Genomic DNA, 57,671 nt, shown 5'->3' with positions numbered 1-57,671 from the left:
GGGTCGAGACCGACTACCCGCACGAGGGCCGCGTCCGCGTCACGGTCACCGAGGACGGCCCGCTCGCCCTGGGTCTGCGGATCCCGACCTGGTCGGACACCACGACCGTCACGGGTCCGGACGGGTCCGCGAGCCCGACAGCGGGCACGCTGCACGTCGTCGACCGCGAGTGGTCGGCGGGCGACACCGTCGAGCTCGTCTTCGACACGACGCCGCACCGCTACGTCGCCGACGCCCGCATCGACGCCGCCCGCGGGCAGGTCGCGATCGAGCGTGGCCCGCTCGTGTACGCGGTCGAGCAGGCGGACCAGCAGGGCTTCACGGTCGACGATCTGACGGTCGACGCGGACGCGCCGATCACCGAGGAGCGCCGCGACGACCTGCTCGACGGCGTCGTCACGCTGCGGATCCCGGGGCACGCCCCGGCCGAGCACGTGCAGCCGGCCTGGCCGTACCAGCGTCTGGACGCGACCCGGTCTGGAGGCGCGGATCACGCCGGAGACGCGACCAGCGTCGACGACGTGGCCGGTCCGCAGGGCGCCACCACGGGCCTCCAGGCCGGTCGCGACGTCACCGCGATCGCCGTCCCGTACTACGCGTGGGCCAACCGGGGAGCCGCGCCGATGCGCGTCTGGCTCCCGCTGGCGCGGTGACCGGCGTGGACCGCCGTGCGTTCCTCGTCGGCGGCGTCGCCGGCGGGGCCGCCCTCGCCCTGGCCGGGTGCTCCGGCACCCTGCCGAAGGTCGTCGCGAAGCCCGCGAGCTTCGGGAAGAACGCGACCGGCACCGTGCAGGTGTGGTGCCGGTCGGCGACCCAGGCCGGCCTGACGTCGGCCGTCGCCGGGTTCAACAAGGCGAACCCGGCGCTGCAGGTCCAGCTGACGCCCGTGCCGGACGCGCAGTACGTGACCAAGCTCGCGACCGCGATCCGCGGGGGTGAGCCGCCGGACGTCGTCGACATCGACGACATCAACTCGCAGCTGTTCATCTTCCGCGAGGCGTTCGCCGACCTGACCGACGCGGTCAAGAGCCTGGACTACTTCGACGCGATCTCGCCGGGACACCTGCGCCTGCTCGAGTACCGCGACCGCTACTACGGCCTGCCCTACCTGGCCGACAACTCGCAGCTGTTCGTGAACACCGAGCTGTTCGAGCGTGCGGGCCTCGACGTCGAGGAGTCGACGAAGGACCTGTCCACGCTGCTCGACGCGGCGAAGGCCATCCGGAAGCTCGACGACGACGTGTACGGCTGGTCGATCTCCGGCAACGCCGCCGGCATCATCGGCTTCGTCACGCAGCCGCACGTCTGGGCGACCGGGGTCGACATGATGACCGGCGAGGTGGGCTCCCAGCGGGCGAACATCACCGGCAACGAGGCCCTCGAACGCATGCTCGAGTTCTACCGGCAGCTCTGGAAGGACGGCGTGCTGTCGAAGGCGACGTACTCCGACGCCGGCACCACGTGGGGTGCCGACTTCCGGGCCGGCAAGGTGGGGATCTTCCCGACCTCGTACGGGGCGACCGTGCCCGCGGCCACCAAGGCGATGCGGGCGAAGATGCAGACGGTGCTCATCCCGTCGTGGGACGGCCAGCGGTCGTTCTTCGACGGCGGGGACAACATGTGCATCCCGAACGGGGCGGCGAACCCGTCCGGTGGGTGGGCGTTCATGCAGTACGCGAACGGCCTCCAGCAGCAGCAGGCGCTGCCGGACGGCGGGTACTTCCCGACGCGGTCCGACGCCGCCACCCCGGAGTACCGCAAGCGGTTCCCACTGGCGTACGGGCCGCTCGACGCCATCGACAAGGGCTACGCACCGCAGACGCTGGCGTACAACCTGCTCAACAACCAGCCGTCGTCGCCGTACTTCGCGATGTTCCGGGAGGCCGTGTTCGGGTCGGGGAGCGCTGCCGCCATGCGGACGGCGCAGTCCGACTACCAGCGGATCCTCGACCAGGTGCAGGCCTGAGCCTGCCTGCCTGTCTTCTCCGCTCGTCCCGCTCGTCTCGCTCTTGTTGATGCACAGAGAGGTGCACGCATGTCGACCATCTCCACCCGGCGCCCCGCCGCCCGGACCGGCCCGGGCCGTCCCACCGTGGGCCGCGGCCCGGGGCGTGGCGGCTCCGTCCGGACCCGCAACTCGCTCACCCACCCGCCGCGCACCGGCGCCGTCCTCGTCGCCCCGGCGATCCTGTTCGTCGCCGTCTTCGTGCTCGTGCCGCTCGTGTTCGCGCTCTACATCTCGTTCACGAACTGGCCCCTGATCGGCCCGTACCGGTTCATCGGGCTGCAGAACTACCTGACGCTGTTCCAGGACCCGACGTTCGTGCACGCGATCGGCTACACGCTGCTGTACACGGCGATCGTGACCCTGCCGATCCTGGCGCTCGGGTACTTCCTCGCCGTGCTCGTCCGGGCCCGTCGCCGTGGCAGCACGATCCTGCGGACGGTGTTCTTCCTGCCGTACGTGGTCGGGCTGACGACGCTCTCGTTCATGCTCGTGCTCGAGGCGCAGCCGAACTCCGGGGCCGTCAACATGGTGTTCCGCTGGCTCGGGATCACCGACGGCAGCACCGCGTGGCTCGTGAACGGCCCGCTGGCGACGCTGCTCATCTGCGTACTCGTGGTCTGGGCGGTGTCCGGGCTGACCATGGTGCTGCTGATGTCGGCGATGCAGGGCGTCCCCGACGAGGTCTACGAATCGGCGCAGCTCGAGGGGGCCTCCTGGTGGCAGACCGAACGCCTCATCACGTTCCCGATGATCCGCTCGACCGTCGCGCTGAGCGTCATCATCTCGGTGATCGGCTCGCTGCTCGCCTTCAACCAGTTCTACATCCTGACCCAGGGCGGACCGGGGACCGAGACCACGACGATCGTGAACGCGATCTACAACCGCGGGTTCGTGAACCTGCAGCTCGGGGCCGCGACCGCCCAGTCGATCGCCCTCGTCGTGGTGATCGCCGCCGTGACGGTGTTCCAGTTCTGGGCACTGCGAGAGAAGGACTGACGCCATGAGCACCACGACCTCCCGTGCGGCCCTCGCGGCGCCGGACCTGTCCACCAGGACCCTGACCACCACGGGTGACGGCCGACGTCGGCGCCACCAGCAGGGCAGCGTCCAGCACCCGCGCGACACCACCGTCAAGCGCACCCTGTACGCGATCGCCGGCATCGGTTCCGCGCTCGTGTTCGGCATCCCGCTCATCTGGTCGATCCTGCGGGCCTTCCAGTCCGAGGCCGTCATCACGCAGGCCCCCGACCCGGCGACGTTCTTCCAGCTCGGGTGGCAGAACTTCGCCGCCGTGTTCGCCTCGTCGTCGCACCTGCTCACCGGCGTCGTGAACTCGCTCATCGTGTCGATCGCCACGGCGGTGCTGACCGCGGTGATCGCGACCATGGCGGGCTACGGGTTCGCGCGCTTCCGGTTCCGGGGCGCCGGGCTCGTGTTCGGCCTGGTGCTGCTGACGATGATGGTGCCGTTCCAGGCCATCCTCACGCCGCTGTACCTCGAGATGAACGCCATGGGGCTGACGAACTCGCTGCTCGGGCTCGTGCTGTTCTACACGACCGTGAACCTGCCGTTCGGGGTGTTCGTGATGCGGAACGCGTTCGAGTCGATCCCCACCGAGCTCGAGGACTCGGCGTTCGTCGACGGGGCCTCGCGCTTCCGGGTCGTCGTGTCGGTGCTCCGCCCGCTGCTCCTGCCCGGGGCGGCGACCGCGGCGCTCTACGCGTTCCTGGCGTCGTGGACGGAGTTCCTCGGAGCCCTGACGTTCCTGACGAAGGACTCGCTGTACACGCTGCCCGTCGCGCTGCTCAACCTGCAGACCGGGGCGTACGGGCAGGTGTCGTACGGCAACCTCGTCGCCGGGTCGGTGGTGGCGATGATCCCGTGCATCGCGCTGTACGTCGGGTTGCAACGGTTCTACGTCGCCGGGCTGTCGTCCGGGGCGTTGAAGGGCTGACGGTCGGGTCAGCTCGGGGTCGTGCACGGCTTCGCACCGTGCGCGGCCCCTCGGTCGGTGCGGGGTTGTGCGCGGCTTCGCACCGTGCGCGGCCGCTCGGTCGGTGCGGGGTTGACCGCTCGGTGCGGGACTGTAGCGCCGCACCGAGCGATCAACCTCGCACCGGCCGCACAACGCCGCACCGTGCGCCGCGGGCCCGCGCACGGGAGAACCTCGCACCACCTGGACACCGCCGCACGGTGCGAGGGGGCGCTACGTGCTGCGCCGCACCACCAGCTCGGGCGCGAGCAGCGTCTCGTCGCGGGGCTCCCCCTCGACCAGGGCCCGCACGGTGTCGAGCACCCGCTCCCCCATCGCCCGGAAGTCCTGCCGCACGGTGGTCAGCGGCGGCGTGAAGTGCGCGGCCTCGGGGACGTCGTCGAAGCCCACGACCGCGATGTCGTCGGGAACCCGCAGCCCTTCGTCGGCGAAGGCGTGCAGCACCCCGAGGGCCATCTGGTCGTTGCCCGCGAAGACCGCGTCGACCGTCCCCACGTCGATGTGCCGGGCGGCCGCGAAGCCGCTCGCCGGGGTCCAGTCGCCCTCGAGCACGACCGGTTCGAGCCCGGCGTCCTGCATGATCCGCACGTAGGTGGCCCGGCGCACCTCGGACTCCTGCGACACGTGCGGCCCGGCGATGTGCACGATCCGGCGGTGTCCGCGGTCGAACAGGTGCTGCATGACGAGCGAGGTGCCGGCCGCCTGGTCGATGGCGACGGCGGCGACGCTCGGCGCGACCGGGGTCCGGACGGCGTCTCGTTGCACCGCGTTCGACACCACGACGGGCACCGTGACCGGCACGGTGAGCGAGGCGAGGGCGTCGAGTACCCGGTTGTCGGCGGCGACCAGCACGATCGCGGCGACGTCCTGTGCGAGCAGCGTGGTGAGCGCCCCGGACAGGTCGGACGGCCGCGGTTCCTCGGGCAGGGTCGACAGCAGCACGTGGTACCCGGCGGAGCGGGCCGCCCGTTCGAAGCCGATCGAGGTGCTCGACGGTCCGTACAGCGCGTCGCCGGCGGTGATGATGCCGAGCGCCTTGCTCCGCCCACCGGCGAGCGCCCGGGCAGCGGCGCGGGGCCGGTACCCGAGCTCGGTGACGGCGTCGGTGACCTGCGTCCGGTACTGCTCCCGGACGGTCGGATCGCCGTTGATCACGCGGGAGACGGTCTGGTGGGACACGCCGGCGCGTTCGGCGACGTCGAAGATCGTCGGGGCCTTCCGGCGCTTGCCGCCCCTGCCCTCGGGGGCGGTCGTGGTGCTCACGTGGCCAACCGTACCGCTCGGTCCGGTCGCCGCGGCAAGATCACGAAACGGCGGTGTTGAGTTGACACCCCGTCACGGAACCCACAAGATGTGAGCGCTCACACGAGCGCATCCCACGGGGCACAGCAGCCCCGGCACCCGACCGCGTCGAGGACGACGCGAAGGAACAGAGGTACTTCGATGATGAAGCGCAGGATCATCGCGGGCGTCGCAGCCGTCGGCATCGCGATCTCGCTGGCCGCTTGCTCGGCCGGCGGCCGTGCGTCCACCGATGGTGGCGGCAGCGGCGACAACAAGGGCGCCCTCGTCGGCGTCGCCATGCCCACCAAGGTCTCCGAGCGGTGGATCAAGGACGGCAACGCCGTCAAGAGCGACCTCGAGAAGGCCGGCTACAAGGTCGACCTCGAGTACGGCGACAACAAGGTCCAGCAGCAGGCCCAGCAGGTCAGCAACATGATCACCAAGGGCGCGAAGGTCCTGATCATCGCGTCGATCGACGGTGGCGCGCTCTCCGACCAGCTCGACGCCGCCGCCAAGGCCGGCATCAAGGTGATCTCGTACGACCGCCTGCTCACGGGCAACAAGAACGTCGACTACTACGTGTCCTTCGACAACGAGAAGGTCGGCGTCGACCAGGCGAACAGCCTGCTCACCGGCCTGGGCGTGCTCGACGCGGACGGCAAGAAGACCGGCGAGAAGGGCCCCTTCAACATCGAGGTCTTCGCCGGCTCGCTCGACGACAACAACGCCGGGTTCTTCTTCAACGGCGCCATGAAGACGCTCAAGCCGTACCTCGAGGACGGCACGCTGAAGATCCAGTCCGGCCAGGACGAGCTGTCCCAGGCCGCGACGCAGCAGTGGGACCCGGCCACGGCCAAGGCCCGCATGCAGAACCTGATCGCGAAGTCCTACTCGGGCGGCACCACGCTCGACGGCGTGCTCTCGCCGTACGACGGCATCTCGATCGGCATCATCTCGGCGCTCCAGGGCGCCGGGTACGGCACGAGCGACCGTCCGCTCCCGACGGTCACGGGCCAGGACGCCGAGGCCGCCTCGGTCAAGTCGATCATCGCCGGCCAGCAGTACTCGACGATCTACAAGGACACGCGCAAGCTCGCCAAGCAGTCCGTCACCATGGCCGAGGACCTGCTCACCGGCAAGGACCCCGAGGTCAACGACACGAAGAGCTACGACAACAAGGTCAAGGTCGTCCCGACCTTCCTGTTCCAGCCGACGGTCGTCACGAAGGACAACTACAAGGAAGTCCTCGTGGACTCCGGGTACTACACCGAAGCCGACCTGAAGTAGTCAGGCCCATCTCACGGACCGGAGGCGCGGTGCCAGCCCGCACCGCGCCTCCAGTCCGTCTCCACCAGCGCGCGCACGCGCGCACGACGGAAAGGCGTCCACATGGCGGACACCATCCTCGAGATGCGGGACATCACCAAGACGTTCCCCGGCGTCAAGGCCCTGCAGGGTGTCTCGATCGAGGTCGAGCGCGGCCAGGTCCACGCGATCTGCGGCGAGAACGGCGCGGGCAAGTCGACGCTCATGAAGGTGCTGTCGGGTGTCTACCCGGCCGGCTCCTTCGACGGCGAGATCCTGCTCGACGGCGAACCCGTGCGGTTCGCGAACATCAACGACTCCGAGGCTGCGGGCGTCGTCATCATCCACCAGGAGCTGGCGCTCAGCCCCTTCCTGTCGATCGCCGAGAACATCTTCCTCGGCAACGAGCAGTCCAAGGGCGGCTTCATCGACTGGAACAAGACGAACCTGACGGCCGCCGAGCTGCTCAAGCGCGTCGGGCTGAAGGACAACCCCGTCACCAAGGTCGTCGACCTCGGTGTCGGCAAGCAGCAGCTCGTCGAGATCGCGAAGGCGCTCTCGAAGGAGGTGAAGCTCCTCATCCTCGACGAGCCCACCGCCGCGCTGAACGACGACGACTCCGCGCACCTGCTCGAGCTCATCCGCTCGCTGCAGGCCGAGGGGATGACGGCGATCATCATCAGCCACAAGCTCAACGAGATCAAGGCGATCGCCGACAAGGTCACGATCATCCGCGACGGCAAGACCATCGAGACGCTCGACATGCGGGCCGACGACGTGTCCGAGGACCGGATCATCCGCGGGATGGTCGGCCGCGACCTGTCGAACCGGTACCCCGAGCGCGAGAACCCCGTCATCGGCGAGGAACTGCTGCGGATCGAGGACTGGACCGTCCACCACCAGCTCGACTCGTCGCGCGAGATCATCCACCAGGCCAACCTCAACGTCCGCGCCGGCGAGGTCGTCGGCATCGCCGGGCTCATGGGCGCCGGCCGCACGGAACTCGCGATGAGCGTCTTCGGCCAGTCCTACGGCACCGGCATCAGCGGCACCGTCTACAAGCGCGGCACCCCGATCAAGACGCACACGGTCTCGCAGGCGATCGACAACGGCATCGCCTACGTCACCGAGGACCGCAAGCGCTACGGCCTGAACCTGATCGACGACATCAAGCGGAACATCTCCGGGTCGGCCCTCGGCAAGCTCGCCAACTGGGGCTTCGTGAACTCCTCGGAGGAGACCACGGTCGCGACCCAGTTCCTCAAGAGCCTCAACATCAAGGCGCCGAACGTCGACGTCGTGACCGGGAAGCTCTCCGGCGGGAACCAGCAGAAGGTCGTCCTGTCGAAGTGGATGTACGCCGACCCCGACGTGCTCATCCTCGACGAGCCGACCCGCGGCATCGACGTCGGCGCGAAGTACGAGATCTACACGATCATCAACCAGCTCGCCGACCAGGGGAAGGCGGTCATCGTGATCTCCTCCGAGCTCCCCGAACTGCTCGGCATCTGCGACCGCATCTACACCCTCTCCGAGGGCACCATCACGGCCGACGTCCCGCGCGCCGAGGCGACGCCCGAGGTCCTCATGCAGTACATGACCCAGGAACGGGAGACCCCTGTCAATGAACGCGCTTAAGTCCGCCGTCGGCTACCTCACCGGGCAGCTCCGACAGATCGGCCTGTTCATCGCGCTGATCGTCATCGTCATCTTCTTCCAGGTGACCACGAACGGCATCACGCTGGCCCCGATCAACGTCTCGAACCTGATCGTCCAGAACAGCTACATCCTCATCCTGGCCATCGGCATGGTCATGGTCATCATCGCCGGCCACATCGACCTGTCGGTCGGGTCGGTGGTCGCCTTCACCGGTGCCATGGCCGGCGTGATGATCACGCAGTGGAACATCCCGTGGCCGATCGCGGTCGTGCTCTGCCTGGTGGTCGGTGCACTCGTCGGCGCCTGGCAGGGCTTCTGGATCGCCTACTTCGGGATCCCGGCGTTCATCGTGACGCTGGCGGGCATGCTCGCCTTCCGCGGCGCAGCGCAGATCGTCCTGCAGAACCAGCAGATCTCGCCGTTCCCCGCCGGCTTCCGCTCGCTCGGCTCCGGCTTCCTGCCGTCCTTCGGCACCACCGGGTACGAGCCGCTCACGATGATCCTCGGCTTCGCCGCCGCGGCCGTCATGGTGATCGCCGCGTTCCGCGGTCGCATCACGCGTCGCAAGTACCAGCTCGAGAGCGAGCCGTTCGCCTGGTTCATCGTGAAGACGGCCTTCGGCGCCGTGCTCGTGATCTACGTGGCGCTCCTGCTCGCCAGCTACAACGGCACCCCGATCGTGCTCGTCGTGCTCGGCGCCCTCGTGGTGATCTACTCGGTCGTCATGCGGAGCGCGGTGTTCGGCCGCCACATCTACGCGATCGGTGGCAACGCCCTGGCCGCGCAGCTGTCGGGTGTGAAGACGAAGCGCGTCACGTTCCTGCTCTTCGTCAACATGGGAGTCATCTCGGCCCTGGCGGGCGTGGTCTTCACCGGCCAGCTCAACCTGGCGGCACCGGGCGCGGGCAACGGCTTCGAGCTCGACGCCATCGCTGCCGTCTTCATCGGTGGCGCGGCCGTCACCGGTGGCATCGGCACCGTGCCGGGAGCCATCGTCGGTGGTCTGATCATCGGTCTGCTGAACAACGGCATGTCGATCCTCGGTGTCGGCACCGAGTTCCAGTCCCTGATCAAGGGCCTGGTGCTGCTCGCCGCCGTCGCGTTCGACGTGTTCAACAAGCGCCGGGCGGCGTCCGCGCGCAAGTAGCGCGTTCGGGCGTGTGCGCGCGTGTGCGTGCGCGTGCGTGCGCGTGTTCGTGCGCGTGTTCGCTTGGTGAGCAGAAACGGTCGGGTCCTCGATGGGGACCCGACCGTTTCTGCTCACGATCGCGACAGGACGGCCCAACCCCCGGCCGGGAGGCGCAGGGTCCCGTCCCCGAGATCGGCCCCGCCCGCCTCGACCTGCGTCGCGTCGGCCACGGGCACCTCGACGGGATCGTCCGACAGGTTCAGGGCGGTCACCACGGCGGCGTCCGCCGTCGCGGTCCGCAGCACCACGGCGGTGTTGGTCAGGTGCACGACGTCGGTGTGTGCGCGGTGCAGCCACGGGTTCCGGCGTCGCAGGGCGATGAGCGCCTCGTACGCGTGGGTCAGGTCCGTCAGCTCCGGCACCTCGGCCGGGAACGCCGGGCGGACCGCGTCGTCGCCGCCCTCGCGTTCCTCCTTCACCCCGGTCCAGCCGTACTCGTCGCCGGCGTAGACGACCGGGGTCCCCGCCACCGAGAACAGCACCGCGGCGGCGTGCCCGGCGAACCGCTCCCCCACCGCGCTCGCGATCCGGGTGACGTCGTGGTTGCCGACGAACGTGGTCGGGGCGAAGGTTGCCAGCAGCGCGTCGTGCCGCTCGATCGCGTGCGCGAGCTCGTGGCCGTTGCGGTCCGCGATGCCGTGCCAGATCCCCTGCCACAGCTCGTACTGGGTCAACGAGTCCATCGTCGAGTCGCGTGCGATCGCCGCCGCGTCGCCGTGGATCACCTCGCCGCTGAACCAGGCGTCCGGGAACCGCTCCCGCACCCGCGGCAGCACCCGCGCCCAGAACGCTGGCGGCACCGCGTACGCCGCGTCGAGCCGCCAACCGTCGACGCCGCGGCCCAGCCAGTGCGTCATCACCTCCACCACGAGGTCCTCGGTGGCGCGACTGTCGTGGTCGAGCGCGACGAGGATGTCGTGGCCCTCGAACAGCCCGACGGGCACGGGCTGCCCCGGCTGCCACCCGGACCAGTCGATGGCGAACAGGTCGGCGGTCGGCGCCTCCGGGCCCCGGTCCGACAAGGCGGTGAAGGCCGGGTGCTCACGCCCGACGTGGTTGAACACCCCGTCCAGCAGCACCCGCACGCCCCGCTCGTGCGCCGCGGCGACCAGGGCGTCGAAGTCGGAGTCGTCGCCCAGGCGCGGGTCGATGCGGAAGTGGTCGACCGTGTCGTACCCGTGGGTCGAGCTCGCGAACACCGGGCCGAGCAACAGGCCGTTCAGACCGAGGTCGACGACGTGGTCGAGCCACCCGGTCAAGCGGTCGAGGCGGTGTTCGAGCGGACGCTCCCCCACCGGTGACGCAGGGCGGACCTCGGCGCCGACGAAGCCGAGCGGGTAGACGTGCCACCACATCACGTGCTGGACCCAGGCCGGCTCGGACGGACGGGCGGGGGCGGTGTCGGGGTTCACCGCTCCGATGCTGCCAGGCGCACCTGGACCGTGTGCGTGGTCGCTGTGTGCCGCCCCGCCGAGCAGGACGAGGATGGGGCCATGGGACGGGCGATCAGGACGGAAGCCGATGCGTCGGCATCGGAGTCGGCACACGCCGAACAGACCTGCGCCTCGTGCGGGCGACGGATGCCGTCCTCGGCGGCACCGGAGGCGAAGTGGTGTTCGGCAGCCTGCCGCCGACACGGTCTCGACGACACCGACCGGGCTCTGGAGCAGCGCATCGACGAACTGCTCGCGGCACGGGCGCGGACCTCGAGCATCTGCCCGTCCGAGGTCGCACGCTCACTCGACCCGGACGACTGGCGACCGCTGATGGAGCCGGCACGTCGAGCTGCCCGGCGCATGGTGGCGCGCGGCGAGGTCGAGATCACCCAGGGCGGGTCGGTCGTCGACCCGTCGACCGCCAAGGGCCCGATCCGCATCCGCCGTCCGCGGTGAGGGAACACGTGTCGTCCAACGTCGGTTGCATCGAAGGATGACTGCAACCGGATCGACCGAACAGACCTCTGCCCGCCGCGAAGCCCTGGTCGTCGGAGCCAGTGGCATCACCGGTTCCGCCCTGGTGCGCCACCTGCTCGACCTGGGCTGGGACGTGACGGCGCTCTCCCGCCGACCGCTCGCCGAACAGGGTGTCCGGACCGTCGCGGCCGACCTGCGCGACCCCGAGAGCCTGGCGGCCGCACTCGCCGACGAACGCCCGACGCACGTCTTCTTCACCGCGTGGCAGCGGCAGGACACCGAGGCGGAGAACATCCGCGTCAACGGCGGCATGGTCCGCGACCTGCTCGCGGCGCTGTCGCACGCTCCGCTCGAGCACGTCGCCCTGGTCACCGGCCTCAAGCACTACCTCGGCCCGTTCGAGGCGTACGCCGCCGGCGAGATGCCCGACACCCCCTTCCACGAGGAGGAACCGCGCCTCGACACCCCGAACTTCTACTACGCGCAGGAGGACGAGCTCTTCGCCGCAGCCGAGCGCCAGGGGTTCACCTGGTCCGTGCACCGCTCGCACACCGTGATCGGGCACGCGGTCGGCAACGCCATGAACATGGGCCTCACACTCGCCGTGCAGGCCACGCTGGCGAAGGAACTCGACCTGGACTTCGTGTTCCCGGGAAGCGAGGCCCAGTGGAACGGCCTGACCGACATGACCGACGCCGGCATCCTCGCCGAGCACATGGTGTGGGCCTCGACGTCACCCGAGGGTGCGGACGAGCCGTTCAACATCGTCAACGGTGACGTCTTCCGGTGGCGCTGGATGTGGCCGCGCCTGGCCGCGCACCTCGGTGTCGACCCCACGCGCGTCGTGGGCTACGAGGACGGTCCGCGACCGCTCGAGGAGCAGATGGCGCCGTACGAGTCCGAGTGGGCCGGCATCGCCGAGCGCCACGGTCTCGCCGAGGCCGACATCACCCGGCTCGCCTCGTGGTGGCACACCGACGCCGACCTCGGTCGTGCGATGGAGGTCGTCACCGACATGGGGAAGAGCCGCGACGCCGGGTTCACGGCGTTCCGCCGGACCGAGCAGGCCTTCGCGGACCTGTTCGCCCGGTACCGGGCCGACCGCCTCATCCCCTGATCCGTCGGGGGCCGGTCAGAAGGCGTACCGGATCCGGCAGGACGGCAGGTGCTCGGCCACGAGTTCGCGGAAGCGCTCGACGAGCTGCCCCTTCATGCCGGACCGGTAGCGCACGTTCACGGCACCGTTCTGGGACACCTTCTGCTCCTGCAGGTCCGGACGCCACAGCAGGTCCTCGGCCTTGGGGTGCCACCCGAGGTTGACCTCGTGCAGGGGCTGGTTGTGGGTCAGGAAGATCACCTCGGCCGCGAGCTGCGCCTTGGCGGCCGGGGACAGCACGTCGTCGACCTGCCGGAGCATCTCGGCCCAGTCTGACTCCCACGTCGGCGTGAGGATGACCGGCGAGAAGTTCAGGTGGACCTCGTACCCGGCGTCGACGAAGTCGTTCACCGCGGCGATGCGCTCGGCGATCGGGCTCGTACGGATGTCGGTGACCTTCGCGGTCTCGTGCGGCATCAGCGAGAAACGGATCCGGGTCCGACCCATCGGGTCCCAGTCGAGCAGGTCGCGGTTGACGTACTTCGTGGCGAACGAGGCCTTGGCCGTCGGGGTCATCCGGAACAGGTCGCAAAGGTCGCGGACGTTGTCGCTGATCATCGCGTCGACCGAGCAGTCGCTGTTCTCGCCGATGTCGTAGACCCAGGCTTCCGGGTCGCACTGGTTCGGTTCGGTCTTCGGCCCCTGCTTGGCGATGTTCCGCGCCACGTGCTTGGTGATCTGGTCGATGTTCGCGAACACCGTCACCGGGTTGCTGTAGCCCTTGCGCCGCGGTACGTAGCAGTAGGCGCACGCCATCGCGCAGCCGTTCGCGGTGGACGGTGCGATGAAGTCGGCGGAGCGACCGTTCGGCCGGGTCACCAGCGACTTCTTCACACCGAGCACGAGCGCCTCGGTCTTGATCCGCACCCAGCGCTGGACGTTCCGTTCGTCGCCGTGCACCTCGGGGATGTTCCAGTGCGACTCGACCGGGACGATCTCGGCGTCAGGCCAGCGCCCGACGATCTCCTGCCCACGCTGCAGTTCGAGGGCGGCCGGCTCGGCGTAGATGCGCCGGACGTCGAGCATCGGGCGGACGCGTTCGTGGCTCATCGACTCCTGTCTACCCGGCACCACCGACGGTGCAGACTCGCACCATGACCGCCGAACCCGACGACCACTTCTTCGTCGTGGACGGCCGACGCTGGCGCCGCACCGACCCCGCCCTGCCCGAGGAACTCGCCGCCGCGCTCCGCTCCCACCTGGGGCGCGGGCGCAACGCTGTGAAGACCGCGAAGCGCGCGGGCGATGACGAGGCCCTGGCGGCGGCGCGGCACCGGAACGGCCTGGCCAAGCACGGGCTGGGCGAACGCGGCCCCGAGTGGTGGACCCGCCCCGAGGCCGACCGGATCGCCGATGCCGAGCGCGCCCTCGCCGAACTGGACGCTCTGCCGTGACGACGATCCGTCCACCGCGCCTGGATCGCATCCTGAACCTCATCGTGTTCGGCCCCGTGATGATCGGGACCGGAGTCGCGCTCGCGAGCGTGGCCTTCGTACCCGGAGCATCGACGAGGGTCTTCGTCTTCATCCTCGGTGCCGCCTTCATCGCCGGTGGGATCTGGGCGACGGCCAGGACCCGACACGTCGCCGTGCACCTGTCCGACGACACCCTCCGGTACTCGGGCTTCTTCGTGTCGTGGACGGCACCACGCGCGGAGATCACGACGGTGCTCGACGACGCGTTCGTCGAGTGGCGCGACGACCACGGGGCCGAACACCGACGGCAGATCTGGCTGCTGACCCGGGCACAGGAGGACGACGGCACGAAGTTCGCTCCGCTCTGGCGGTGGCGCCGTGAGGCACTCCTCCAGGTTCGAGCGTGGGCGGCGGCTCGCGAGGTCCGAAACGTCCCATGACGCCCGCGATAGACAGCAGGATCGGGCGTACCTGGTCGAAACTTCCGACCACGTACGCCCGATTTGACCAGGGACGCCCGGTTCGACCCGGCCGCGGGCCCGATTCGACCGGGCCGCCCGACTAGGCCTCGGTGTGACCCAGGTCCGGCTCGACGAGCAGGCACGCGGTGCGGGACGCGGCGGCGTGCAACTCGAGCACGACGAGCTCGTTGCGACCGTGGCGGAGCACCGGCCCCGGGATCGCCAGGGTCTGCTGCGGGCCTCGCGACCAGTACCGACCGAGGCAGAACCCGTTGACCCAGGCGACGCCCTTCCGGAACCCGTCGAGCGACAGGTACCGGTCGTCCACGGTGTCCAGGTCGAACGAGCCAGCTGCGAACGTCGGCCCGGCGAGCACGTCGCCGCCGGTCGGAGCGACCTCGGACAGCGCGCTCACGGCGTCCGGCGCGATGGGGTCGAGGGCGAGCGGCGACGCCGTCCAGCGGGCCACCGGGACACCGTCGATCGAGACGCCGCCGATCAGGCCCTTCGGCTCGCCGATGCGGATGCCGTAGTCGACGCGGCCCTGGTCCTCGACGAGGAGCTCGAGCGTGCCGGTCGCCGGCGGCAGGGCGATGGCGCGGTCGTGGTGCTCGCGCTCCAGGACCCCGACCACGACGCCGTCGGCCGACACGATCGCTCGGTCTCGCACCTCGGTGCCGACGGTCAGCACCCCTCCGGCGGGCAGGTCGACCTCGGAGCGGTAGGCGACGAAGCCGCTCGCGGCTCCGAGGGCGTCGAAGGTCGGCGGATCGTCGTGCGCGGACCACGTCGTGAGCGTGGGCAGCAGGGAACGGAGCGACGCGACGCGGTCCAGACGGACGGCGAGGTCCGTGGCGGGGGTGATCCGGGCCTCCAGGCCGTCGCCGGATGCGGCCACGGGACCGAGGCGACCCGACCCACCGGGCTCCATCGTCGCGGGCAGCGGCGGGACGGGCGCATAGCGCGCGATCACCGCACGGAAGGCGTGGAACTTCTCGGTCGGTCGGCCGGCCTCGTCGAGCGGGGCGTCGTAGTCGTACGACGTCGCGATCGGACGGTAGACGCCCTTGTCGTTCGCGCCGTTCGTGAAGCCGAAGTTCGTGCCGCCGTGGAACATGTAGATGTTCACCGAGCCGCCGGCGGCGAGGAGGACGTCGAGGTCCTCGGCGCTGGCGGACGCCGGCGTGGTGTGGTGGTGCTCGCCCCAGCTGTCGAACCAGCCGTCCCAGAACTCCGAGCACATCAGGGGCCCGGTGGGCTGCGCCTGCCGCAGGCGCTCGAGCCGGGCGGCGGAGCGTGAGCCGAACGACCCGGTCTTGTGCAGCGAGGGCAGGGAGCCGTCCTCGAGCATCGTGCCCATCGGCTGGTCGACGCTCGTGAAGGGGACGGTCAGCCCGATGTCGCGGTGCATCTGCTCGAGTGCGCGCAGGTACTCGGGGTCGGACCCGTAGGCGCCGTACTCGTTCTCGACCTGCACCAGGACGATGGGCCCGCCCTGGTCGATCTGCCGCGGGACCAGCACGGGGGCCAGGTGCTGCAGGTACGTCTCGACCGCTGCGAGGAACCCGGGCTCGTTGCGCCGGACGCCCACGGAGCCGTCGGCGAACAACCAGTACGGCAGGCCGCCGTTCGTCCACTCGGCACAGATGTAGGGGCCGGGGCGGACGATGGCGTGCATGCCCTCGGCGGCGACGAGGTCGAGGAAGCGGCCGAGGTCCAGGCCACCCGACAGGTCGAACACCCCGGGCGACGGTGCGTGCGCGTTCCAGGCGACGTAGGTCTCGATGGTGTTGAGGCCCATCAGCTTCGCCTTGCGGATCCGGTCGGCCCACAGGTCGGGGTGGACGCGGAAGTAGTGGATCGCGCCGGACAGGACCCGGTGCGGCTCGCCGTCGAGCAGGAAGTCGGTGTCGCCGATGGCGAAGCGCATGGTGTGGTTCTTTCGTTGCCGGCCGGGCCGGGCGTCGAGCCGGGCCGGGCGTGGAGCCCGGCCGGGCGTGGAGCCGGGCCGGGCGTGGAGCGGGGCCGTGCGGACGTGTCCGCACGGCCCCGCGGGGATGCTGTCGAACTACTTCGACGAGACCGTGAAGCCCTGGTCCTTGCCGTACTTGGCGAGGGCCTTCTGCCAGGCCTGCAGGCCGGCGTCGAGCGAGGTGCCGTTCTCGTACGCCTGACCGACGGTGTCGGCGTAGACGCTGTTCGCGTAGACCTGGTACGGCAGGTAGGTGAAGTCGTTGTCCGAGGACTTCGACGCGTCGACGAGCACCTTGTTGATCTGCTGGCCGCCGAAGTACTCCGGCTTCTCGTCGAGGAACGCCGACGAGTCGAGGTCAGCGGTGGTCGACGGGAAGCCGCCGGACTCCATGAAGACCTTCGTGGACTCCTTCGAGGAGTTCAGCCACTTGAGGAAGCCCGCGGCGAGGGCCGGGTTCTTCGACTGCTTCATGACGACCTGGGCGCTGCCGCCGTTGTTCGCGGTCTGGGCGGTGCCACCGTCGTAGGTCGGCATCGGGGCGACGCGCCAGTCACCCGAGGCCTGGGCGACGCCGGACTCCAGGTTGCCGGGCATCCAGGCGCCGGTGATCATCGTGGCGATCTCACCGTTGCCGAGCTGCTTGTACCAGTCGTCGGTCCAGCCGACCGTCTTCGACAGCAGGCCCTGCTCGACGAGCTCGTTCCAGGTGCTCGTCCACTTCTTGGTGCCCTCGTCCTGCAGGTTGATGGTCACCTTGTCACCGTCGGTGGTGAAGGGGGTGCCACCGGCCTGGGCGATCATGCTCGTGGTGAAGCCGGCGTCGCCGGAGTCCGCCGCGATGTAGGCCTTCGGGTCCGCCTGGTGCAGCTTCTTGGCCGCGGTGACGTACTCGTCCCACGTCTTCGGCACGGCGATGTCGTGCTTGTCGAAGACCTTCTTGTTGTAGAACAGCGCCATGGGGCCGGAGTCCTGCGGCAGGCCGTAGACCTTGCCATCGATCGACACCGAGCTCCAGGTGCTCTTCGCGAAGTCCTTCTCGAGCGAGTCGAAGCCGTAGCTCGACAGGTCGAGCAGCGACTCGGACAGCGCGAACTGCGGCAGGGCGTAGTACTCGACCTGGGCGACGTCGGGGGCTCCCGAGCCGGCCTTGATCGTGTTCTGCAGCTTCGTGTACTGGTCGGCACCGGTGCCGGCGTTGACGAGCTTGACCTTCACCTTGGGGTACTGCTTCTCGAACGCGGCGACCTGGGCCTTCGCCGACGGGGTCCACGACCAGTAGGTCAGGGTGCCACCGTCCTGCAGGGCCTTGTCGATGTCGTCGGCCGATCCGCCGGAGCCGGAGCCGCCGGAGGCGCACGCGGCGAGGGCGATCGCGGCGGTGACGCCGATGGCGAGGGCGCTGAGGCCGCGCCGGAGACGCTTGTTCATGGGAGTGCCTTTCACTTCTTCGTGGAGGGGGTGGTGCTGCTGTGTGCCGGACCGGAGGACAGGGGCGGGGTCGCCACGGGCCTCCCGTCCAAGGGATCAGGCCTTGACCGACCCGGCCGCGAGGCCGGACTGCCAGAAGCGCTGGAGGAAGAGGAACGCGACCACGATCGGGATGATCGTGAGGAGCGATCCCGTGACGACGAGGTTGTAGATCGGCTGCGCGCCGGACCCGGTGGCCTGCGCGTTCCACTGGTTCAGGCCGACCGTCAGCGGGTACCACTTCGGGTCGCTCAGCATGATGAGCGGCAGGAAGTAGTTGTTCCAGGTGGCGACGACCGCGAACAGCAGGACGGTGACGACACCGGGCGCGAGCAGGCGGAGCGCGATGGTGAAGAAGATCCGGAACTCACCGGCGCCGTCCATGCGGGCGGCCTCGAGCAGTTCGGCCGGGATCGCGTCGACCGCGTAGGTCCAGATCAGGTACATGCCGAACGGGCTGATCAGCGAGGGCAGGATGATCGCCCACGGGGTGTTGGTCAGGCCGACCTGCGAGAACAGCAGGAACGTCGGGACCGCCAGGGCCGTGCCGGGGACCGCGATGGCCCCGAGGACGACAGCGAAGACCGCGCGGCGACCGGGGAACTGGAACTTCGCCATGCCGTAGCCCGCGACGGTGGCGAGCAGGGTGGCCCCGCCGGCACCGACGACGACGTAGAGCAGCGTGTTGCCGAACCACTGCAGGAAGATGCCGTCGTTGTAGGTCAGCGTGTCGACGATGTTCTGCCAGAGGTTGAAGTCCCCGCCGAACCACAGACCGAACGTGGAGAGCAGCGACGCCTGCGTCTTCGTGCTGTTCACGAGCAGGTAGAACAGCGGCGCGAACGAGTACACGACGAAGACGACCATGACCGCGGTCAGCAGGCCGGAACGCTTCGGCTTGCGTCCGTCGACGTGCTGGTCTGCCTTCCTGGAGGCGCGGATCGAGCGGGTGCGCGGCGCACGTTGCGTCGTGGTCGCCTCGGTCACCGTGGCCGCTGCGGGCCCGGCGGGGTGCTGGATGGTGCTCATCGGTTCTCCTCGCGGGTGCCGCGGACCTGGACGACGTAGGCGATCACCGCGGTGATCACGCCCATCACGATCGCGACCGTGGCGGAGTAGTTGAACTGCTGACCGCTGAAGGACAGCGAGTAGGCGTACATGTTCGGGGTGAAGGCGCTGCCGATGACGTTCGGGGCGAGCGTCTTGAGCAGGTTCGGCTCATTGAAGAGCTGGAAGCTGCCGATGATCGAGAAGATCGTGGCGATGACCATCGGGCCGCGGAGCGCCGGGAGCTTGATCGAGAAGACCGTGCGCATCGGGCCGGCGCCGTCGAGCTCGGCCGCCTCGTACAGCTCACCGGGGACGGTGCGGAGTGCGGCGTAGAAGATCAGCATGTTGTAGCCGAGGAACTCCCACGTGACCACGTTGCCGATCGACGTCAGGACCCAGCTCGGGCTGAACGGCTGCAGCAGGTCGATGCCGAGCGCGTCGTTCGCAGCGCCCGTCAGACCGAACTGGTTGCCGTAGATGAAGCCCCAGATCAAGGCCGCGACGACACCGGGAACGGCGTAGGGCAGGAACACCGCGATGCGGAAGAAGCTCGTCCCCCACAGTCGGGCGCTGTCCAGGGCGAGGGCGGCGACGAGCGCGAGGCCGAGCATGATCGGCACCTGGACGACCAGGAAGATCGCGACCCGGCCGAACCCGGACCAGAACTTGGCGTCCTGGAAGAGCTGCACGTAGTTGGCGAACCAGACGAACTGGTTGCCGCCGATGAGCTGGTCGCGGAACAGGCTGAGCCAGAGCGCGTAGCCGATCGGCACGATGAGCATCAGGACCAGGACGACGACGAACGGGCCGACGAACAGCCATCCGGTGAGCCGTCCCCGCGGCTTGGGGCGGCGGCCGGCCGGGCGCTCGGCGGTGGGGCGCGGTGCTGCCTCACCGGGGCGCGCTGCGAGCGTGCTCATGTGACTCCTTCGTCTGCTGCGTTCGGGTGGTCGATGTCGGCGGCTCGGCCCGGGCCGGATCAGGGTGTCCGGGCGGTCACCGATGTTGACGTCAACATCGAACGACGCGACGATAGCATGGCAACGTCAACATGCGCTAGCGTCCGGGGAGGCCGACCGTTCGGCCCCTCGATCCGGAAGGAGCGCCAGCGTGACGATGGAGTCCCCCGCCGGCACCCGCCGCGCCCCCTCGATGGCCGCCGTGGCCGAGGCCGCCGGGGTGTCGATGCAGACGGTCTCACGCGTCGCCCGGGGGTTCGACAACGTCAGCCCGGAGACCCGCGACCGCGTCCAGCGCGCCATGGAGTCCCTCGGCTACCGGCCCAACCGTGCCGCCCGCGCCCTGCGCTCCGGCCGCTTCCGCACCATCGGCGTGATCATGTTCACGCTCGCTTCCTTCGGCAACATGCGCACGCTCGAGGCGATCGCCGACGCCGCCGGGGTCGCCGACTTCACGATCACCCTGCTGCCCATGGCCTCGCGCACCGAGGCCGGCGTCCGCTCCGCGTTCTCGCGCCTGCACGAACAGGCCGTCGACGGCGTCGTGATCATCATCGAGTCGCACATCATCGACACCGCCGAGGTCGTGCTGCCCGACGGCGTGCCCATGGTCATCATCGACTCCACGGGCAGCACCGACCACCCCGCGATCGACACCGACCAGGCCGACGGCGCCCGACAGGCCACGCAGCACCTGCTCGACCTGGGGCACGAGACCGTCTGGCACGTCGCCGGGCCGGAGTCGTCGTACTCGGCAGCCCGTCGCCTCGCCGCCTGGCAGGACACGCTGGAACGCGCCGGTCGACCGGTCCCCCCGGTGTTCCGCGGCGGCTGGACGACCGAGCACGGCTACGAGGCCGGGCTCGAGATCGCCGCACGCCCGGAGATCACGGCGGTCTTCGCCGCGAACGACCAGACCGCCCTCGGGGTCCTGCGCGCCGCCCACGAGTCCGGTCGGCCGGTGCCGTCGTCGCTGAGCGTGGTGGGGTTCGACGACTCCCCCGAGTCCGACTCGTTCTGGCCGCCGCTCACCACCGTGCACCAGTCCTTCGACGAGGTCGGCCGCCGAGCGGTCGCGAACCTGCTCGCCCAGATCGACGGCGAGCGGGTCAGCGTCGCGGCCGACCTGGTGCCGGTGCGGCTCGTCGAGCGCGCGAGCACGGCGGCGCCGCCGGCGCGCTGACGCGGCGCGCGTTTCGCGCTCACCGACACATCACGTGCGCACACCCCCGTGATCTGTCGCCCAGCACGTGAACTCGCGCACATGCCGGACGGGAGGCCCGCTGCCAGGCCGCCACGGGCCTCCCGTCCGCCGCCGCGACGCCACGGCCCTTTCCGCGAAAGCGACAGAATCGCGCCGAACGTCCGTGGAGAACTGTCGGTTTCGCGGACCTGACCCGGCTAACTGCCGACCACCTGTCGCTTTGGCAACCACATGCCGGACGGGAGGCCCGGTGCCAGGCCGCCACGGGCCTCCCGGCCGCCGCGCGGGCCACGTCACGGGCCCAGCGACAGTCCACGCGCCCGTCACCCCGTGAGGTGTCGCTCACCCCGTGAAGTCGCGCCCGGCTCGCGCCGCCCGCCGCCCCCCCCCCGCAACGAGCAGAGGACGTCGGGCGCGAGCGCCCGACGTCCTCTGTGCTCACTCGACGCCCGCCGTGGCGTGCGCCGAGGCGCCTTGTCAGCCGATCGAGACGGCGGTCCAGGAGACCGGCGGGAGCTCGATCGTGACGGTGTCGCCCTCGCGGCGGACCGACTCGTTCGTGCGGAGCCCCACGCGCGAGGTGTTCTCCAGGTCGTTCACGGCGTGCAGGTCGTCGTCCCAGACGCCCTCGGCGTGGACGTCACCGGTCGCACCGATGCCGGCCAGGTCGATCGTCACCGTGGTCGGCTCGGACGGGTGGCGGTTGATCAGGAAGACCGCGGCCTTGCCGTCCTCGGACACGGTGGCGGCGGAGTCCACGACCGGGACCTCGCCGTGCTTGCCACCGTCGACCGTGTCACCCGAGGCCTTGACCTGCAGCGAGGTGCCCTGCGCCAGGCGCGAGGTGACCGAGAACGGGAAGAAGGTCGTCTGGCGCCAGGCCGGGCCACCGGGCTCGGTCATGATCGGGCCGATCACGTTGACGAGCTGGGCGAGCGAGGCCGAGGCGACGCGGTCGGCGTGGCGGAGCAGCGAGATGAGCAGGCCACCCACGACGACGGCGTCGGCGACGGTGTAGACGTCCTCGAGCAGACGCGGGGCGACGGGCCACTCGTCGAGCGTGAAGGTCTTGGCCTTCGCTTCCCACTTCTTGATCGACCAGACGTTCCACTCGTCGAACGAGATGTCGATGCGCTTGTCGGACTTCTTCTGCGCCTGGACGTGGTCGGCGGCAGTGGTGACCGTCTTGATGAAGTGGTCCATGTTGGCGCCCGAGGCGAGGAACGACGGCAGGTCGTCGTCCTCCTCGTAGTAGGCGTGCGCGGAGATGTAGTCGACGTCGTCGTAGGTGTGCTCGAGGACGGTGCGCTCCCACTCGCCGAACGTCGGCATCGACGCCCCGGAGGAACCGCAGGCGACGAGCTCGAGGTCGGGCTGGATCTGCCGCATGGCCTTGGCGGTCATGGCGGCGAGCTTGCCGTAGTCGTCGGCGTTCTTGTGGCCGAGCTGCCACGGGCCGTCCATCTCGTTGCCGAGGCACCACATCTTGATGGCGAAGGGTTCCTGGCGACCGTTCGAACGACGGTATTCGGACAGTGCGGTCCCGGCGTCGATGTTCGCGTACTCGAGGAGCTCGATCGCCTCCTGCGTGCCGCGGGTGCCGAGGTTCACGGCGAGCATGAGCTCCGAGCCGACCTGGTCGAGCCAGTGCTGGAACTCGTGCAGGCCGACCTCGTTGGTCTCGGTCGAGTGCCAGGCCAGGTCGAGGCGGCGGGGGCGCTGCTCGACGGGGCCGACGCCGTCCTCCCACTTGTACCCGGAGACGAAGTTGCCACCGGGGTAGCGGATGGCGGAGACGCCGAGTTCCTTGACGAGTTCGACGACGTCCTTGCGGAAGCCGTGCTCGTCGGCGGTCTCGTGGGTGGGCTCGTGGATGCCGTCGTAGACGTGGCGGCCGAGGTGCTCGACGAACCCGCCGAACAGGCGACGTCGCACCGGCCCCACGGTGAACGCGGCGTCGAGGACGAGGTGTGTGCGGGGCATGGATCTCCTTCGATCGTGGCAGTGCGGTTCGTGCGGGGAGCGGGTGGGGCCACGGACGGGAACCGAAGCGGGCCGTCACGAAAGTGAGCGCTCACCTGACAGAAACGCTACCGGGTTCCACGCCGTCGCGAAAGGGGTGGCGGATGCCGGGAGCGAGCGCTAATGTGAGCGCTCACGGAGCACCGGAAGGTCGTTCCGTGTCCGGAGCAGCAGTGCTCCGGGTCCGGAGCAGCGATGCTCCGGCGGGAGCACCGACCCTGTTCCCGAGCCCGGCCCATCCCGATGGAGTGATGCCATGCCGATCCCACCCGCAACACCCGCGTCGCGCCTCTCGCGCCGGGGCTTCCTCGCCGCCGGCGCAGCGGCCGCGACGGTCCTGCCGCTCGCCGCCTGCTCGAGCCCCCTCGCCGCCGGCCTCGCCGGTAGCGCACTCAACCCCGAGACCCTCGTCTTCTGGAACCTGTTCGGCGGCGGCGACGGCGTCCGCATGCAGGCCATGGAGGACGGCTACGCGAAGCAGCACGGCGGCTCGAGCGCGCTGCAGGGCACCACGTTCGCGTGGGGCAACCCGTACTACTCGAAGCTGACACTGGCGACCGTCGGGAACAAGCCGCCGGACGTCGCGGTCGCGCACCTGACCCGCGCGAAGCCGCTCTGGGACGGTGACCTGCTCGACCCGATCACGTCCGACGACCTGGCGAGCGTCGGCCTGAGCGCCGCCGACTTCAACCAGAAGGCCTGGGCGGCGCAGAAGACCGACGGCAACAACATCGCGGTCCCGCTCGACACCCACCCCTTCGTCCTCTTCTACAACGTCGACGTCTGCAAGAAGGCCGGCCTGATCGACGGCGACGGCAACCTCGTCGACCTCAACGGCATGGACAACTTCGAGAAGGCCCTCGCCGCGGTCGCCAAGGTCACCGGCGGCACGGCGCTCAACGTCGCGAACGTGGTGCCGGAGACGGCCACCCCGTGGCGCTTCTTCTGGACGATGTACAACCAGCTGAAGGACGCCACCCCGTTCATCAGCGACGGCGGGTCCAAGCTCACCGTCAACGAGGACGCCTACAACGAGGTCACGAGCCGCACCCAGAAGTGGGTGAAGGAGGGCTGGCTGAACAAGGCGCTCGACTACGCCACCGCGCAGTCGCTCATGTTCGACGGCAAGGCCGGCTTCTTCATGCAGGGCGAGTGGGAGATCAGCACCGCGCAGTCGATCAAGGGCCTGAACTTCGGCATGGCGCCGATCCCGCAGCTCTACGACAAGCCGGCGACCCAGGCGGACTCGCACACGTTCGTCCTGCCGAAGAAGGACCGGACGCCGGAGCAGCGCAAGCAGCACATGCTCTTCATCAAGCAGATGCTCGAGCAGAGCCTGACGTGGGCCGAGGGCGGGCACGTGCCGGCCTACATCCCGACGTTCGACAGCGCCGCGTACAAGAAGCTCACGCCGCAGTCGAACTACGCGGCCGCAGCCGAGACCGCCGTGTTCGACGACGCCGCCTGGTACGGCGGGTCGGGTTCGACGTTCGAGGGCACGGTGGGCGCCCAGCTCGCCCTCGTGCAGCAGGGCAGCTCGTCCCCAGCGCAGGCCCTCAGCGCCATCAAGTCGCAGCTCGCGACGTACCTCAACACCCCGAGCCCCCTGTGACCCGGCACGCAACCACCCGGCCGGACCACGCCGGGCAGACGACCCCCGCGATCGCCGTGAACACCGCGCGAAAGGCACGATGACGTGACCACAGCACCTGTCCTCGACCGGCCGACCGACGCGGCCACCGCGCCGCGTCTCCGCCGGAACCGCTCCTACGGCTCCAGCGTGAACCGCGGCCAGGGCCGCAGCGGCTGGCTGTTCCTCGCCCCGTTCGGCCTGTTCTACGTGGCCTTCCTGCTCGGCCCGACGGTCTGGATGATCGTCACGAGCTTCTTCAACACCTCGACCGTCCGCACCGGGCTCGGCAGCTTCGCCGGGTTCGCCAACTACGCCGAGATGCTCGGGCGCAGCGACTTCTGGTCGTCGCTCTGGCACACCCTGCAGTTCACGCTCTACACGACCCCGCCGCTCGTCATCCTGGCGTTCGTGTTCGCCGTTCTGACGAACCGGATGAACCGCGGGCAGTGGTTCTTCCGGCTGGCGTTCTTCCTGCCGTTCATCCTGCCGTCGGCGACGATCTCGCTGATCTGGGTGTTCATCTTCACGCCGAGCACCGGCCTGTGGGCGAGCCTGCAGTCGGCGATCGGCATGACGCCCGGCTCCGGCATGCTGTCGAGCCCGAACACGGCCATGATCGGTGTCGCGATCGCCACCGTGTGGTGGACCCTCGGCTTCAACTTCGTGCTCTACCTGGCCGGTCTGCAGGAGATCCCGCGCGAACTGTACGAGGCCGCCGCCGTCGACGGTGCGTCGAACTGGCAGCAGATCAAGTCGATCACGCTCCCCCTGCTCGGCCGCACGACGACCCTGGTCGTCCTGCTGCAGATCATCGCGAGCCTGAAGATCTTCGACCAGGTCTACCTGATGACGAACGGCGGGCCGGGCATCTCGACCCAGGTCTCGCTGCAGCTCATCACGGGCGTCGGCTTCACCGACAACCGGCTCGGTGCCGCATCGGCCGCGTCGGTCCTCCTGTTCATCGTGATCGTGGCGATCGCGGTCATCCGGCAGCTCGTCGAGCGCGCTGCCGCCAAGCGAGAGATCGGGGCCTGACATGACCGCCACCGAGAGCATCACCACCGGCCGCAAGCTCCGCACCGGCGTCTCGTCCGCCGCTCCGACGAGCGCCGCGAAGATCGGCGTCAGCGGTCGCGGCTTCACGATCGCGTCGGGGATCGTCCTGACGATCTTCGCGATCATCTGGCTCATCCCGAGCGTGTTCGCCCTGAAGACGTCGCTGTCCGACAACGGCGTCGCCGCCCTCGGCGCGAACGCGATCCTGTCGAACTGGAACCCGACGCTGCACTCGTACTCGTCGCTGTTCCAGGCCGGCGACATCTGGAACTGGTACCTCGCCAGCGCCATCACGAGCGTCGTCACGGCGGCACTCACCGTGCTGTTCGCGTCGATGGCGGCGTTCGCGCTGTCGCGGCTGGTGTTCCGTGGCCGCAACATCGCGTTCCTGCTCATCATCCTCGGGATCATGATCCCCACCCAGGTGCTGATCATCCCGATCTTCCAGGAGCTCAACGCGGTCGGCCTGCTCAACACCTACTGGTCGGTGATCTTCCCGCAGGTGCCCGCCGTGATCGCGGTGTTCATCTTCAAGCAGTTCTTCGACGGCATCCCCAAGGAGCTGGAAGAGGCGGCACGCATCGACGGCGCCGGCATCTGGAAGGTCTACTGGTCGGTCATCCTGCCGCTGTCGCGTCCGGTGATCGCGGCCGTGACGATCCTGACCTTCGTCGGGGTGTGGAACAACCTGCTGCTGCCGCTGTTCGTGCTGTCCAACCCGGACCTCATGACGATCCCGGTCGGGCTCGCCACGGTCCAGGGCAGCTTCGGGCAGCGCTACGCCGACATCCAGGCCGGTGCGATCCTCGCGGCGCTGCCGCTGATCATCCTCTACCTGATCTTCCAGCGGCAGATCGTGGAGGGCGTGACGGGCTCGGGCCTCAAGGGCTGACGCCACCCCACCACGGACGGGAGGCCCGGTGCCAGCTGGCACCGGGCCTCCCGTCCGTCCGTTGGTCGCGTCGCGAGCGCGGTGCGGCTGGCGAGAGCGGGCGTACCTGGCGGAACCGGGCGTACCTGGTCGAACCGGGCGTACCTGGGCAGAAGTTCCTTGGTGGTATGCCCGAAAGCACCAGGCATCGCGGGTACCAGGGGAAGGTCCGGGCGTACCTGGCGAGAACGAGCGTACCTGTGCAGAGCGGGCACACCTGGCGGAACCGGGCGTACTCGGTCGGAAGTTCCTTGGTGGTAGGCCCGAAAGCACCAGGCATCGCGCACGCCAAGGGAAGGTCCGGGCGTACCTGGCGAGAACGGGCGTACCTGTGCAGAGCGGGCACACCTGGCGGAACCGGGCGTACTCGGTCGGAAGTTCCTTGGTGGTAGGCCCGAAAGCACCAGGCATCGCGCACGCCAAGGGAAGGACCGGGCGCACCTGGCAGAACCGGGCATACCTGGCGGGAACGGGCATACCTGGTCGGAAGTTCCGTGGTGGTACGCCCGGAAGCACCAGGCATCGCGCGCGCAAGGGGAAGGATCGGGCGTACCTGGCAGAACCGGGCGTACCTGGCGGGAACGGGCATGCCTGGCAGGCACGCGCGGGTCAGGCGGGGACGGAAACCTTCGTCTCGTGCTTCCAGAACCCGGAGAACGTGATGCGCGACTTCGGCAGGCCCGCACGGTGCAGGTGGCGGCGGCCCTCCGTTGCGAGTCTTGACTCCCCCACGACGAACGCGTAGCCCTGATCGTCGGACGGCACGTGCCGCTGCAGTTCGGCGAGGGCGCCACTGCCGGGGACGGCGCCCGGCTGCCGGACGATCCACGTCACCTGCACGCCGGTGGGGGCGTCGAGGTCACGGATGTCGGCGGGGGTCGGGACCTCTTGGATGATGCGGCCGACGGTGTCGCGGGGCAACGACGCGGCGATGCCGACGACGCCGGGCAGGCCGGTCTCCTCGGCGGCGACGACGACCTCGCTGGTGCCGGCGGGGACGTCGAAGATGCAGCCCTGGTCGAGCATCGCGAGCTCTTCGCCGGGGCGGGCGGAGCAGGCCCAGATCGCGGCACGGCCCTCGAGCTGACCGCGGTGGTCCAGGTGCACGACGAAGTCGATGTCGAGCTCGGCGGTGCCGTCGGCGAGCAGCCGGTACGCGGCGACGGTGTAGTTCGCGCAGTGGGGACGGATGTCCTCGGGGATGCCGAGGAACGTCGGCCACCACTTCTTGCCGTCCAGGTCGGGCATCCGGAAGGCGTCCTGGTCAGGGCGTCGGACGAACAGGCGGAACCAGTGGTCGAAACCGAGGTAGCCGAACTCGTGCAGGTCATCGCCGGTGACGGTGACGCGCTGCATCGAGGGGGTCACCCGCTGGGTCCGGAGGACACGGGCGCGGAAGAGCCGGGGGTTCGTCGGCAGGAGCCGCGGGGTCTTCGCCATGAGGCAAGGCTAACCTAAGATGACTTCCGTGCCAGCCCCCAATCCCGTTCTGGCTTCCGGTCCGGAGGCCCCCGAACCCGTCGCGTCCAGCACCCGAGACGGCGACGCGTCCCGCGCCCTCGGTGTGCACCGGACCGCGATGCGGCGACGGACCGCGGTCGTCATCGGCCTCGTCGTCGCCCTGGTGCTCGTCGCCGTGGCGAGCATGCTGCTCGGCAGCAACCGCATCGGTGTCGCCGAGGTGTGGGCGGGGCTCACGCGCTCCGGATCGAGCACCGACGAGGCAATCGTGTGGGGGTCCCGCATCCCGCGCACGCTCATCGGTGCTGCGGTCGGGGCAGCCCTCGGCATCGCCGGGCTGCTCATGCAGGGACACACCCGCAACCCACTCGCCGACCCCGGCCTGTTCGGCGTCTCGTCTGGTGCCGGACTCGCGGTGGTGCTCGGCGTCTACGTGTTCGGGGTGACGAGCACGAGCGCGACCGTGTGGTTCGCCCTGGTCGGGGCCCTGGTCGCCAGCGTCGTCGTCTTCTCGGTCACCATCGCCGGCAGCGGCACCGCCAGTCCGGTGCCGCTCGCCCTCGCCGGGGCCGCGGTCTCGGCGCTGCTCGCCGCCCTGACCTCCTTCGTCGTGCTGACCGACCAGGCCTCGCTCGACGCGTACCGGCTCTGGGTCGTCGGGTCCCTCGCGGCACGGCAGCTCGACATCCTCGGGGCGGTGTGGCCGTTCCTGGTCGCCGGGCTCGTGCTCGCGGTGCTGAACGTCCGCGCCCTGGACGCCCTCGGGCTCGGGTCCGAACTGGCGAAGGGGCTCGGCGAGAACGTGCTCGTCGCCCGGCTCGTCGGCCTGGGCGGGATCACGCTGCTCGCCGCCGGGGCAACCGCTGCTGCCGGCCCGATCGGCTTCGTCGGCCTGACGGTGCCGCACGTCGCCCGCGCGCTCGTCGGCACCGGACACCGCTGGACCCTGCCGGTCTCCGGTCTGGTCGGCGCCGCCCTCGTGCTGCTCGCCGACGTCATCGGTCGTTTGATCGGCGGGTTCTCCGAGGTCGAGGTCGGCATCGTGCTCGCCGTCATTGGTGGCCCCGTGTTCGTCGCGGTGGCCCGTCGCCGATCGCTGGTGTCGCTGTGAGCGGGGCAGCGGTGCGCAGCACCGGCAGCACGCCCGGCAGCACGCCCGGAAGCACGCCCAGCAGCACGCCCGAGACCACCACGCCCGGCACGCCCGCCTCGGCTGCACGAACCCCCGGCCGCGCCGGCATCCGCATCGGCCCCGTCGGCCTCGCCTGGCGCCCCCGGGTGTTCTGGTACACGGTCGGGTCGATCGCCACCGTCCTGGTGCTCATCGTCCTCGGGACGGCGGTCGGCTCGACGTGGATCGCCCCCGGGGTCGTCATCCGGTCCCTGCTCGGCCTGGAGTCCGGGCCGGACGCCTTCATCATCACCACCCTGCGCCTGCCCCGCGTCCTCACCGGCGCACTCGTCGGCCTGACGCTCGGGGTGGCCGGCGCGCTCACCCAGACCTTCACCCGCAACCCCCTCGGTACCCCGGACATCATCGGTGTCACGGCGGGCGCGAGCGTCGGTGCGGTCGCGGCCATCGTGCTCGGCGGCGGGACGTACTCGGTGTCGTCCCTGGTGCTCGGCGGCGGGATCCCGGTGGCGGCCACGATCGGCGCCCTGGTCGCTGCGGTCCTGGTGTACGGCCTGGGATGGCGCGGCGGCGTGCAGAGCTACCGGCTCGTGCTGGTCGGCATCGGCGTGAGCGCGACCCTCGACGCGGTGACGAGCTACCTGCTCGTCCGCGCGAAGATCACCGTCGCCACCGCGGCGTCCCAGTGGCTCGTCGGCAGCCTGTCGAGCACCTCGTGGGAGAGCGTCTGGCCGCTGCTCGTGGTGGCGGTCGTCGCGGTGCCGATCGCGCTCGCGACGAGTGCTGCCCTCGGCATCGGGCAGCTCGGCGACGAGGTCGCGACGGGCGTCGGACTCGGCGTCCAGCGGCACCGGCTGCTCGTCATCGCGCTCGCGGTCGTGCTCACCGCCGCCGCCGTGGCCGCCGCGGGACCGGTCGGCTTCGTCGCGTTCGTCGTGCCGCAGGTCGGGCTCCGGCTCGCCGGGACGAACCGGCCGCCGCTGCTGCTCGCCGGTGCCCTCGGCGCCGTGCTCGTGCTCGCCGCCGACCTGCTGTCGCGTTCCGCGTTCCCGTGGCAGGTGCCGGTCGGCATCATCACCACCGTGATCGGTGCGCCGTACCTGATCTGGCTCCTCATCCGTCACCGCAAGGAGATGTCCCGATGACAACAGCGCACCCGCAAGACAGCGTGCTCGAAGCCACGGGCCTCTCCGTCGGCTACGACCGCCAGCCCGTGCTGCGCGACCTGGACCTGCGCATCGAACGCGGCACCGTCACGACGTTCCTCGGCGCGAACGGCTGCGGCAAGTCGACCCTGCTCAAGGCGTTCGGCCGCGTGCTCAAGCCGCAGGCCGGCGAGGTCATGCTCGACGGCACCCCGATCCGCAGGGAGCCGAACCGCCAGGTCGCCCGCAAGCTCGCGATCCTGCCGCAGTCCCCCGTCGCCCCCGCGGGCACCAGCGTGCTCGACCTCGTGATGCGCGGCCGGAACCCGCACCAGTCGTGGGCGAAGCCGTGGACCGCCGAGGACGCCGCCGTCGCCGAAGCGGCCATCGCCGCCACCGGCCTGACCGAGGTCGCGCACCGCGACGTCACGAGCCTGTCCGGCGGGCAGCGCCAGCGTGCCTGGATCGCCATGGTCGTCGCGCAGCAGGCCCAAACGCTCCTGCTCGACGAGCCGACCACCTACCTCGACCTCGCGCACCAGCTCGAGGTCCTGCGGCTCGTCCGGCGGCTGAACCGCGAGCAGGGGTCGACGATCGTGATGGTGCTGCACGACCTGTCGCTCGCGGCGCGGTACTCCGACCGGCTCGTGGTGCTGCACGACGGCGGGGTCGTGGCCGACGGCACCCCCCACGACGTCCTCACCCCGGCACTGCTCGAGCACGCGTTCGGTCTGCACGCCCGGGTGTTCCCCGACCCGGTGACCGGTGCGCCGATGATCGTGCCCGAGGCGGACGAGCACGACCCCGTCCCGAGCGCCCCGACGGAGCACACAGCCCCGGGCGCCCGGACCGAGCACACCGTCCCGACGAAAACCGAAGACGTGCTGGCGAGTACCGCGAACTTAGGTTAGCCTCTCCTAACGTGAAGACCTCCCGACGTGGCCACCTGCGCGCCGCCCTCCTGACCTCCGTGACCGTCTCGGCACTCCTCCTGACCGGCTGCTCGAGCACCGGCAACTCGAACGACTCCGACTCCGACGGCGGCACCGCCGCGTCGAAGGCATGGTCGTACGAGGACGCCACGGGCGCCACCGTGAAGGTCGACCACACGCCGAAGCGCGTCGTCGTGCTGAACGACATCGCCCTGTCGTTCATCGAGTACGGCCTGAAGCCCGTCGGCACCTTCGGGCAGCTGACGATGGCGAAGGACGCCCGGTTCAAGGGCCTCGACACCGACGGCATCACGCAGCTCGGCACCGCCTACGGCGACATCGACCTCGAGCAGCTCGCCGCGCTCAAGCCCGACCTCGTCGTCACGTCGGTCTACCCGACCGACGCCAAGGGCACGCTCGACACGAAGCAGCCCGGCTACGGCTTCAAGGACAAGCCGCAGGAGAAGCAGATCGAGGCCATCGCGCCGGTCGTCCAGGTGAAGTGGGGTGGCAAGGGCGAGGACGTCATCGAGAAGATCGCGGAACTGTCCGAGTCCCTCGGCGCGAAGGAGTCGACGGTCGACGCCGCCGAGAAGCGCTTCGACACCGCGGCCGACGAGCTCGAGAAGGTCTCGAAGGAGAAGGACCTGTCGGTCGTCTCGATGTACGCCGACGGTGACGGCGCGTACGTCACCCGCCCGACCGACGAGCCGTCGCTGCAGATGTACGCGTCGTACGGGGTCGACTTCGTCAACCCGAAGCCCGAGGGCTTCTACTGGGGCATCTACTCGTGGGAGAACGCCGGCCAGATCACCGGTGACGTGCTGCTGCTGTCGCAGCAGGGCTACCAGGTCGCCGACCTCGAGAAGCAGCCGACCTTCGCCGACAACGCCGCGCTCGAGGCGGGCCAGGTCCACAGCTGGACGTTCCCGGCCCTGGACTACGCGTCGCAGGCCGACTACATGACCAAGCTCGCGGGCTGGCTCGAGGACAGCAAGAAGCTGTCGTAGGACGCAACCGAGAACCGGCCTGGAGGCGCGGTGCCAGCTGGCACCGCGCCTCCAGGCCGTTGGTGGTTGCGTTCCGGGCCGTCAGCCGACCGGCAACGCCGCGTTCACCGCCGTCTGCGCGTCGCGCCAGACGGCCGCGCGCGACCCCGCGTAGGTGCCGCCCTGACCGTTGGAGAACGACCGCAGGTTGTGCTTCGCGCCGTCCGTGTTGCCCTGCCAGTAGGCGGTGACGGCACGCGAGGTCCCGCCCACCAGCCACACCTGGTCGGCCGCGTCCGTGGTGCCGGTCTTGCCGAACAGGGTCGCGCCGTCGGGGGTCTGCCCGCCGCTCGCCGTGCCGCCGCGGAACGCGCCCTGCATGACGTCGAACGCGGTGGCCGCGGTCTGCGGCGACACCGCCTGCGTGCAGGTGCGGGGTTGTCCGCCGAGTTCCTCACCGTCGGGGGCGACGACCTGGTCGATCACGACGGGTGCACAGAACCGCCCGCCGTTCGCGATGCCGGCGTAGGCCGACGCCATCGTCAGCGGGGCGATGCTCTCGGTGCCGAGCAGGGACCCCGGGTTCCAGGGCAGCTCGCCACCGGTCGCCAGGTGCACGCCCAGCCGCTCGGCCACGTCGCGGATGTCGCACAGGTCGAGCTGTTCGGCCATCGACTGGTACGCCGCGTTCACGGACTGCGCCGTCGCCGACCGGACCGAGTACGGACCACGCTGCCCGGGTGAGTCGTTCTTCGGCTGCCAGAACGCCGAGGCGGGTCCACCGCAGGCGGTCCACTCGCTGTGCGGGTGCGGTGTGCCGTCGACGACGGTGTCCGGGCTGCGGCCGGCCTCGATCCACGCCAGCAGGGTGAACATCTTGTAGGTCGACCCGGTCTGGAACCCCGTCGAGCTGCCGTCCGCCTGGTCGGTGGCGTAGTTCAGCGAGGTCGCGGTGCGGGGCGCGTCGGACGACCGGTCGTGGTCGGTGTTCTGTGCCATCGTCAGCACACGGCCAGTCCCGGCCTCGACCGTGTTGAACGTGGCCCCCAGCGCCAGCCGCGTCTCGGTCTTCGGGTCGTACTGGTCGAGCAGCCGCTTCTGTTCCGCGTTCAGGTCGAGGTCGAGCGTGGTCTGGATCCGGTACCCGCCGGTGCGCCAGGCGTCCGCCCGCTGCTGCTTCGTCGCGCCGAGCTGCGGGAGCCGCTGGGCGATGGTCTCCGCGTGGTCACAGAAGAACTCCGCGCCCACCTCGACCGCTTCGCACCCCTGCTGCGGTGCCGTCAGGTGGACGGAGTCGGCGACGCGGGACAGCCGAGCCGTGCGGTACTCCTCGGTCGACAGGTGCCCCTGCTCGTGCATCGACCGCAGGATCAGGTTCCGCCGCGCGGCGTTGTCGCGGTGGTGGTCCGGCGTCGACAGGTCCCGTCGCTCCGGCCACTGCACGATCGCGATGAGGGACGCCGCCTCGGCCGGGGTCAGGTCGGTCGCCGGCTTGCCGTAGTAGTGCTGCGCCGCCGACTGCACCCCGTAGGTCTGGTCGCCGAAGTAGGCGATGTTCAGGTACGCCGCCAGGATCTGCTGCTTCGTGTACTGCTTCGCCAGGCTGATCGCGAGCTTCATCTCGGCGAGCTTGCGCTGCGGTGTCCGCCGGGTCGCGTCCTCGTACGCGGCCTCGCGCTCCTCGGCCGTGGGCAGTTCGCTCGCCTGCTGCATCTTGATGTTCCGCACGAGCTGCATCGTCAGGGTCGAACCACCCGACCCGCCCTCGGTCCCGGACGTGGCGACGCTCACGAGCGACCGGACAACGGACGTCGCGTCGACACCGCCGGTCTCGTAGAACCGCTTGTCCTCGCCGTCCACCGCGGCGTGCTCCAGGTGGTCGCTGATCTGGTCGAGCGTGAGCTCCTGCCGGTCCTGGTCCCACACGTTCGCCAGGTGCACCGGCTCGCCGCCGCGGTACGCCCAGATCTGGTTCCGCTGCGGCAGCTGCCCGATCTCGATGTCCTCCGGCAGCGACTCGAACACCCCGATCGCCGAGGTCGTGCCGACGCCGGCGACCGCGATCACCGGAGTCACCCCGACGCTCACCAGCAGCCCGGCGAGCACACTGCCACCCACGAAGCCGAGCGCGGCTCCCCCTGCACGTCGCATCGTCATGTCGTCCGTTCCCCCTCGGTCGCACCGTCTTCGGCGCGGTCCGGAGAGGCTCGCAGTCCTGCTCGGGCGGTCGCCGTGACTTCCCCGCGGAACACCGTCGTGTCCGCTGGGAAAGTGCCGGTGCGATCCGCTCCCAGCCGCCGCGCTACGATCCGGGCATGACCCCGATCGCGCCACGTGTGCTGCACATCCTCTGCACGGCGTTCCTCGTCGTGGCGTTCCTGGCATCGTTCGTCGGTGGGTACGCGAACGCGAACGACTCCGGCGAGGGCGGCGCGAACATCGGTGCCGGGGCGCTGATGTTCTTCGGTGCACTCGCCGGCGTGGTCGGCATCGGGCTCGGCATCGCGGCGCTCGTCTCCGGCCTCGTCGCCGCCCGGCGCAGCGCGGCCTGACCACCGGTCGCGCGCCGTTCCGAGCACCACGGTCGCGGTGGTGGCGGGATCGCCAGGACCGGAGGATCATCGGCCCATGGAGTACTCGACGGCGATGCTCACCGAGGAGACGTGGCCCGACTTCGCCGCGCTCGTGACCCGCAGCAACGGTGTGTGGGGCGGGTGCTGGTGCATCGGTTTCCACCCGGACGGCCCACGCGGGACGCCCGACCCGACAGTGTCCCACCAGGAGGCGAAGCACCGCCACGTGCGGAACGGCACGAACCACCAGGTGCTCGTCTACGCCGACGGCACGGCGGTCGGCTGGTGCCAGTTCGGGCGGCCGGTCGAGCTGCCGACGATCCTGAACCCCGGTGCGTACGCCCGGGACGCCTCGACGCCGCCGGACTGGCGGATCGGCTGCGTGTTCGTGGAGTCCCGACACCGCGGTCAGGGGGTCGCACGCGCTGCGGTCACGACCGCACTCGACCAGATCCGGCGGGACGGCGGCGGGACCGTCGAGGCCTACCCGGAGCAGACGGTCGAGCGGAAGCCGCAGCGCGGTGCCTACCTGCACACCGGGCCGGAAGAACTGTTCACGCAGTTCGGGTTCGTGCGCGACCGCCGCATCGCCAAGTGGCGGTGGGTGATGCGCACGACGGTGTGACCGGCGTACCCGCTCGACGCCGCACTGCCAGCCCGTCGCGCGTACCGTGGGAACCGTGACACGCACCGCTCCGGTACGACCGCACCGCCTCGCCCTCATCGGCGCCGCCGTGGCCCTGGTGATCGGGGTCGGACTGCTCTTCACCCCCTGGGACGGGCCGGTCGTCGTGCTCGCCTGGGCGCTCATCGTCGCCGCGGTCGTCCTCGGCGCCGTCACGCTGTTCCTGGTGCGGGCTCCCCGCAGCTAGGCCGCGCACACCCGCCGGCGCGACCGTCGGTCAGCCGCGCCGCCGCGCGCCCGCGGAGCGTGGCGGGTTCGCGCGCAGGTGCTCCGCCGCTCCCCCGAGGATCCGCGCCAGGTCGTCGACGTCCGCGTCCGACATCGACGCGAACAGCAGGGTGTGCAGCGCCTCGATGTGTCCGGGGAAGACCGCGGCGAGGACGTCACGACCGGCCCGGGTGATCGTCACGACCGTGCTGCGTTCGTCGTCGGGCGAGGGCCCACGGGTGACCAGCCCGCGCTGCTCGAGCAGTTGCGCCTGGTAGGTCAGCCCGCTGCGGCTGTAGACGACCCCGTCGGCGAGGTCGGTCATGCGCTGCCGCCCGCCCGGAGCGTCACCGAGCCGGGCGAGCAGCTGGAACTGCACGTAGCTCAGGCCGCCCACGTCGCGCAGCTGCCGCTCGACCGCGTGGCGCAGCAGGCTGCTCACCTCGGTGAAGGCGAAGTACGCCCCGAGCTGCGTCGGGGTCAGGGAGTTCGGCGCATCGGTCACGAGATCCATCCTACCTGTTGCTTCGAGTTCGAAGCAGTGCTAGCGTCACCGTCAGTTGCTTCGAACTCGAAGCACACGAGCAACACCGACGAAGGGCACGATCATGCGGGCAGTACGGTTCCACGAGGTCGGCGGTCCCGAGGTGCTCCGCACCGAGGACGTCGAGCAGCCCACCCCGGCCGCCGGGCAGGTGCGACTCCGCGTCGCCGCCTCGGCGTTCAACGCGGCGGACAACGGGATGCGGGGCGGGTTCCTGCCGATCCCGGTCCAGCTGCCGCACGTTCCCGGCTACGACGTGTCCGGCACCGTCGACGCGCTCGGCGACGGCGTCGAGGGGATCGCGATCGGGGACGCGGTCGTCACGTTCCTGCCGATGGACCTCGACGGCGGGGCGGCCGAGTACGTCATCGCCCCGGCGGACGCGGTGGTCGCCGCACCGACGAGCATCCCGCTGGCCGACGCGGCGGCGCTGCCCTCCGTGGCACTCACCGCGTGGCAGGCACTGTTCGACGACGGGCGGCTCGAGGCAGGCCAACGCCTGCTGGTCGTGGGAGCCGGCGGCGTGGTGGGCAAGTACGCGATCCAGCTCGCCGTCCGCGCCGGGGTCCACGTGATCGCGACGGCGAGCCCGCGCAGCATCGAGGCCGTCCGGGCAGCCGGCGCCCACGAGGTCATCGACCACACCACGACCGACGTCCGTGCCGCCGTGACGGAGCCGGTCGACGTGCTGCTCAACCTCGCCCCGATCGACCCGCAGGACTTCGCGGCACTCGTCGACGCCGTGCGTGACGGCGGCGCGGTCGTCAGCACCACGGCGTTCATGGCCACGCCGGACGACGAGTCCCGCGGGGTCCGGGCGGCGACGGTGTTCGTCCTGCGCAACCGCGAACGCCTGGCGGAGCTGGTGTCCCTGGTCGACGCCGGGGCGCTCAGGGTCGAGGTCACCCGGCGCATCCCGCTGACCGAACTGCCGTCCCTGCACGCCGAGGCGGCCGCCGGACGGATCAGCGGCAAGGTCGTGGTCCTGGTCGGGTGACGGCCGTGGGACCCCGCCGCACCAGCACCACCCGCAGCAGCGCCGGATACGCTCGGCGCATGACGGACCAGGGGTGGCACGAGGACGTGCTCGGAGCACCGTACGAGCGGCTCGAACTGCCGCTCGGCACCGACTCCGAGGGACCCGTCGTCGCCACCCTGGTCCGCCGCCGGCACACCCCGACGGACCTGCTGCTGCACGGTCGCGGGCCCCTGCACGGGGTCGACGTGCTCTACGTGCACGGCTGGTCGGACTACTTCTTCCAGGTGGAGCTCGCCGAACGCCTCGAGCGGCTCGGTGCCCGGTTCCACGCGCTGGACCTGCGGAAGTACGGTCGGAGCCTGCGTCCGTACCAGACCCCGGGCATGGTCGACGACCTGGCGGTGTACGACGAGGACATCGCCGCAGCGCTCGACGCGATCTCGGCCGAGCACCCCGGCTCGGACCGGCGCCGACTCGTCCCGATGGGCCACTCCACCGGCGGCCTGACCCTGTCGCTCTGGGCTGCTCGGCACCCGGAGCTCGTGCACGGCCTCGTGCTGAACAGCCCGTGGCTCGAGTTCCAGGCCACCGCGGTCGGCCGGGCCATCGTCGCACCGGTCATCAAGCTCGGTGCCCGTCGGAACCCCCTCGCGCCGATGCCCGCCGTCGACCCCGGCTTCTACACCCGCACCGTCTCGGCCGAGGGCGAGGGGTCGTGGACCTACGAGCAGAAGTGGCGGCCGGAGCGCGGCTTCCCCCTGCACCCCGGGTGGCTCGCCGCGGTGTTCGACGGCCAGGCACAGGTCGAGAAGGGCCTCGGCATCGGGGTCCCGACCCTGGTGATGCTGAGCGACAAGAGCATGCTCCAGCCGCGGTGGGACCCGGGCATGGCGCGGGCCGACGTCGCCCTGAACGTCGACACGGTGGCGCACCGCTCGCTCTCCCTCGGCGAGGAGGTCACGGTCCGCCGACTCGAAGGCGCCCTGCACGACGTCGTGCTGTCCGCGCCGGAGGTGCGGGAACGGGCGTACGACGCGATCGGGCGCTGGGCGAGCACACTCCGGTAGTCCCGCGACGACAGTCCCGCGACGCTGGCGACTCAGTCGGACAGCCCGGCAACCGCGGTGCGGGTCGCCGCGGCGACGAGCTCGTCAGACGGCTCCGCCCCGGGATCAGCGCGGCTCGTCATGACCACGAGCACGACGGGGTCGCGCCCCGGCGGCGTCACGACCGCGATGTCGTTCCGCACCCCGTAGGACGCCGTGCCGGTCTTGTCGGCCACCCGCCACGACGGGTCCACCCCGGCACGGATCGTCGCGTCCCCGGTCGTGTTGCCGAGCATCGCCTCGCGCAGCACCCGACGGCCGGCAGCGTCGAGGGCGTCCCCGAGCAGCACCGTCCGGAGGTCCGCAGCGAACCGCTCCGGCGTCGTCGTGTCCCGCCGGTCACCCGGGATCGCCTGGTTCAGGTCGGGTTCGACCCGGTCGACGCTCGTCGTCCGGTCCCCGATGCCGCGCAGCCACCGCTCGACGGCGTCCGGCCCGCCGAGCCGTTCCACCAGCAGGTTCGCCGCGGTGTTGTCGCTGGAGCGGAGCGCCGCGTCGACGAGCTCGCGCACCGTCATCCCGGTGTCGACGTGCTCGCTCGTCACGGGCGCGTACTCGAGCAGGTCGCCTCGGTCGTAGTGCACGACGGTCGCCAGGTCGGCGTCGGACGAGGCGCCGAGGACCGCGGCCGCGATGAACACCTTGATCGTCGACGCGAACGCGAACCGCTCCCCCGCGCGGTGCGCGATCTTCCGACCGCTCCCGGTGTCGATCGCGGCGACCCCGAGCCGTGCGTCGGACCGCCGTTCCAGCGCCGCGAAGGCCCGCGCGGTGGCGGGGTCGGTCGCCGGCGCCACCGAAGCCGACCCAGACGCAGACGCTGACGTGGACGACGTCGGCCCGGTCGTCGCACCACCCGGGCCACCGGAGCACCCCACCAGCCCGACCAGCACCAGCACCGTCAGGGCCGCGGCCGTCGTCCTCGTCCCACCTCGCACGCCCCGAGCCTGCCCGACGACCGTGCAACTACCCTGGGCGGCATGCCAGCTCCCGCCGTCCGCCTCACCCGCCTGGACCCCACCGGCGCCGACCGCCAGGAGTTGCTCGCGTTCCTGACGTCCGAGGAGTTCCCGTTCCACGTCCGACGGCGCATCAGCGCGGCCGACGCGGCGAGCGCCGTCGACTCCGGCGCCTACCGCGACGACGAGCACGACACCTCCTGGCTCGACCACGACGAGCACGGGCGGATCGGACTGGTCCGTCTCGAGGACCTGGCGGACCCCGTCCCCCTGTTCGACCTGCGCCTGGCCGGTCGCTTCCGGGGTCGGGGCCTCGGCGTCCCCGCCCTGCTTGCGGTGACCGACCACGTGTTCACGACGATGCCGGCGATCACGCGCTTCGAGGGCCAGACCCGCGAGGACAACACCGCCATGCGCCGGGTCTTCGTCCGTGCCGGCTGGGTGCAGGAGGCCCACTACCGCGAGGCGTGGCCCGTCGACGGCGGCCCGGCCGTCGGGTCGGTCGGCTACGGCGTGCTGCGCCGCGACTGGGAGACGGGCGAGACCACTCCGGTGCCGTGGGACGACGTCGCGCGGTGAGCGGCTGACGGTTCTGGTTCACGATCCTCGGGGTTCGCGAACCGGAACCGTCATCGCGCGGACACGAACCGCCGTCCCGCGCCCGTCTCGTGGGGCAGCAGGCGGACGGGAGGCCCGTGGCGGCGCCGCCACGCGCCTCCCGTCCGGAGGTCGGTCGCGTCTCAGGACCGTGACAGGCGCTCCACGGTGGCGTGCGCGCCGTCCGCGATGAGCCCGTCCAGGGCGTCGCGGTACGCGGCGACGAACCGTTCGTCGTCGACCAGGTCGCCGAAGACCTGGCGGTTCGCGATGAAGGCGAGGCGGTCGTCGCGCTGGGTCAGGGCGATGCGGTGCAGGGGTTCGGCGAGCCGGTCGACGATCTCGATGGGTTCACCGGACTCGTCGGTGCCCTCGTCGTAGCGGGCCCAGGACGCGACGATGCCGGCGGACAGCGTGACAGGTCGGCCGGCGGCCAGGTTCTCGCGCACGACGGGGAGCAGCCACTTCGGGATCCGGTCGCTCGACTCGGCGCAGAGCCGGGCGAGGGTGTCGCGCACCTCGGGGTTCTGGAAGCGCTCGATCAGGGTCGACTTGTAGTCCTCCAGGTCGATGCCGGGCACCGGGTGCAGCGTCGGCGTGCCCTCGTCGTCCATGTAGCGGCGCAGGAAGGTCGCGATCGCCGGGTCCTGCGTGGCCTCGTGCGCGTAGCGGTACCCGGACAGGTAGCCGAAGTAGCAGAGCCCCTGGTGGCTGGCGTTGAGGAGCCGGAGCTTCATGAGTTCGTACGGCTCGACGTCGTCGACGAGCTGGACGTCGACGTCCTCGTAGGGCGGTCGGCCGGCGGGGTGGTCGTCCTCGAGCACCCACTGGAAGAACGGTTCGGCGACGACGGGCCAGGCGTCGTCGATGCCGAGCTCGTCGCGGACCCAGGCGCGGTCCTCGTCGGCGGTGACCGGGGTGATGCGGTCGACCATCGAGTTCGGGAACGCCACGTGCTCGTCCATCCAGTCCGCGAAGGCCGGGTCCTGCAGCCGGGCGTAGGCGGTGAACATCGACCGGGCGACGTGCCCGTTGCCCTGGATGTTGTCGCAGGACATCACGGTGAACGGGTCGAGGCCGCGGTCCCGTCGGCGGCGCAGTGCCTCGACCACCAGGCCGAACACCGTGCGGGGCGGGCCGTCACCGCGCAGGTCGGCCGCGACGACGGGCTCGTCGGCGACGAACTCGCCGGTGACGTGGTCGAAGTTGTAGCCGCCCTCGGTGATGGTCAGGCTGACGATCCTGGTGTCCGGGTGCGCCATCTTCTCGACGACCGCGTCCGGGTCGTCGACGGCGAGCAGGTACTCGACGATGCTGCCGACGACGCGTGACTCACGGGTGCCGTCCGGGTGCTTGAGGACGAGCGTGTACAGGCCGCCCTGCTCGGCCATCGCGGTCGCCATCCGACGGTCCTGCTCGAGCACGCCGACGCCGCAGATGCCGTACTCGCGGGCTTCGCCTCGCTGCAGGAGCCGGTCGATCACCATCGCCTGGTGCGCACGGTGGAACCCGCCGACGCCGAAGTGGACGATGCCGGCGGTGATGCCGTCGCGGTCGTAGGTGGGCACGGCGACACCGCTCGCGGCGATCTCGTCGAGGGTCTCCGGGGACAGGCGGACGGGCATCGGTACTCCTTCGTACGGTGGCGGATCCGCGGGCGGTGACGCAGCGGTTCGTCCAGCCAGTCTGGCACCCTGTACCTCCGACTGAACAGCGGTGCAGCACAGACGTTCTGCACCGGGGGACGAACCTGGGGATGCACTCAACCTCGTTGCACCGAGTGCATCGATGCACCTAGTGTTCGATCTCGTGACCATCGCGACCGACCGCCGTGCTGCCCTCAAGGCGAAGCACCGTGCGGCGATCCTGCAGGCCGCTCGCGACCTGATCGACGAGCGTGGCGGCCGCGACTTCAGCGTGGACGACCTCGCCGCCCGGGCCGACATCGCGCGGCGCACCGTGTTCAACCACTTCGCCTCGCTCGACGAGGTCCTGCTGGCCGTGTGCGAGCAGGAGCTGTCCGTCATCATCGACCGGTTCCTCGCCGACATGGCCCGGACACCGGTGGGCGACGGCAGCCGGGCGTCGATGTTCGACGAGCTCGAGTCCGCCGCCCGCGGTGCCGACCTGGCTCCGGCGATCGCCAGCATGTACCGGATCCTCGGCGACCCCGGCAAGGACGACCCGAAGGCCGCGGTCCTGACCCAGACGGCGTTCTCGCGGGTGACCGAACGACTCCGGCACGAGGTCGCCCGGCGCTACCCGGCCGCCGACCCCCTGGACGCCGCACTGCTCGTCGAGTCGCTCATGAGCGGCATCGTCGTGATCGCGGAGCACTGGCTGGCGACGTCCGGCCCCGAGCTCGACCAGCCGGCGCTCGACGCGTGGGACGACCTGCTCGCACGACTCGTGCACAGCGTCCGCAGCGGCTACATGGCCGACGACTGACACCGCTCCACCTCCTCATCCCCCAGGGGTCCACCGGCGCACCCCGCACCACCAGCACCTGACACGAAAGGACCGCAGGCAACCGCATGGCCGGTCTCCTCTACCGTCTCGGACGGTTCTCCGCACGACGCCACTGGCTCGTGATCATCACCTGGGTCGTGATCATGGCCGTCGCGGGCGTCACGTACACGCTCTTCGCCGGCACCATCTCGTCGTCGATCACGATCCCGAACACCAAGACCAGTCAGGTGCAGGACCAGCTCGCCGACAAGTTCCCGTCGGCGAACGGCGGCAACGGCACGATCGTCTTCGAGACGAAGGACGGCAAGGCGTTCTCGTCGTCGCAGCAGTCCGAGATCGACGACTTCCTGACCAGCCTCGAGAAGCTCGACGGCGTCAAGGGCACGACGAGCGGCTTCGACACCCAGCAGCAGCTCGACGACCAGCGGCAGAAGATCGTCGACGGCCGTGACCAGATCGAGTCCGGTCGCGCGAAGATCGAGACCGGCCAGGACCAGCTCGACGCCCAGAAGGCGCAGCTCGAGTCCGGCAAGCAGAAGATCGAGGACGCCCAGGCGCAGCTCGACGCGCAGAAGGCCCAGGCGCAGGCAGCCGGTGGCGCAGCCGTCCCCGCCGCACAGGCGCAGGCAGCGGCCGCCCAGCTCCAGCAGGCGCAGGCGCAGATCGACGCCCAGCAGGCCCAGATCGACGCCGGTGAGCAGCAGATCGCCGACGCCCAGAAGACGATCGACACGAACAAGCAGAAGCTCGACGACAACGAGCAGGAGCTCGAACAGGGCTCGGACCTGCTCGACCTGTCGAAGGACATCCGCTTCGTGTCGGACAACGGCAGCGCCGCGATCGGCACCGTGCAGTTCACGAAGTCGACCTACGAGGTCCCCGCGGACACGAAGACCGCCATCGCGGACGACGCCGAGTCGGCCGACATCCAGGGCGTCAACGTGTACGTCTCGAACGACATCGCACAGGGTGTGCCGTCGATCCTCGGCCCGGGTGAGATCGGCGGTGTCATCATCGCCGCGATCGTGCTGCTCCTGATGCTCCGCACGGTCATCGGCGCCGCGGTCCCGCTCGTCAGCGCCGTGCTCGGCGTCGGCGTCGCCTCGCTCACCGCTCTGTCGTTCTCGAGCGTCGTCGAGTTCATCTCGGTCACGCCGGTCCTGGGGGTGATGCTGGGCCTGGCGGTCGGCATCGACTACTCGCTGTTCATCCTGAACCGGCACCGGACCCAGCTGAAGCAGGGCATGCAGGTGCACGAGTCGATCGGGCTCGCGAACGGCACCTCGGGCAACGCCGTGGTGTTCGCCGGTGCGACGGTCATCGTCGCGCTGCTCGCGCTGAACATCACCGGCATCCCGTTCCTCGGCCTGATGGGCACGGTCGGCGCGGTCGCGGTGCTCTTCGCGATCCTCATCGCGACGTCCTTCACCCCGGCCCTGCTGTCGCTCATCGGCATGCGGATCCTGCGGAAGAAGGAGCGCGCGAAGATCGGCAACACCGACTCCACGCGGATCCCGAACAAGCCGATGTCGAGCTGGCGCGCGGTCCTCACGCTCGTCCTCGGCGTCGCGGTGCTCGGCACCATCGCCCTGCCCGCGACCCAGATGCGCCTCGGCCTGCCGAGCGGTTCGTCCGAGGCCGTCGAGTCGAGCCAGTACAAGGCCTACGAGACGCTCGAGAAGGAGTTCGGCGCCGGGCAGAACGGCCCGCTGCTCGTCGTGGCGACCCTGCCGGAGTCGATCAGCAAGAGCGACGTCACCGCGACCGAGGTCACCATCGGCCAGGCGATCGCGAAGAACGACGACGTGAAGGCCGTGCTGCCCATCGGCGCCTCGAAGGACCGCGACATCGTCGCGTTCCAGGTGAAGCCCGCCGGCGGCCCGGACAGCGTCTCCACCGAGAACGTCGTGAAGGACCTGCGCGAGCAGACCGTCTCCACCGACGACGGCAAGGTCACCCTCGGCGTCGCCGGCAACGCGTCGGCGAACATCGACGTGTCCGAGAAGCTCTCGAACGTGCTGCCGCTCTACCTCGTGGTGGTCGTCGGGCTGTCGCTGATCATCCTGATCATCGTGTTCCGGTCGTTCCTCGTGCCGATCACCGCCACCGCCGGGTTCATCCTGTCCGTGCTGGCGTCGTTCGGTGGTCTGACCGCGATCTACCAGTTCGGCTGGCTCGGATCGGTCTTCGGTGTGCACGACCCGGCGCCGATCCTGAGCTTCCTGCCCATCATCGAGATCGGCATCCTGTTCGGTCTGGCGATGGACTACCAGCTGTTCCTGGTGTCCGGCATGCGTGAGGCCTACGCCCACGGCGCGAGCGCGAAGGTGGCCGTCCAGCGCGGCCTGCACGCCGGTCGCGCGGTGGTCACGGCGGCGGCGATCATCATGATCTCCGTGTTCGCGGGCTTCATCTTCTCGGACTCGTCCACCATCAAGCCGATCGGCTTCGGGTTGGCGTTCGGTGTGCTGATCGACGCCTTCGTCGTCCGCATGCTGCTCATCCCGTCGGCGATGCACCTGCTCGGCAAGAGCGCCTGGTGGTTCCCGAAGTGGCTCGACCGGATCGTGCCGGACGTCGACGTGGAGGGCGCGAAGCTCGAGCGCACCCACCCGGTCGCCGGCCACGAGGACACGCACACCGGCACCCACGCGCTCCCCGTGGAGCCGGACGCGAACGCGCACGACTCGGGGCACCCGCCCGCGCACCGCGCGTAGTCGACGCACCCGGTCTGGAGGCCCGGGCCGACCCACACGGGTCGGCCCGGGCCTCCAGGCCGTTGCGCCCACCGCCCCGGGTCGCGAGCACGCATGTTCCGACGTTCCACGCGTCGAACGACGGGTGGAACGTCGGAAGACGCGTGCGCGGACGATGCATCGACTCTTTCGTGCACGAACGAAGTACCCTGGACACATGACCCAGACCGCTCCGGACCCGCTCGCGCTCGACCGGCAGCTCTGCTTCGCACTCGCGGCGACGAGCCGCAGCGTCATCGGGCTGTACCGCGACCTGCTCGAGCCGATGGGCCTGACGCACCCGCAGTACCTCGTGATGCTCGCCCTGTGGGAGCGCGACCCGCGGTCGGTGCGGGAGATCGCCGGCGAACTGCGACTCGACTCCGCGACGCTGAGCCCGCTGCTCAAGCGACTGGAGGCCTCCGGCTACGTCCGCCGCACCCGCAGCGCCGCCGACGAACGCCAGCTCGAGGTGTCCCTGACGACCGCCGGGCACGCCCTGCGCGACCGAGCGCAGGCGGTGCCGCTCGCCGTCGCCGACCGGCTCGGGTGGCCGCTCGCCCGACTCGAGTCCCTGAAGGACGAGCTGACGGAGCTGCTGGAGCGCGTCGACCAGGTGTGATCCGGAGTCATCAGTGCCATAATGGTTCGTGCACGAATGAAAGGATGCTCCGTGGGACGCTTCGGCCAGTGGTACGAACGGTGGAACACGACGCTCATCAACAAGATGGGCCCCTCGCAGATCGGTGCCGGTCGCCCCGAAGGCATCGACGACCGGACGATCGACCGGGGCTGCCCCCTGTGCGGCAAGCCCCTCTCCCAGCACCAGGTGATCCGGCCCGAAGGCCAGGTGCGCTCGTCGACGCTGGTGTGCCCGCGCGACTGACCGCACTGCCTGAAGAAGTGCTCCGAGGCGGAATTGCATCGGACAACTCGTCGTTCGCCCTGACGTGAAGCTCTTCGAACCCGCCTCCATCGGCGCCCTGTCCCTGTCGAACCGCGTCGTCATGGCCCCGCTCACGCGCACCCGCGCCGGCGAGCACGGCGTCCCGAACGACCTGCTCGTCGAGCACTACCGGCAGCGCGCCGGCCTCGGCATGATCATCACCGAGGGCACCTGGCCCGTGCAGGAGGGCCGCTCGTACCCCGGGCAGCCCGGCATCGAGACCGACGACCAGATCGCCGGCTGGCGCCGCGTGACCGACGCCGTGCACGCCGCCGGCGGCACCATCGTCATGCAGCTCATGCACGGTGGCCGCGTCTCGCACACCGACATCTCGCAGACCCCGCGCATCGTCGCCCCGTCCGCCATCGCCGCCCCCGGACAGACGCACCTGGCCGACGGCTCGAAGGCCGACATGACCGTCCCGCACGAGCTGACCACCGCCGAGGTGCAGGAGGCCGTGCAGGGCTTCGTGCAGGCCGCCCGCAACGCGATCGCCGCCGGGCTCGACGGCGTCGAGGTCCACGGCGCCAACGGCTACCTGGTGCACGAGTTCATGTCGCCGGTGTCGAACACCCGCACCGACCAGTACGGCGGCTCCCCGGAGAACCGCGCACGCTTCGCGGTCGAGGTCACCACCGCCATCGCCGAGGCCATCGGTGCCGACCGCACCGGCATCCGCCTGTCGCCCGAGCACGGGATCCAGGGCGTCATCGAGGACGACGCCGACGACGTGCGCGCCACCTACACCGCGGTCGCCGAGGGCCTCGCGCCGCTCGGCCTCGCCTTCGTCGACGTCCTGCACGCCGAGCCGACCGGTGACCTGGTGCAGCACGTCCGCCGTACCGCGGGCGCACCGTTCATCGTGAACTCGGGCTTCTCGTCGCTCACCACCCGTGACGAGGCCATCGCGATCGTCGACGGCGACCACGCCGACGCCGTCGCCGTGGGCCGCGCCGCGATCGCCAACCCGGACCTCGCGCACCGCTGGGAGCACGACGCCGAGCTCAACGAGCCGCGTCCGGAGCTCTTCTACGGCGCGACCGCCGAGGGCTACACCGACTACCCGTCGCTGGCCGAGGCGCGCGCGACCGTCGCGTAGTCGACGCACCAACAGGTCAAACGGGAGGCCCGTGGCGACACCGCCACGGGCCTCCCGTCCGTACCGGGGCCACGTCGCAGGCGGGCGCCGACGGTCAGTGGTCGAGGACCGACATCGACCCGACCACCGCGACGGCCAACGGTCCGCTGTAGGACACGCAGACGACGCCCATCCACACGGCTCCCGCCCACGTCGCCCGCAGACGGCTCTTCCGCCGGTCGCGGAGCACCAGGCGACGCCCCGCGGCGGCGATCGCGTCGGCGTGCCCGTCCTCGAGCAGCGAGCGGTCGTCCTGGTACCGGGCGGCGGCGCGCACGACACGGGGCACGACCTCGCCAAGGACTGCCTCGACCTGCACCCACGGCGCAGGGCGCGACCAGTCCGCGGTCCCCGGCGCCGAGAAGACCAGCCGGTCGTCGACCATCTCGACGTTCCAGCCGGCCGCGTGGTCGACGAGCGCCGCCATCACGTCAGGGGTGAGGACGTACAGCGCGTCCTGGCCGTAGTCCTCCGGCGCCCACACCCGGAAGTGCCGGTCGAAGTCGCCTTCCAGGGACATCCGCTGCCGGTGGCGGAGCACCACCGGCAGGTCGCTGCGACGACCGTCGTTCGCCGTGGCGTCGAGGAGCAGGTGCGGCAACGTGCCGGGCAGCCGGACGGTCAGGTACGTCCAGTCCCGCGAGACCATCCAGCGCCGCAGGACGCAGCCGAACTCGACGTCCGAGACGCCGTCGACGTGCACGGGTTCGGTGCCGAACCGGGGGTGGACGCGGATGCCGGAGTAGCGCGGGGTGATCGTCGAGTCGAGCGGCTTCGGACGGACCGGACGCGCCGGGTACCCACTGGCGTCCCCCGTCAGCACTGCCCGGGCCTCGTCCGGACGCGGGGTCCGAGGTCGTTCGCCCCGGACCAGGAGCACGACGAGCCCGACCACACCGGCGACGAGCGCCACGAACCAGGCCGCCCAGCGGACGACGTCACCGACACCCGCGCCGTTGTGGACGAGCCCGGTGCCCCAGATCACGAGCGCGGACGCGAGCCACGCGAGCGGGACCTCGATCGCCAGGAGCAGCGCGTTCCACCACCACGGGGCCTGTCGCGGGCGGCGCATCCGCGGTCGTCGCGCCGCCTCCGCCGCGAACTCGTCGTCGGACGCGGTCAACCAGCGCAGATCCATCGGCCCCCCTCTGGAGAAGGATCGTAGCGTCCGCGTCGAGAACGCCCGGCGGAGCCGTCCACGTCTCCTAGGATCGACGCAGTGAGTACAGCAACGCCGGGCGAGCGGGGCCCCGCGCACCGAGCGCGCGACACCACGCGGTGGGACATCCAGGGCCTCCGCGCGTTCGCCGTCCTCGCGGTCGTCGTCTACCACCTGTGGCCGGCTGCCCTGCACGGCGGGTTCGTCGGTGTCGACGTCTTCTTCGTGATCTCCGGCTTCCTGATCACCGGGCTGCTGCTGCGGGAACAGCTCGCGACGGGCACGATCCGGCTCGGACGGTTCTGGTCGCGCCGGGCCAAACGCCTGCTGCCGGCCGCGTTCCTCACCATCGTCGTCACGGGCATCGCGGTGCTCGTCGCCGTGCCGAGCGCGCTGTGGGGGCAGTACGGGCGTGAGCTGATCGCCTCGACGGTGTACCTGCAGAACTGGGAGCTCGCGGCGAACGCCGTCGACTACCTGGCGTCGGCGGACGCCCCCTCACCGTTCCAGCACTTCTGGTCGCTGTCGGTCGAGGAGCAGTTCTACATCCTCCTGCCGCTCCTGCTGCTCGGCGTCGGGGCGCTCGCACGCCGTCGGTTCACGCCGCTGGTGACCGCGCGGCTGCTGCTCGGCAGCGTCGTCGTGCTGTCCCTCGTGTGGAGCATCGTGCAGACCGCCACCGACCCCGGCGTCGCCTACTTCTCCACCGGCACCCGCGCGTGGGAGTTCGCACTCGGCGGTCTCGTCGCCACCGTGCACCTGCCCGAGGTCCGCACCGAGGTCGCCCGACGGGTCCGCCTGGTCGCCACCGGCATCGGCGTCGTGGCCCTCGCACTGTCCCTCGTCGTGATCACCCCGGAGACGGCGTTCCCCGGGATCGCGGCGCTGCTGCCGGTCGCCGGTGCGGCACTCGTGCTGCTGTTCGGCGCGGGGACCGAGTTCGAGGATGTCGGGGCACTCCGGCCCGTGGCCTTCTTCGGACGGATCTCGTACGCGCTCTACCTCTGGCACTGGCCGCTCGTCGTCATCCTGCCGATCATGCTGGGCCGTCCGTTCGACTGGGCGACGAGCTCGGCGGTGCTGCTCGTCGCGATCGGTCTGGCCACCGCGACGACGATCTGGTTCGAGGAACCGGTCCGGTTCTCGACGTGGCTGCGGGACCTGCATCCCCGCGGCGTCGTCTCGCTCGCCGTCATCTGCAGCTTCACCGTCGTGACGCTCGGGGCAGCCACCCTGACGGCCGTCTACGTGCAGGAGGTCAACGCGACCACGGTCACGAAGCAGGTCACCGCCGAGCAGGAGGACGACGACGAGTCCTGCTTCGGTGCCGCCGCGCGCATCGGCTTCGCCGACCCCTGTGTCGACCCCGAACTCGCCGACGTCCGTGTGCCCGCTCCGGCCGTGGCCAAGGACGACGACGACAACCGCGCGGAGTGCTGGAGCGGCACGTTCCGGCCCTGCGTCCTCGGCAAGGCGAGCGGCTGGTCGAAGCACCTCATCGTCATCGGCGACTCGCACAGCAACGCACTGATCGGTGCGTACGAGAAGATCGCCGACGACAACGGCTGGCGGATCGACCTGGCCGGCGCCGGCGGCTGTTACCTCACCACCGCGCAGCAGGACTCACTGAGCCCCTCGTCGATGCGGGGCTGCAACTCGTGGAAGCACGCCGCCATCGACTACGTCCGCGAGCACCGCGACGCCGACGCCCTGGTCGTCACCCACTCCACCACGCAGATGCCGGTCAGCCTGCCGCCCGGACCGGCCCGCGACACGGCCACCCGCAACGGCCTGGTCGACGCGTGGCAGCAGGCGGCCGGTGACGAGCTGCCCGTCATCGCCGTCCGTGACAACCCGGTGCCCCGGCCCGACGTCGTCGCCTGCCTGAGCACGATGTCCGGACCGACGACGGACGCCTGCGACCGGACGCGCGCCGAAGCACTCGGGACGACGGACTCGTCGGTCGAGGCCGTCGCCGCGTTCCGGGCAGCCGGGGGCAAGGCAGCGTCGATCGACCTGAGCCGCTACTACTGCACCGACTCCACGTGCCCGGCGGTCGTCGGGGGCGTCCTGGTCTACCGGGACAGCACGCACATCACCGCGACGTGGGCGTCGTCGCTCGAGCCGTTCCTGGAGCGAGCGCTGCAGGAACGGCTGGCGGCGTTCGACCGCTGAGGCCCCGGGCCCCGGGCCCCGACCCCCTGGCTGTCCAGGGGGTCGTGCCTCCGGGCGGCACGCTGTTCGCGGGAGGTCCTGACCGATGGGATCGATGCATGACATCAGCCATCGCGAACCACCCCCTCGTCAATACCGACACCGCCCTCGCCCTGCAGGGTGTCGGTCGGACGCACGGGACCGGCGACGCCAGCATCACGGCGCTGCAGGACGTCACGCTGCGGCTCCCGGTGGGCACCTGGACGGCGATCATGGGACCGTCCGGGTCCGGCAAGTCGACGCTCCTGCAGATCGCAGCCGGGCTCGACCAGGCAGACACGGGTCGCGTGGTCCTCGGGGGCGCCGACATCACCGAGGCGACCGACCGGGAACGGACCGAGTTGCGGCGCAACCGGATCGGGTTCGTGTTCCAGACCTTCAACCTGATCGCGTCCCTCACCGCCGAGCAGAACGTCGCGTTGCCGCTCGAACTCGCCGGCGCGCACCCCTCACGCGCGATGATCCGCGCCGCGCTCGACCGCGTCGGCCTCGGCGACCGTGCGCGCCATCGGCCACGCGAACTCTCCGGAGGGCAGCAGCAGCGCGTCGCCATCGCCCGCGCCGTGATCACCGCTCCCGAGGTGCTCTTCGCCGACGAGCCCACCGGGGCACTGGACTCGCACGCGGCACGCGTGATCCTCGCCATGATGCGCGAGATGACCGATGCCGGACAGAGCATCCTCATGGTCACCCACGACCCGGCTGCCGCCGCAGCGGCCGACACCACCGTGTTCCTGCGCGACGGCCGGCTCGTCGACTCGCTGGTCGGGGCCGACGCGGCGACCATCGCCAACCGCCTCGTCGCCATGGAGACGGCCCGATGAGGCGGGTGGCCCTCCGCGGGTTCGCTGACCGCTGGCCGACGTACTCCGGGGCGATCGCGACGGTCGCACTCGGCGTCGGGCTCGTGCAGGCGTCCCTCCTGCTGCTGCTCTCCGTCCTCGGCACCGGGCCGGCGGACGGCGCGGACGCGCTCGCCACAGCCTCCTTCGAGGGCAACCGGATCGTCGCCGTGACCGTCGTGTCGGTCACCCTCGGCTTCGCCGCGTTCCTCGCGGTCTTCATCATCGCCTCGACGTTCGCGTTCTCGGTCACCGAACGCCGCCGGGACCTCGCGCTCCTGCGCATCGTCGGGGCCGACGTCGGTCAGGTTCGGCGCATGCTGCACGGTGAAGCACTGGTCCTCGGCCTGGTCGGCGCCGTCCTCGGGATCCCGGCAGGCGTCGCCCTGCTGCACCTGCAGACCCGGATGCTCGTCGACGCCGGCTTCGTCGACCACGGGTTCGCCCCGGTCTGGCAGGGGTGGGCGGTTCCTGCCTCCCTCGCGGTCGGGATCGGCCTCGCCTCCGCCGGTGTGGGGGTCGCTGCACGACGCGCAGCCCGGATCGACCCACTCGACGCGATCCGGGCCGTCGGCACCGCGGCGCGTCCGATGACCCGCGCCCGGTGGATCACCGGCGCCGGGCTCGCCGCCGCGACCGTCGCCCTCGTGGCCCTGGCACCTGCGGGCGGGCTCGCCGGGGCACAGGCCATGGCGATGTCGGCGGGCATCACGGCCGCCCTCGCGGTCACCGCCGCGGCTCCCGCGCTCGTACCGCTGGCAGCAGCCGTGCTGCCGCGCCCCCGTGCGGTGGTGGGGGTCCTGGCCGCAGCGAACCTCCGCGACGCCCGGACCCGGTCGGCCTCCACAGCGGCGCCGCTCGTCGTGCTGCTCGCGCTGGTGCTGAGCCAGCCGATCGCCATGCTGTCGTTCGCCGACGCAGCGACCGCACAGGTCGCCCGAGGGACGCACGCCGACCTGGTATTGCAGAGCACCGGTCCGCTCGCCGCCGACCCCTCGACGCTGGACGGTGTGGCGAACGCGTCCACCGAGTGGATCGTGCCCGTCCGGGTCCAGCCGTCCGGCTCGTCCGTGGCGGGGATGCCGGAGGAACTCGCGGGGACGGCGCTCCCGGTGACGACCGAGGCGCTCGTGGTCGATCCCGACGCCTTCGCCGGGGCACACCCGAACGCCCGGGGGTCGATGCGGGCCCTGCACGGCGCCGACACCGTCGCACCCGGCCCGGGTGCTGTCGGCCTCGGGCTCGGGGACGCCGGGACCGTCAGCATCGGCGACGAGGACCTCGGCTCGGTCCGGTTCCGCACGCCGGTGCCCGCGGACAGCGCCGGTCAGGTCGGCATCGTGGTTCCCCGCACCCTCGTGCCGGCCGAGATCCTGGCCGGGAGCCCGGCGACCACGTTCGTCTCGGTGCACCCCGGCGACGACCCGCGCGCCGTCGCGGCCGCGCTCGCACAGCTGGGGACCGTCACCGACCTGCGCACCTGGGTCGACGAGGCAGGCGCAGCCGGGCAGGACCAGAACGCCCGGGTGATGGTCGTCGTCATGGCCGTCGGTGCGCTGTACGCGGTGATCGGCGTGCTCAACGCCGTGGCGATGGCGGCTTCCGGGCGACGGCACGAGTTCGCGGTCGCACGCGCCAGTGGGATGACCCGCGGGCAGGTCCTCACGGCCGCGACACTCGAGACGCTCCTGGTCGCTGGAGCAGCAGTGGGACTGGCGGTGGTGGCGACCGCCGCGACGGTGTCCGCCGTCCTGCTGGGCACGGCCCACGGCACGGGGCACGCGGTCCTGCACGTCCCCTGGTCGCTCGTGGTGCCGGTCGTGATCGGCGGCCTCGTGCTGACCGGTGTCGCCGGGTTGCTCGCGGCGTTCGCGGCGACGACCGAGCGCCCCGCGGCGCTCGTCATGGCGCGAGGATGAGACCGTGAACGATCGACAGCGGCGGGACGCCGACGAACGGCGCAGGACCCCGAGACGGGCCTGGTACCTCCTGACGGCGTTGCCGACGGACCTCGTCGGGTTCGTCCTCGTCGTCCCGCTGCTGTGCCTCGGGCTCGGACTGAGCGTCGTCTGGGTCGGGATGCCGGTCCTCGTGCTGACGCTCCGCCTCGGCCGGGTGCTCGGCACGCACGCACGTCGGCGGGCCGCTCCGATCGGGTCGCTCCCGGCATCCGCGGACTGGCAGCTGCACACCGCCTGGCCGCAGCGAGCCGGCGGGAACCCGTCCGGCCCGCGGTTCTGGGCACCGCTCGGCGACACCCGGTACTGGGCGCACACCGCGCACGCCGTGGCCAGTTTCCCCGTGTCGGTCGCGACCTGGGTCGCGCTGGTGTCCTGGGGAGCGACCGCCCTGGGAGCCGTCACGTACCCGGCGTGGAGCTGGGCGGTGACCCCGGCGGACGACGTCTGGCTCGCCCGGACGGCAGCGTTGGTGGGCGAGACCGGCCACTGGAGTGGTCAGGTCCTCCGCCCCGTCGTCATGGTCGTCGCCGGTCTCGTCCTCGCCGCGGTGTTCCCCCGGGTCGCGCGCCTGCTCACCGTCCCGCACCTGCTGCTCGCCCGGCTCCTGCTCGGCGAACAGCAGAACGCCCGACTCCTGCAGGGGGCGCAGCGTGCCGAAGCCGGCCGCCGAGCCGCGCTCCTCGCCGAGGACGCGTCCCTGCGGCGGCTCGAACGCGACATCCACGACGGCCCGCAGCAGCAGCTCCTCCGACTGCAGTACGACCTCGCCATCGCCCTCCGGCGCCTCCCCACGGACGTCCGCGCCGCGGAGCTGTTGGTGGAGGAGTCCCTGCACCGCTCGAAGACCGTGCTCGAGACCATCCGCAATCTCTCCCGTGGACTGGCACCGCCCATCCTGCAGGACCGTGGTCTCGCCGCGGCGGTCCACGCCCTGGCCGGCGACAGCCTCGTGCCGGCAACCGTCGAGACCCGACTCGACGATGCCGGGCCCGGACTCACAGCGGTCGAGCGGAGTGCCTACGCGATCCTGTCCGAACTGCTCGCGAACGTCGCGAAGCACGCGGATGCCACGTCGGTGCGGGTCCGCGCGGTGGCCGCCGGGGACGGGGTCCTCGAACTCGAGGTCTGCGACGACGGCCGCGGTGGGGCGCGGCTCGACGACGGACACGGGCTCGCCGGCCTCCGCGACCGAGTCCAGGGGCTGCAGGGCATCCTGACGATCACGAGCCCGTCGGGCGGCCCCACACGGGTGCACGTCAGCATCCCCGTCCCCGCCGACGAGCAGGACCGGGAAGCCCGTACGCTGGCGTCGTGACCACCGATCGACACGCGCCCGCCGGAGCGTTGCGCGTGGTCCTCGCCGAGGACTCGGTGCTGCTCCGAGAGGGCACCGCCCGCCTGCTCGAGGAAGCCGGGTCCACCGTCGTCGGTGCGTACGGCGACGCGGCTTCCCTGCTCGACGACCTGACCTCCACCCGGCCGGACGTCGCCGTCCTCGACGTCCGGATGCCGCCGACGTTCCGCGACGAGGGGGTGCGGGCGGCCGTGCGGATCCGCACGGAACACCCCGGGGTGGCCGTGTTGCTGCTCAGCCAGTACGCCGAGCTCGACTACGCCAGAGAACTCCTCGCCACCGGGGAGCACCACGTCGGGTACCTCCTGAAGGACCGCATCTCGTCGATCGACGACCTGCGCGACGACGTCGCACGCGTCGCACGCGGCGGCCTCGTCCTGGACCCGCAGATCGTCCAGCGGCTGTTCACACGGCGGACCGACCCCATCGAGCGGCTCACACCGCGCGAACGGGACGTGCTCCGACTCATCGCGGAGGGGCAGACGAACCAGGCGATCGCGGACCGGCTCCGTCTCGCGGTCGCATCGGTCGAGAAGCACATCGGTTCGATCTTCGCGAAGCTGGACCTCGAACCCACGCCGGACGCCCATCGCCGGGTGCTCGCGGTACTCGCGTGGCTCCGCGCCGGCGGGGTGTGAGCCGGTGTTCGTGACGGCCCGGATCGACGGCTGCACGGCGTGGACGCGGCTGCTCGTGGTCGCACCGGGCGTCGTGGACTGAGCGCTTCATCAGACGATCGTCTGCCGAATTGCAGGACCGTCCCAAGTTGAGGGACGAAGTTGCTCGGACCATGCCGCGGCCGTCAGCATCGCACAACGCGATCGATGGCCAGCGGACGCTCGAGGCAACTGAAGGGGCACCTCCGTGCACATCTCGCGCCGAACTGCGCTCATCGGCATCACCGCCACCGTCCCGCTCGTCACGACCGCACTCGCGGCCCCGGCCGACGCGGCCACTCCCTCCGGCTCGGCCGGCTCCTCCGGCACCACCGGCACCAGCGGTTCCTCCGGCTCCGCCGACTCGGGCGTGCTCGCCGTGCAGCGCTGGCTCAACACGACCTTCGGGCATCTGCACGGGTGGGTGCACGTGGACGAGGACGGACTGACCGGCAGCGGTACCGTGCTCGGGATCGTGCAGGCCACCCAGTCGCTGCTCGGCATCTCCCCCGTCGTCGCGACGTTCGGGCCGACGACACGGCGGAAGCTCGAACAGCACGGCGACGTGGGTGCCGAGACGGGCGCCGACGCCGCGACCTGGCGCCGGCTCGTCCAGGCCGGGCTCGTCTGCAAGGGCGCCTCGACCGTCTCACTCACGGGTGAGTACGACGCGGCCACCGTCGCGGCCGTGCAGGCGCTCCGGTCCGACCTGGGTGCCGAGCCCGGCGGGCTGCCGCTGTCACCCCACCTGTTCGGCGCGCTCCTGACCGTCGACCCGGTCAAGCTCGCCTCCGGCGGGTCCCGAGCGGTCCGTGCCGTCCAGCAGTACCTCAACCGCACCTACGCCGAGGCGACCGGCGGCGCGTACGGCAGCACGAGCGGACTCGTCGACACGAGCACGTACTCGGCGGCGATCCGCGCGGTGCAGGTCGCGGTGGGCGTCACGGTCGACGGCGCCTGGGGCCCGGGGATGGCTGCTGCGCTCCGTGCAGCGGGCCCGAGCGTCGTCGGGGTCGGGGCCACCGGCGCCTGGGTGCTGCTCGTCAAGGCGCTCCTGGTGCTGAACGGCGAGCGCGTCGTGTTCAGCAGTGCCTACTCGGCGGCGGACGCCGCGGTGGTCCGTGCGTTCCAGCAGTTCCAGGCGTTCCCGCCCGCCGAGCAGACCGGGACGTGCGACGCCGGCACCTGGGCAGCCCTGGCGGCGAGCACGGGTGACCCGGACCGTGCGACGACCGGTGCCGACACGGCGGTGCGCCTCGACGACGCCCGCGCGGCCGCCGTCCGGGCGTCCGGTGCCACCGGCGTCGGCCGGTACCTCACGAACCACCAGCGTTCCGGGGCACTCGACAAGGCCCTGACCCCCGAAGAACTCCGTGTGATGGCGAGCGCCGGGCTCGGGCTGTGGCCGATCTTCGAGGAGGGCGGGTTCGCTGCCTCGTGGTTCACGGAGGAGCAGGGCGTCCGCGACGCCCACCGCGCCCACGACGCGGCCCGGAAGCTCGGGATCCCGAAGCAGACCACCGTCTACTTCGCCGCCGACTTCGACGCGACCGCGGCGCAGGACGAGTCGCTCGTGGTCCCGTACTTCCGCGGCGTCGCCGCCGGCCTGCGGGACCGGGGCAACCTGTACAAGGCGGGCGTCTACGGATCCCGCGCCACGTGCACCGCGGTGAGCAGCGCCGGACTCGCGCACTTCTCGTTCGTCGCCGGGATGTCGCCGGCATGGGCGGGCAACCAGCTCGAACCCCTGCCGGGCAACTGGTCGCTCAACCAGATCCAGAACCGCACGGTCGGATCGGGCAACGGGTCCACCGAGATCGACGCCGTGGTGGACTCCGGGCGCGACCCGGGCGTCCCCGCAGCTCGGCTGGCCGGCTGACCGGCCGCTGGGACGGATCGAGCACCGCCGTGACCACCACGATCCCGCGTGACGACGAGCCGCAGGCCGCGTTCCCGCACCGCGCCACGTACGTCTTCTCGAACTTCGAGGAGGCGATCTCGATGGACTGCTACTGCGAGGAGGGCGCCGACCACTTCGGCGTCTACCCGTTCTACGACGAGGTCATCAAACCCGTCATCCACGATCTGACCCGACGCGTCCGGCGCCGGTTCGGGAAGGAAACCCCGTGAACACCCCACACCCCAGCACCCCGAACCCGTCACGCCACCGCACCCGCAGGAGCGCCGTTACGGCGCTCACCCTCGGCC

The 57,671-nt window shown here is 70.8% G+C and carries 51 protein-coding genes (1 of these 51 running past the window's edge); 37 read left to right on the top strand and 14 right to left on the bottom strand.

The window, feature by feature from the left end; all coding sequences use genetic code 11:
* The 4 genes from DEI98_RS16225 to DEI98_RS16210 all read left to right on the top strand — a co-directional run.
* Positions 1–653, top strand: partial view of a glycoside hydrolase family 127 protein gene (locus tag DEI98_RS16225; protein WP_111101314.1) — the end only. The gene continues 1,354 nt to the left of window position 1, outside the view; the window shows 653 of its 2,007 coding nt (coding positions 1,355–2,007); its start codon lies off the left edge, out of view; it ends in the stop codon at positions 651–653.
* Positions 650–1,966, top strand: coding sequence for a sugar ABC transporter substrate-binding protein (locus tag DEI98_RS16220; RefSeq protein ID WP_258370902.1), 1,317 nt, complete (start codon positions 650–652; stop codon positions 1,964–1,966). The genes DEI98_RS16225 and DEI98_RS16220 overlap by 4 nt, the downstream gene beginning before the upstream one ends.
* A 69-nt stretch (positions 1,967–2,035) precedes the next feature.
* Positions 2,036–3,004: a carbohydrate ABC transporter permease gene (locus tag DEI98_RS16215; RefSeq protein ID WP_111101312.1), complete on the top strand. Its 969-nt coding sequence runs from the start codon at positions 2,036–2,038 to the stop codon at positions 3,002–3,004.
* 4 nt (positions 3,005–3,008) lie between these two features.
* Entirely contained in the window at positions 3,009–3,962 is a 954-nt protein-coding gene (locus DEI98_RS16210) for a carbohydrate ABC transporter permease (protein WP_111101311.1), read from the top strand.
* A 252-nt stretch (positions 3,963–4,214) separates the two neighbouring features.
* On the opposite strand, the gene DEI98_RS16205 is transcribed toward DEI98_RS16210, so the two are convergent.
* Positions 4,215–5,264, bottom strand: coding sequence for a substrate-binding domain-containing protein (locus DEI98_RS16205; RefSeq protein WP_081827356.1), 1,050 nt, complete (start codon positions 5,262–5,264; stop codon positions 4,215–4,217).
* A 180-nt stretch (positions 5,265–5,444) separates the two neighbouring features.
* On the opposite strand from DEI98_RS16205, the gene chvE reads away from it, so the two are divergent.
* The 3 genes from chvE (at position 5,445) to mmsB (ending at position 9,396) form a co-directional block, all read left to right on the top strand.
* A complete protein-coding gene (gene chvE, locus DEI98_RS16200) occupies positions 5,445–6,572 on the top strand; it encodes a multiple monosaccharide ABC transporter substrate-binding protein (protein WP_111029920.1) in 1,128 nt (375 codons plus the stop codon).
* 102 nt (positions 6,573–6,674) lie between these two features.
* On the top strand, positions 6,675–8,228 hold the full coding sequence (mmsA, locus tag DEI98_RS16195; protein WP_027466161.1) for a multiple monosaccharide ABC transporter ATP-binding protein: 1,554 nt from the start codon (positions 6,675–6,677) through the stop codon (positions 8,226–8,228).
* Complete coding sequence (gene mmsB / locus DEI98_RS16190; protein ID WP_027466160.1) at positions 8,215–9,396, top strand: multiple monosaccharide ABC transporter permease; 1,182 nt, start codon at positions 8,215–8,217, stop codon at positions 9,394–9,396. Before mmsA ends, mmsB begins: the two co-directional genes overlap by 14 nt.
* 113 nt (positions 9,397–9,509) lie before the next feature.
* On the opposite strand, the gene DEI98_RS16185 is transcribed toward mmsB, so the two are convergent.
* Positions 9,510–10,850, bottom strand: a complete 1,341-nt coding sequence (locus tag DEI98_RS16185) for an alpha-amylase family glycosyl hydrolase (RefSeq protein ID WP_258370901.1) — start codon at positions 10,848–10,850, stop codon at positions 9,510–9,512.
* Positions 10,851–10,931: 81 nt separating this feature from the next.
* Here DEI98_RS16185 and DEI98_RS16180 point away from each other — a divergent pair, with 81 nt between their 5' ends.
* Positions 10,932–11,330, top strand: a complete 399-nt coding sequence (locus DEI98_RS16180; RefSeq protein ID WP_111101310.1) for a DUF3253 domain-containing protein — start codon at positions 10,932–10,934, stop codon at positions 11,328–11,330.
* Positions 11,331–11,367: 37 nt separating this feature from the next.
* Positions 11,368–12,468: an SDR family oxidoreductase gene (locus DEI98_RS16175; protein ID WP_111101309.1), complete on the top strand. Its 1,101-nt coding sequence runs from the start codon at positions 11,368–11,370 to the stop codon at positions 12,466–12,468.
* A gap of 15 nt (positions 12,469–12,483) precedes the next feature.
* Here DEI98_RS16175 and DEI98_RS16170 read toward each other — a convergent pair whose 3' ends face one another.
* Entirely contained in the window at positions 12,484–13,557 is a 1,074-nt protein-coding gene (locus DEI98_RS16170; RefSeq protein WP_111101308.1) for a spore photoproduct lyase family protein, read from the bottom strand.
* Positions 13,558–13,601: 44 nt separating this feature from the next.
* Here DEI98_RS16170 and DEI98_RS16165 point away from each other — a divergent pair, with 44 nt between their 5' ends.
* Together DEI98_RS16165 and DEI98_RS16160 are read left to right on the top strand one after the other, a co-directional pair.
* Positions 13,602–13,901 carry a biopolymer transporter Tol gene (locus DEI98_RS16165; RefSeq protein WP_111101307.1) on the top strand — a complete coding sequence of 100 codons (300 nt, stop codon included), beginning with the start codon at positions 13,602–13,604 and terminating at the stop codon, positions 13,899–13,901.
* On the top strand, positions 13,898–14,362 hold the full coding sequence (locus tag DEI98_RS16160) for a hypothetical protein (RefSeq protein WP_111101306.1): 465 nt from the start codon (positions 13,898–13,900) through the stop codon (positions 14,360–14,362). The genes DEI98_RS16165 and DEI98_RS16160 overlap by 4 nt, the downstream gene beginning before the upstream one ends.
* A gap of 121 nt (positions 14,363–14,483) precedes the next feature.
* Here the strand turns inward: DEI98_RS16160 and DEI98_RS16155 are convergent, their stop codons facing one another.
* The 4 genes from DEI98_RS16155 to DEI98_RS16140 all read right to left on the bottom strand — a co-directional run bounded on the left by DEI98_RS16155 (position 14,484) and on the right by DEI98_RS16140 (position 19,795).
* Positions 14,484–16,313, bottom strand: coding sequence for a beta-galactosidase family protein (locus tag DEI98_RS16155; protein WP_111101305.1), 1,830 nt, complete (start codon positions 16,311–16,313; stop codon positions 14,484–14,486).
* A gap of 138 nt (positions 16,314–16,451) precedes the next feature.
* Positions 16,452–17,786, bottom strand: a complete 1,335-nt coding sequence (locus DEI98_RS16150) for a sugar ABC transporter substrate-binding protein (RefSeq protein WP_181438066.1) — start codon at positions 17,784–17,786, stop codon at positions 16,452–16,454.
* 96 nt (positions 17,787–17,882) lie between these two features.
* The gene (locus tag DEI98_RS16145; RefSeq protein ID WP_084740502.1) at positions 17,883–18,854 is read right to left on the bottom strand and encodes a carbohydrate ABC transporter permease; all 972 of its coding nucleotides are present in this window, start codon (positions 18,852–18,854) and stop codon (positions 17,883–17,885) included.
* Positions 18,851–19,795, bottom strand: a complete 945-nt coding sequence (locus DEI98_RS16140; protein ID WP_071404236.1) for a carbohydrate ABC transporter permease — start codon at positions 19,793–19,795, stop codon at positions 18,851–18,853. Before DEI98_RS16140 ends, DEI98_RS16145 begins: the two co-directional genes overlap by 4 nt.
* Positions 19,796–19,991: 196 nt before the next feature.
* Between DEI98_RS16140 and DEI98_RS16135 the strand changes: the two genes are divergently transcribed.
* Positions 19,992–21,017, top strand: coding sequence for a LacI family DNA-binding transcriptional regulator (locus DEI98_RS16135; protein WP_181438067.1), 1,026 nt, complete (start codon positions 19,992–19,994; stop codon positions 21,015–21,017).
* A gap of 498 nt (positions 21,018–21,515) precedes the next feature.
* Here DEI98_RS16135 and DEI98_RS16130 read toward each other — a convergent pair whose 3' ends face one another.
* Entirely contained in the window at positions 21,516–23,021 is a 1,506-nt protein-coding gene (locus tag DEI98_RS16130) for an alpha-N-arabinofuranosidase (RefSeq protein ID WP_110865198.1), read from the bottom strand.
* A gap of 295 nt (positions 23,022–23,316) precedes the next feature.
* Between DEI98_RS16130 and DEI98_RS16125 the strand changes: the two genes are divergently transcribed.
* From DEI98_RS16125 to DEI98_RS16115, 3 genes are all read left to right on the top strand, one after another.
* Positions 23,317–24,672 carry an extracellular solute-binding protein gene (locus DEI98_RS16125; RefSeq protein ID WP_111023535.1) on the top strand — a complete coding sequence of 452 codons (1,356 nt, stop codon included), beginning with the start codon at positions 23,317–23,319 and terminating at the stop codon, positions 24,670–24,672.
* A gap of 84 nt (positions 24,673–24,756) precedes the next feature.
* Complete coding sequence (locus DEI98_RS16120; protein WP_027466146.1) at positions 24,757–25,728, top strand: carbohydrate ABC transporter permease; 972 nt, start codon at positions 24,757–24,759, stop codon at positions 25,726–25,728.
* A 1-nt stretch (position 25,729) separates the two neighbouring features.
* Positions 25,730–26,641: a carbohydrate ABC transporter permease gene (locus DEI98_RS16115; RefSeq protein WP_027466145.1), complete on the top strand. Its 912-nt coding sequence runs from the start codon at positions 25,730–25,732 to the stop codon at positions 26,639–26,641.
* 648 nt (positions 26,642–27,289) lie between these two features.
* Here the strand turns inward: DEI98_RS16115 and DEI98_RS16110 are convergent.
* Complete coding sequence (locus tag DEI98_RS16110; RefSeq protein ID WP_111101302.1) at positions 27,290–28,120, bottom strand: siderophore-interacting protein; 831 nt, start codon at positions 28,118–28,120, stop codon at positions 27,290–27,292.
* 28 nt (positions 28,121–28,148) lie between these two features.
* Here DEI98_RS16110 and DEI98_RS16105 point away from each other — a divergent pair, with 28 nt between their 5' ends.
* The 4 genes from DEI98_RS16105 to DEI98_RS16090 are packed head-to-tail and all read left to right on the top strand — an operon-like array spanning position 28,149 to position 32,360.
* Positions 28,149–29,252 (top strand): iron ABC transporter permease, encoded by a 1,104-nt coding sequence (locus tag DEI98_RS16105; RefSeq protein WP_258370900.1) that lies wholly within the window; start codon positions 28,149–28,151, stop codon positions 29,250–29,252.
* A complete protein-coding gene (locus DEI98_RS16100) occupies positions 29,249–30,418 on the top strand; it encodes an iron ABC transporter permease (RefSeq protein ID WP_258370899.1) in 1,170 nt (389 codons plus the stop codon). The genes DEI98_RS16105 and DEI98_RS16100 overlap by 4 nt, the downstream gene beginning before the upstream one ends.
* Complete coding sequence (locus DEI98_RS16095; RefSeq protein ID WP_111101300.1) at positions 30,415–31,329, top strand: ABC transporter ATP-binding protein; 915 nt, start codon at positions 30,415–30,417, stop codon at positions 31,327–31,329. The genes DEI98_RS16100 and DEI98_RS16095 overlap by 4 nt, the downstream gene beginning before the upstream one ends.
* Before the next feature lie 11 nt (positions 31,330–31,340).
* A complete protein-coding gene (locus tag DEI98_RS16090; protein ID WP_111101299.1) occupies positions 31,341–32,360 on the top strand; it encodes an ABC transporter substrate-binding protein in 1,020 nt (339 codons plus the stop codon).
* 81 nt (positions 32,361–32,441) lie between these two features.
* Here the strand turns inward: DEI98_RS16090 and DEI98_RS16085 are convergent, their stop codons facing one another.
* Positions 32,442–34,496 (bottom strand): transglycosylase domain-containing protein, encoded by a 2,055-nt coding sequence (locus DEI98_RS16085; RefSeq protein WP_258370898.1) that lies wholly within the window; start codon positions 34,494–34,496, stop codon positions 32,442–32,444.
* A 158-nt stretch (positions 34,497–34,654) separates the two neighbouring features.
* Here DEI98_RS16085 and DEI98_RS16080 point away from each other — a divergent pair, with 158 nt between their 5' ends.
* From DEI98_RS16080 to DEI98_RS16070, 3 genes are all read left to right on the top strand, one after another.
* A complete protein-coding gene (locus tag DEI98_RS16080; protein ID WP_110865192.1) occupies positions 34,655–34,891 on the top strand; it encodes a hypothetical protein in 237 nt (78 codons plus the stop codon).
* A gap of 76 nt (positions 34,892–34,967) precedes the next feature.
* On the top strand, positions 34,968–35,537 hold the full coding sequence (locus DEI98_RS16075) for a GNAT family N-acetyltransferase (RefSeq protein WP_220034147.1): 570 nt from the start codon (positions 34,968–34,970) through the stop codon (positions 35,535–35,537).
* Between the two features lie 55 nt (positions 35,538–35,592).
* Positions 35,593–35,784: a hypothetical protein gene (locus tag DEI98_RS16070; protein ID WP_111101298.1), complete on the top strand. Its 192-nt coding sequence runs from the start codon at positions 35,593–35,595 to the stop codon at positions 35,782–35,784.
* Between the two features lie 30 nt (positions 35,785–35,814).
* On the opposite strand, the gene DEI98_RS16065 is transcribed toward DEI98_RS16070, so the two are convergent.
* Positions 35,815–36,318 carry a MarR family winged helix-turn-helix transcriptional regulator gene (locus DEI98_RS16065; protein WP_220037090.1) on the bottom strand — a complete coding sequence of 168 codons (504 nt, stop codon included), beginning with the start codon at positions 36,316–36,318 and terminating at the stop codon, positions 35,815–35,817.
* Positions 36,319–36,412: 94 nt separating this feature from the next.
* On the opposite strand from DEI98_RS16065, the gene DEI98_RS16060 reads away from it, so the two are divergent.
* Both DEI98_RS16060 and DEI98_RS16055 read left to right on the top strand, forming a co-directional pair.
* The gene (locus DEI98_RS16060; RefSeq protein WP_111101296.1) at positions 36,413–37,345 is read left to right on the top strand and encodes an NADP-dependent oxidoreductase; all 933 of its coding nucleotides are present in this window, start codon (positions 36,413–36,415) and stop codon (positions 37,343–37,345) included.
* A 59-nt stretch (positions 37,346–37,404) separates the two neighbouring features.
* Positions 37,405–38,394, top strand: coding sequence for an alpha/beta hydrolase (locus DEI98_RS16055; protein WP_111101295.1), 990 nt, complete (start codon positions 37,405–37,407; stop codon positions 38,392–38,394).
* Positions 38,395–38,426: 32 nt separating this feature from the next.
* On the opposite strand, the gene bla is transcribed toward DEI98_RS16055, so the two are convergent.
* Positions 38,427–39,371 (bottom strand): class A beta-lactamase, encoded by a 945-nt coding sequence (bla, locus tag DEI98_RS16050; RefSeq protein ID WP_111101294.1) that lies wholly within the window; start codon positions 39,369–39,371, stop codon positions 38,427–38,429.
* A gap of 42 nt (positions 39,372–39,413) precedes the next feature.
* Here bla and DEI98_RS16045 point away from each other — a divergent pair, with 42 nt between their 5' ends.
* Positions 39,414–39,971 carry a GNAT family N-acetyltransferase gene (locus DEI98_RS16045; protein ID WP_111101293.1) on the top strand — a complete coding sequence of 186 codons (558 nt, stop codon included), beginning with the start codon at positions 39,414–39,416 and terminating at the stop codon, positions 39,969–39,971.
* Positions 39,972–40,132: 161 nt separating this feature from the next.
* On the opposite strand, the gene DEI98_RS16040 is transcribed toward DEI98_RS16045, so the two are convergent.
* On the bottom strand, positions 40,133–41,614 hold the full coding sequence (locus DEI98_RS16040) for a mannitol dehydrogenase family protein (protein ID WP_111101292.1): 1,482 nt from the start codon (positions 41,612–41,614) through the stop codon (positions 40,133–40,135).
* A 184-nt stretch (positions 41,615–41,798) separates the two neighbouring features.
* Between DEI98_RS16040 and DEI98_RS16035 the strand changes: the two genes are divergently transcribed.
* The 5 genes from DEI98_RS16035 (at position 41,799) to DEI98_RS16015 (ending at position 47,238) form a co-directional block, all read left to right on the top strand.
* Positions 41,799–42,437, top strand: coding sequence for a TetR/AcrR family transcriptional regulator (locus tag DEI98_RS16035; RefSeq protein WP_027466131.1), 639 nt, complete (start codon positions 41,799–41,801; stop codon positions 42,435–42,437).
* 86 nt (positions 42,438–42,523) lie between these two features.
* The gene (locus DEI98_RS16030) at positions 42,524–45,175 is read left to right on the top strand and encodes an MMPL family transporter (RefSeq protein WP_111101291.1); all 2,652 of its coding nucleotides are present in this window, start codon (positions 42,524–42,526) and stop codon (positions 45,173–45,175) included.
* Positions 45,176–45,371: 196 nt separating this feature from the next.
* Positions 45,372–45,815, top strand: a complete 444-nt coding sequence (locus DEI98_RS16025; RefSeq protein ID WP_017888357.1) for a MarR family winged helix-turn-helix transcriptional regulator — start codon at positions 45,372–45,374, stop codon at positions 45,813–45,815.
* 51 nt (positions 45,816–45,866) lie between these two features.
* On the top strand, positions 45,867–46,079 hold the full coding sequence (locus DEI98_RS16020) for a hypothetical protein (RefSeq protein ID WP_027466129.1): 213 nt from the start codon (positions 45,867–45,869) through the stop codon (positions 46,077–46,079).
* A 64-nt stretch (positions 46,080–46,143) separates the two neighbouring features.
* Positions 46,144–47,238 (top strand): alkene reductase, encoded by a 1,095-nt coding sequence (locus DEI98_RS16015; RefSeq protein ID WP_111101290.1) that lies wholly within the window; start codon positions 46,144–46,146, stop codon positions 47,236–47,238.
* Between the two features lie 94 nt (positions 47,239–47,332).
* Here the strand turns inward: DEI98_RS16015 and DEI98_RS16010 are convergent, their stop codons facing one another.
* Positions 47,333–48,415 carry a hypothetical protein gene (locus DEI98_RS16010; RefSeq protein WP_111101289.1) on the bottom strand — a complete coding sequence of 361 codons (1,083 nt, stop codon included), beginning with the start codon at positions 48,413–48,415 and terminating at the stop codon, positions 47,333–47,335.
* A gap of 81 nt (positions 48,416–48,496) precedes the next feature.
* Between DEI98_RS16010 and DEI98_RS16005 the strand changes: the two genes are divergently transcribed.
* From DEI98_RS16005 to DEI98_RS15970, 7 genes are all read left to right on the top strand, one after another.
* Positions 48,497–50,611, top strand: a complete 2,115-nt coding sequence (locus DEI98_RS16005; protein WP_146243546.1) for an acyltransferase family protein — start codon at positions 48,497–48,499, stop codon at positions 50,609–50,611.
* A 98-nt stretch (positions 50,612–50,709) separates the two neighbouring features.
* Entirely contained in the window at positions 50,710–51,474 is a 765-nt protein-coding gene (locus tag DEI98_RS16000) for an ABC transporter ATP-binding protein (RefSeq protein WP_111101287.1), read from the top strand.
* On the top strand, positions 51,471–53,411 hold the full coding sequence (locus DEI98_RS15995) for an ABC transporter permease (RefSeq protein WP_146243545.1): 1,941 nt from the start codon (positions 51,471–51,473) through the stop codon (positions 53,409–53,411). The genes DEI98_RS16000 and DEI98_RS15995 overlap by 4 nt, the downstream gene beginning before the upstream one ends.
* Positions 53,412–53,415: 4 nt before the next feature.
* Positions 53,416–54,768, top strand: a complete 1,353-nt coding sequence (locus tag DEI98_RS15990) for a sensor histidine kinase (RefSeq protein ID WP_181438065.1) — start codon at positions 53,416–53,418, stop codon at positions 54,766–54,768.
* Positions 54,765–55,445, top strand: a complete 681-nt coding sequence (locus DEI98_RS15985; protein ID WP_258370895.1) for a response regulator transcription factor — start codon at positions 54,765–54,767, stop codon at positions 55,443–55,445. Before DEI98_RS15990 ends, DEI98_RS15985 begins: the two co-directional genes overlap by 4 nt.
* A gap of 226 nt (positions 55,446–55,671) precedes the next feature.
* The gene (locus tag DEI98_RS15975) at positions 55,672–57,342 is read left to right on the top strand and encodes a glycoside hydrolase domain-containing protein (RefSeq protein ID WP_181438064.1); all 1,671 of its coding nucleotides are present in this window, start codon (positions 55,672–55,674) and stop codon (positions 57,340–57,342) included.
* Positions 57,343–57,371: 29 nt separating this feature from the next.
* Positions 57,372–57,593, top strand: coding sequence for a hypothetical protein (locus DEI98_RS15970; protein WP_111101282.1), 222 nt, complete (start codon positions 57,372–57,374; stop codon positions 57,591–57,593).
* Positions 57,594–57,671 lie beyond the last annotated feature (78 nt).

Origin of the sequence: Curtobacterium sp. MCLR17_034 (assembly GCF_003234485.1) — a bacterium.
GTDB classification, from domain to species: domain Bacteria; phylum Actinomycetota; class Actinomycetes; order Actinomycetales; family Microbacteriaceae; genus Curtobacterium; species Curtobacterium flaccumfaciens.
Note: the sequence above shows the minus strand (reverse complement) of the source record. Positions and strands in the feature narration are given on the sequence as shown.

Coding starts and splice junctions, on each gene's coding strand:
- DEI98_RS16170 (WP_111101308.1), bottom strand. CDS start 13,557: ATGAGCCACGAACGCGTCCGCCCGATGCTCGACGTCCGGCGCATCTAC.
- DEI98_RS16140 (WP_071404236.1), bottom strand. CDS start 19,795: ATGAGCACGCTCGCAGCGCGCCCCGGTGAGGCAGCACCGCGCCCCACC.
- DEI98_RS16125 (WP_111023535.1), top strand. CDS start 23,317: ATGCCGATCCCACCCGCAACACCCGCGTCGCGCCTCTCGCGCCGGGGC.
- DEI98_RS16075 (WP_220034147.1), top strand. CDS start 34,968: ATGGAGTACTCGACGGCGATGCTCACCGAGGAGACGTGGCCCGACTTC.
- DEI98_RS16175 (WP_111101309.1), top strand. CDS start 11,368: ATGACTGCAACCGGATCGACCGAACAGACCTCTGCCCGCCGCGAAGCC.
- DEI98_RS16030 (WP_111101291.1), top strand. CDS start 42,524: ATGGCCGGTCTCCTCTACCGTCTCGGACGGTTCTCCGCACGACGCCAC.
- DEI98_RS16165 (WP_111101307.1), top strand. CDS start 13,602: ATGACCGCCGAACCCGACGACCACTTCTTCGTCGTGGACGGCCGACGC.
- DEI98_RS16155 (WP_111101305.1), bottom strand. CDS start 16,313: ATGCGCTTCGCCATCGGCGACACCGACTTCCTGCTCGACGGCGAGCCG.
- DEI98_RS16095 (WP_111101300.1), top strand. CDS start 30,415: ATGACAACAGCGCACCCGCAAGACAGCGTGCTCGAAGCCACGGGCCTC.
- mmsA (WP_027466161.1), top strand. CDS start 6,675: ATGGCGGACACCATCCTCGAGATGCGGGACATCACCAAGACGTTCCCC.
- DEI98_RS16210 (WP_111101311.1), top strand. CDS start 3,009: ATGAGCACCACGACCTCCCGTGCGGCCCTCGCGGCGCCGGACCTGTCC.
- DEI98_RS16215 (WP_111101312.1), top strand. CDS start 2,036: ATGTCGACCATCTCCACCCGGCGCCCCGCCGCCCGGACCGGCCCGGGC.
- DEI98_RS15995 (WP_146243545.1), top strand. CDS start 51,471: ATGAGGCGGGTGGCCCTCCGCGGGTTCGCTGACCGCTGGCCGACGTAC.
- DEI98_RS16040 (WP_111101292.1), bottom strand. CDS start 41,614: ATGCCCGTCCGCCTGTCCCCGGAGACCCTCGACGAGATCGCCGCGAGC.
- DEI98_RS16135 (WP_181438067.1), top strand. CDS start 19,992: ATGGAGTCCCCCGCCGGCACCCGCCGCGCCCCCTCGATGGCCGCCGTG.
- DEI98_RS16045 (WP_111101293.1), top strand. CDS start 39,414: ATGCCAGCTCCCGCCGTCCGCCTCACCCGCCTGGACCCCACCGGCGCC.
- DEI98_RS16010 (WP_111101289.1), bottom strand. CDS start 48,415: ATGGATCTGCGCTGGTTGACCGCGTCCGACGACGAGTTCGCGGCGGAG.
- DEI98_RS16085 (WP_258370898.1), bottom strand. CDS start 34,496: ATGACGATGCGACGTGCAGGGGGAGCCGCGCTCGGCTTCGTGGGTGGC.
- chvE (WP_111029920.1), top strand. CDS start 5,445: ATGATGAAGCGCAGGATCATCGCGGGCGTCGCAGCCGTCGGCATCGCG.
- DEI98_RS16060 (WP_111101296.1), top strand. CDS start 36,413: ATGCGGGCAGTACGGTTCCACGAGGTCGGCGGTCCCGAGGTGCTCCGC.
- DEI98_RS16110 (WP_111101302.1), bottom strand. CDS start 28,120: ATGGCGAAGACCCCGCGGCTCCTGCCGACGAACCCCCGGCTCTTCCGC.
- DEI98_RS16025 (WP_017888357.1), top strand. CDS start 45,372: ATGACCCAGACCGCTCCGGACCCGCTCGCGCTCGACCGGCAGCTCTGC.
- mmsB (WP_027466160.1), top strand. CDS start 8,215: ATGAACGCGCTTAAGTCCGCCGTCGGCTACCTCACCGGGCAGCTCCGA.
- DEI98_RS16130 (WP_110865198.1), bottom strand. CDS start 23,021: ATGCCCCGCACACACCTCGTCCTCGACGCCGCGTTCACCGTGGGGCCG.
- DEI98_RS16065 (WP_220037090.1), bottom strand. CDS start 36,318: ATGGATCTCGTGACCGATGCGCCGAACTCCCTGACCCCGACGCAGCTC.
- DEI98_RS16180 (WP_111101310.1), top strand. CDS start 10,932: ATGGGACGGGCGATCAGGACGGAAGCCGATGCGTCGGCATCGGAGTCG.
- DEI98_RS16115 (WP_027466145.1), top strand. CDS start 25,730: ATGACCGCCACCGAGAGCATCACCACCGGCCGCAAGCTCCGCACCGGC.
- DEI98_RS16145 (WP_084740502.1), bottom strand. CDS start 18,854: ATGAGCACCATCCAGCACCCCGCCGGGCCCGCAGCGGCCACGGTGACC.
- DEI98_RS16150 (WP_181438066.1), bottom strand. CDS start 17,786: ATGAACAAGCGTCTCCGGCGCGGCCTCAGCGCCCTCGCCATCGGCGTC.
- DEI98_RS16000 (WP_111101287.1), top strand. CDS start 50,710: ATGACATCAGCCATCGCGAACCACCCCCTCGTCAATACCGACACCGCC.
- DEI98_RS16080 (WP_110865192.1), top strand. CDS start 34,655: ATGACCCCGATCGCGCCACGTGTGCTGCACATCCTCTGCACGGCGTTC.
- DEI98_RS16055 (WP_111101295.1), top strand. CDS start 37,405: ATGACGGACCAGGGGTGGCACGAGGACGTGCTCGGAGCACCGTACGAG.